The 57259-nt window shown below is 34.9% G+C and carries 61 protein-coding genes, 1 tRNA gene, 3 other RNA genes and 4 pseudogenes (2 of these 69 cut by a window edge); 46 read left to right on the plus strand and 23 right to left on the minus strand.

Annotated features, from left to right (window positions below):
* The 3 genes from ACE38O_RS04810 to ACE38O_RS04820 all read left to right on the plus strand — a co-directional run.
* Nucleotides 1-502, plus strand: the 3' portion of a protein-coding gene (locus ACE38O_RS04810; RefSeq protein WP_374698438.1) for a penicillin-binding transpeptidase domain-containing protein. 1046 nt of this gene lie to the left of the window's left edge; the window shows 502 of its 1548 coding nt (coding positions 1047-1548); its start codon lies beyond the left edge, outside the window; the stop codon is at nucleotides 500-502.
* Between the two features lie 1273 nt (nucleotides 503-1775).
* Entirely contained in the window at nucleotides 1776-3149 is a 1374-nt protein-coding gene (locus ACE38O_RS04815) for an ankyrin repeat domain-containing protein (protein WP_374698439.1), read from the plus strand.
* Between the two features lie 143 nt (nucleotides 3150-3292).
* Nucleotides 3293-4798, plus strand: coding sequence for a secretion system protein (locus tag ACE38O_RS04820; RefSeq protein ID WP_374698440.1), 1506 nt, complete (start codon nucleotides 3293-3295; stop codon nucleotides 4796-4798).
* Nucleotides 4799-4805: 7 nt separating this feature from the next.
* Here the strand turns inward: ACE38O_RS04820 and ACE38O_RS04825 are convergent, their stop codons facing one another.
* From ACE38O_RS04825 to ACE38O_RS04845, 5 genes are all read right to left on the minus strand, one after another.
* Entirely contained in the window at nucleotides 4806-5744 is a 939-nt protein-coding gene (locus ACE38O_RS04825) for an outer membrane protein (protein WP_374698441.1), read from the minus strand.
* A 66-nt stretch (nucleotides 5745-5810) separates the two neighbouring features.
* Complete coding sequence (gene mtaB / locus ACE38O_RS04830) at nucleotides 5811-7046, minus strand: tRNA (N(6)-L-threonylcarbamoyladenosine(37)-C(2))-methylthiotransferase MtaB (RefSeq protein WP_374698442.1); 1236 nt, start codon at nucleotides 7044-7046, stop codon at nucleotides 5811-5813.
* A gap of 165 nt (nucleotides 7047-7211) precedes the next feature.
* Nucleotides 7212-7682 carry a transposase gene (locus tag ACE38O_RS04835; protein ID WP_374698443.1) on the minus strand — a complete coding sequence of 157 codons (471 nt, stop codon included), beginning with the start codon at nucleotides 7680-7682 and terminating at the stop codon, nucleotides 7212-7214.
* 568 nt (nucleotides 7683-8250) lie between these two features.
* Nucleotides 8251-9039 (minus strand): diaminopimelate epimerase, encoded by a 789-nt coding sequence (gene dapF / locus ACE38O_RS04840; protein WP_374699089.1) that lies wholly within the window; start codon nucleotides 9037-9039, stop codon nucleotides 8251-8253.
* Nucleotides 9020-9607, minus strand: a complete 588-nt coding sequence (locus tag ACE38O_RS04845; RefSeq protein WP_374698444.1) for a nitroreductase family protein — start codon at nucleotides 9605-9607, stop codon at nucleotides 9020-9022. Before ACE38O_RS04845 ends, dapF begins: the two co-directional genes overlap by 20 nt.
* An 85-nt stretch (nucleotides 9608-9692) precedes the next feature.
* Between ACE38O_RS04845 and ACE38O_RS04850 the strand changes: the two genes are divergently transcribed.
* Entirely contained in the window at nucleotides 9693-10220 is a 528-nt protein-coding gene (locus ACE38O_RS04850) for a biotin transporter BioY (RefSeq protein WP_374698445.1), read from the plus strand.
* Complete coding sequence (locus tag ACE38O_RS04855) at nucleotides 10217-10627, plus strand: DUF1284 domain-containing protein (protein WP_374698446.1); 411 nt, start codon at nucleotides 10217-10219, stop codon at nucleotides 10625-10627. The genes ACE38O_RS04850 and ACE38O_RS04855 overlap by 4 nt, the downstream gene beginning before the upstream one ends.
* A 103-nt stretch (nucleotides 10628-10730) precedes the next feature.
* Here the strand turns inward: ACE38O_RS04855 and ACE38O_RS04860 are convergent, their stop codons facing one another.
* From ACE38O_RS04860 to ACE38O_RS04870, 3 genes are read right to left on the minus strand one after another with little or no spacing between them, the layout of a single operon-like run.
* Nucleotides 10731-10907 (minus strand): hypothetical protein, encoded by a 177-nt coding sequence (locus ACE38O_RS04860; RefSeq protein WP_374698227.1) that lies wholly within the window; start codon nucleotides 10905-10907, stop codon nucleotides 10731-10733.
* Nucleotides 10904-11131, minus strand: coding sequence for a hypothetical protein (locus ACE38O_RS04865; RefSeq protein WP_374698226.1), 228 nt, complete (start codon nucleotides 11129-11131; stop codon nucleotides 10904-10906). The genes ACE38O_RS04860 and ACE38O_RS04865 overlap by 4 nt, the downstream gene beginning before the upstream one ends.
* A 13-nt stretch (nucleotides 11132-11144) precedes the next feature.
* Nucleotides 11145-11300 (minus strand): hypothetical protein, encoded by a 156-nt coding sequence (locus tag ACE38O_RS04870; protein WP_374698447.1) that lies wholly within the window; start codon nucleotides 11298-11300, stop codon nucleotides 11145-11147.
* Nucleotides 11301-11566: 266 nt separating this feature from the next.
* Here ACE38O_RS04870 and ACE38O_RS04875 point away from each other — a divergent pair, with 266 nt between their 5' ends.
* From ACE38O_RS04875 to fumC, 12 genes are all read left to right on the plus strand, one after another.
* Nucleotides 11567-12211, plus strand: a complete 645-nt coding sequence (locus ACE38O_RS04875) for a hypothetical protein (RefSeq protein WP_374698448.1) — start codon at nucleotides 11567-11569, stop codon at nucleotides 12209-12211.
* 622 nt (nucleotides 12212-12833) lie between these two features.
* Nucleotides 12834-13169, plus strand: a transfer-messenger RNA (tmRNA) gene (gene ssrA / locus ACE38O_RS04880).
* A 22-nt stretch (nucleotides 13170-13191) separates the two neighbouring features.
* Nucleotides 13192-13629, plus strand: coding sequence for a ClpXP protease specificity-enhancing factor SspB (locus tag ACE38O_RS04885; RefSeq protein ID WP_374698449.1), 438 nt, complete (start codon nucleotides 13192-13194; stop codon nucleotides 13627-13629).
* Nucleotides 13630-13843: 214 nt separating this feature from the next.
* The gene (locus tag ACE38O_RS04890; RefSeq protein ID WP_374698450.1) at nucleotides 13844-14065 is read left to right on the plus strand and encodes a hypothetical protein; all 222 of its coding nucleotides are present in this window, start codon (nucleotides 13844-13846) and stop codon (nucleotides 14063-14065) included.
* Nucleotides 14056-14331, plus strand: a complete 276-nt coding sequence (locus ACE38O_RS04895) for a type II toxin-antitoxin system RelE family toxin (protein WP_374698451.1) — start codon at nucleotides 14056-14058, stop codon at nucleotides 14329-14331. Before ACE38O_RS04890 ends, ACE38O_RS04895 begins: the two co-directional genes overlap by 10 nt.
* Before the next feature lie 148 nt (nucleotides 14332-14479).
* Nucleotides 14480-14758 carry a YggT family protein gene (locus tag ACE38O_RS04900; protein ID WP_353282795.1) on the plus strand — a complete coding sequence of 93 codons (279 nt, stop codon included), beginning with the start codon at nucleotides 14480-14482 and terminating at the stop codon, nucleotides 14756-14758.
* Complete coding sequence (locus ACE38O_RS04905) at nucleotides 14759-16873, plus strand: FtsK/SpoIIIE family DNA translocase (RefSeq protein WP_374698452.1); 2115 nt, start codon at nucleotides 14759-14761, stop codon at nucleotides 16871-16873.
* Nucleotides 16874-17025: 152 nt separating this feature from the next.
* On the plus strand, nucleotides 17026-17547 hold the full coding sequence (locus tag ACE38O_RS04910; protein WP_374698453.1) for a hypothetical protein: 522 nt from the start codon (nucleotides 17026-17028) through the stop codon (nucleotides 17545-17547).
* 205 nt (nucleotides 17548-17752) lie between these two features.
* On the plus strand, nucleotides 17753-18364 hold the full coding sequence (locus ACE38O_RS04915) for a TRP75-related protein (RefSeq protein ID WP_374698454.1): 612 nt from the start codon (nucleotides 17753-17755) through the stop codon (nucleotides 18362-18364).
* Between the two features lie 17 nt (nucleotides 18365-18381).
* Nucleotides 18382-19662, plus strand: coding sequence for a flavodoxin-dependent (E)-4-hydroxy-3-methylbut-2-enyl-diphosphate synthase (gene ispG, locus ACE38O_RS04920; RefSeq protein WP_374698455.1), 1281 nt, complete (start codon nucleotides 18382-18384; stop codon nucleotides 19660-19662).
* A gap of 111 nt (nucleotides 19663-19773) precedes the next feature.
* Nucleotides 19774-20130 (plus strand): hypothetical protein, encoded by a 357-nt coding sequence (locus ACE38O_RS04925; protein WP_264731293.1) that lies wholly within the window; start codon nucleotides 19774-19776, stop codon nucleotides 20128-20130.
* A 347-nt stretch (nucleotides 20131-20477) separates the two neighbouring features.
* A complete protein-coding gene (fumC, locus tag ACE38O_RS04930; protein ID WP_374698456.1) occupies nucleotides 20478-21872 on the plus strand; it encodes a class II fumarate hydratase in 1395 nt (464 codons plus the stop codon).
* An 81-nt stretch (nucleotides 21873-21953) separates the two neighbouring features.
* On the opposite strand, the pseudogene ACE38O_RS04935 reads toward fumC, so the two are convergent.
* Nucleotides 21954-22250, minus strand: a pseudogene (locus ACE38O_RS04935) (IS4 family transposase); the annotation flags it as partial.
* A 107-nt stretch (nucleotides 22251-22357) separates the two neighbouring features.
* On the minus strand, nucleotides 22358-22495 hold the full coding sequence (locus tag ACE38O_RS04940) for a hypothetical protein (protein ID WP_374698457.1): 138 nt from the start codon (nucleotides 22493-22495) through the stop codon (nucleotides 22358-22360).
* Between the two features lie 83 nt (nucleotides 22496-22578).
* Between ACE38O_RS04940 and ACE38O_RS04945 the strand changes: the two genes are divergently transcribed.
* The 11 genes from ACE38O_RS04945 to ACE38O_RS04995 all read left to right on the plus strand — a co-directional run bounded on the left by ACE38O_RS04945 (nucleotide 22579) and on the right by ACE38O_RS04995 (nucleotide 30243).
* Nucleotides 22579-23037 carry a hypothetical protein gene (locus ACE38O_RS04945; protein ID WP_374698458.1) on the plus strand — a complete coding sequence of 153 codons (459 nt, stop codon included), beginning with the start codon at nucleotides 22579-22581 and terminating at the stop codon, nucleotides 23035-23037.
* Between the two features lie 105 nt (nucleotides 23038-23142).
* Nucleotides 23143-25164: a tRNA uridine-5-carboxymethylaminomethyl(34) synthesis enzyme MnmG gene (gene mnmG / locus ACE38O_RS04950; RefSeq protein ID WP_374698459.1), complete on the plus strand. Its 2022-nt coding sequence runs from the start codon at nucleotides 23143-23145 to the stop codon at nucleotides 25162-25164.
* 5 nt (nucleotides 25165-25169) lie between these two features.
* On the plus strand, nucleotides 25170-26837 hold the full coding sequence (locus ACE38O_RS04955; RefSeq protein ID WP_374698460.1) for a M24 family metallopeptidase: 1668 nt from the start codon (nucleotides 25170-25172) through the stop codon (nucleotides 26835-26837).
* A 121-nt stretch (nucleotides 26838-26958) separates the two neighbouring features.
* On the plus strand, nucleotides 26959-27324 hold the full coding sequence (locus ACE38O_RS04960; RefSeq protein ID WP_374698461.1) for a hypothetical protein: 366 nt from the start codon (nucleotides 26959-26961) through the stop codon (nucleotides 27322-27324).
* Between the two features lie 814 nt (nucleotides 27325-28138).
* Nucleotides 28139-28372 carry a DDE-type integrase/transposase/recombinase gene (locus ACE38O_RS04965; protein WP_374698462.1) on the plus strand — a complete coding sequence of 78 codons (234 nt, stop codon included), beginning with the start codon at nucleotides 28139-28141 and terminating at the stop codon, nucleotides 28370-28372.
* 47 nt (nucleotides 28373-28419) lie between these two features.
* On the plus strand, nucleotides 28420-28503 hold the full coding sequence (locus ACE38O_RS04970) for a hypothetical protein (protein ID WP_374699090.1): 84 nt from the start codon (nucleotides 28420-28422) through the stop codon (nucleotides 28501-28503).
* Between the two features lie 91 nt (nucleotides 28504-28594).
* A complete protein-coding gene (locus ACE38O_RS04975) occupies nucleotides 28595-28738 on the plus strand; it encodes a hypothetical protein (RefSeq protein ID WP_374698303.1) in 144 nt (47 codons plus the stop codon).
* A 37-nt stretch (nucleotides 28739-28775) separates the two neighbouring features.
* Nucleotides 28776-29051 (plus strand): reverse transcriptase N-terminal domain-containing protein, encoded by a 276-nt coding sequence (locus tag ACE38O_RS04980; protein WP_374698302.1) that lies wholly within the window; start codon nucleotides 28776-28778, stop codon nucleotides 29049-29051.
* A gap of 63 nt (nucleotides 29052-29114) precedes the next feature.
* On the plus strand, nucleotides 29115-29462 hold the full coding sequence (locus ACE38O_RS04985) for a DUF5372 family protein (protein WP_374698301.1): 348 nt from the start codon (nucleotides 29115-29117) through the stop codon (nucleotides 29460-29462).
* Nucleotides 29463-29493: 31 nt separating this feature from the next.
* Entirely contained in the window at nucleotides 29494-29775 is a 282-nt protein-coding gene (locus tag ACE38O_RS04990; RefSeq protein ID WP_374698463.1) for a reverse transcriptase domain-containing protein, read from the plus strand.
* 345 nt (nucleotides 29776-30120) lie between these two features.
* Nucleotides 30121-30243 (plus strand): hypothetical protein, encoded by a 123-nt coding sequence (locus ACE38O_RS04995; RefSeq protein ID WP_374698464.1) that lies wholly within the window; start codon nucleotides 30121-30123, stop codon nucleotides 30241-30243.
* Between the two features lie 58 nt (nucleotides 30244-30301).
* Here the strand turns inward: ACE38O_RS04995 and ACE38O_RS05000 are convergent.
* Nucleotides 30302-30493 (minus strand): annotated as a pseudogene (locus ACE38O_RS05000) (IS481 family transposase); the annotation flags it as partial.
* Between the two features lie 73 nt (nucleotides 30494-30566).
* On the opposite strand from ACE38O_RS05000, the gene ACE38O_RS05005 reads away from it, so the two are divergent.
* On the plus strand, nucleotides 30567-31805 hold the full coding sequence (locus ACE38O_RS05005; RefSeq protein ID WP_374698228.1) for an IS256-like element ISWpi15 family transposase: 1239 nt from the start codon (nucleotides 30567-30569) through the stop codon (nucleotides 31803-31805).
* Nucleotides 31806-31834: 29 nt separating this feature from the next.
* Here the strand turns inward: ACE38O_RS05005 and ACE38O_RS05010 are convergent.
* Nucleotides 31835-32743: pseudogene (locus ACE38O_RS05010) on the minus strand (IS481 family transposase); the annotation flags it as partial.
* Nucleotides 32744-32797: 54 nt separating this feature from the next.
* Nucleotides 32798-33364, minus strand: a complete 567-nt coding sequence (locus ACE38O_RS05015) for a hypothetical protein (protein WP_374698465.1) — start codon at nucleotides 33362-33364, stop codon at nucleotides 32798-32800.
* A gap of 513 nt (nucleotides 33365-33877) precedes the next feature.
* Between ACE38O_RS05015 and polA the strand changes: the two genes are divergently transcribed.
* On the plus strand, nucleotides 33878-36442 hold the full coding sequence (polA, locus tag ACE38O_RS05020) for a DNA polymerase I (protein ID WP_374698466.1): 2565 nt from the start codon (nucleotides 33878-33880) through the stop codon (nucleotides 36440-36442).
* 35 nt (nucleotides 36443-36477) lie between these two features.
* A complete protein-coding gene (locus ACE38O_RS05025; RefSeq protein WP_374698467.1) occupies nucleotides 36478-37536 on the plus strand; it encodes a hypothetical protein in 1059 nt (352 codons plus the stop codon).
* Here the strand turns inward: ACE38O_RS05025 and ACE38O_RS05030 are convergent.
* From ACE38O_RS05030 to ACE38O_RS05050, 5 genes are all read right to left on the minus strand, one after another.
* On the minus strand, nucleotides 37513-38301 hold the full coding sequence (locus ACE38O_RS05030; protein ID WP_374698468.1) for an exodeoxyribonuclease III: 789 nt from the start codon (nucleotides 38299-38301) through the stop codon (nucleotides 37513-37515). The two genes, ACE38O_RS05025 and ACE38O_RS05030, sit on opposite strands and share 24 nt — an antisense overlap.
* Nucleotides 38301-39008 carry a uroporphyrinogen-III synthase gene (locus tag ACE38O_RS05035; protein ID WP_374698469.1) on the minus strand — a complete coding sequence of 236 codons (708 nt, stop codon included), beginning with the start codon at nucleotides 39006-39008 and terminating at the stop codon, nucleotides 38301-38303. Before ACE38O_RS05035 ends, ACE38O_RS05030 begins: the two co-directional genes overlap by 1 nt.
* A gap of 152 nt (nucleotides 39009-39160) precedes the next feature.
* Nucleotides 39161-39544: a hypothetical protein gene (locus ACE38O_RS05040; RefSeq protein ID WP_341812116.1), complete on the minus strand. Its 384-nt coding sequence runs from the start codon at nucleotides 39542-39544 to the stop codon at nucleotides 39161-39163.
* A gap of 66 nt (nucleotides 39545-39610) precedes the next feature.
* A complete protein-coding gene (locus ACE38O_RS05045; protein WP_374698470.1) occupies nucleotides 39611-40117 on the minus strand; it encodes a hypothetical protein in 507 nt (168 codons plus the stop codon).
* A 70-nt stretch (nucleotides 40118-40187) separates the two neighbouring features.
* Nucleotides 40188-40272 (minus strand) — tRNA-Leu (locus ACE38O_RS05050).
* A gap of 62 nt (nucleotides 40273-40334) precedes the next feature.
* Between ACE38O_RS05050 and tldD the strand changes: the two genes are divergently transcribed.
* Nucleotides 40335-41753, plus strand: coding sequence for a metalloprotease TldD (gene tldD, locus ACE38O_RS05055; RefSeq protein WP_374698471.1), 1419 nt, complete (start codon nucleotides 40335-40337; stop codon nucleotides 41751-41753).
* 842 nt (nucleotides 41754-42595) lie between these two features.
* A pseudogene (locus ACE38O_RS05060) lies at nucleotides 42596-43508 on the plus strand (IS110 family transposase).
* A 261-nt stretch (nucleotides 43509-43769) separates the two neighbouring features.
* Here ACE38O_RS05060 and ACE38O_RS05065 read toward each other — a convergent pair.
* Complete coding sequence (locus ACE38O_RS05065; protein ID WP_374698472.1) at nucleotides 43770-45059, minus strand: bifunctional folylpolyglutamate synthase/dihydrofolate synthase; 1290 nt, start codon at nucleotides 45057-45059, stop codon at nucleotides 43770-43772.
* Nucleotides 45056-45643 carry a phospholipid-binding protein MlaC gene (locus ACE38O_RS05070; RefSeq protein WP_374698473.1) on the minus strand — a complete coding sequence of 196 codons (588 nt, stop codon included), beginning with the start codon at nucleotides 45641-45643 and terminating at the stop codon, nucleotides 45056-45058. Before ACE38O_RS05070 ends, ACE38O_RS05065 begins: the two co-directional genes overlap by 4 nt.
* Before the next feature lie 118 nt (nucleotides 45644-45761).
* On the opposite strand from ACE38O_RS05070, the gene ssrS reads away from it, so the two are divergent.
* The 3 genes from ssrS to ACE38O_RS05085 all read left to right on the plus strand — a co-directional run bounded on the left by ssrS (nucleotide 45762) and on the right by ACE38O_RS05085 (nucleotide 47152).
* Nucleotides 45762-45923, plus strand: a non-coding RNA gene (gene ssrS, locus ACE38O_RS05075) — 6S RNA.
* A gap of 18 nt (nucleotides 45924-45941) precedes the next feature.
* Nucleotides 45942-46403 (plus strand): type II toxin-antitoxin system RatA family toxin, encoded by a 462-nt coding sequence (locus tag ACE38O_RS05080; RefSeq protein WP_374698474.1) that lies wholly within the window; start codon nucleotides 45942-45944, stop codon nucleotides 46401-46403.
* Nucleotides 46404-46456: 53 nt separating this feature from the next.
* Nucleotides 46457-47152 (plus strand): DsbA family protein, encoded by a 696-nt coding sequence (locus tag ACE38O_RS05085; RefSeq protein ID WP_374698475.1) that lies wholly within the window; start codon nucleotides 46457-46459, stop codon nucleotides 47150-47152.
* Between the two features lie 29 nt (nucleotides 47153-47181).
* On the opposite strand, the gene ACE38O_RS05090 is transcribed toward ACE38O_RS05085, so the two are convergent.
* Entirely contained in the window at nucleotides 47182-47460 is a 279-nt protein-coding gene (locus ACE38O_RS05090) for a DUF2671 domain-containing protein (RefSeq protein ID WP_253309235.1), read from the minus strand.
* Nucleotides 47461-47718: 258 nt separating this feature from the next.
* Between ACE38O_RS05090 and ACE38O_RS05095 the strand changes: the two genes are divergently transcribed.
* Nucleotides 47719-48366, plus strand: a complete 648-nt coding sequence (locus tag ACE38O_RS05095) for an O-methyltransferase (protein ID WP_253309236.1) — start codon at nucleotides 47719-47721, stop codon at nucleotides 48364-48366.
* A gap of 1 nt (nucleotide 48367) precedes the next feature.
* Here ACE38O_RS05095 and ACE38O_RS05100 read toward each other — a convergent pair whose 3' ends face one another.
* Nucleotides 48368-49021, minus strand: coding sequence for a glutathione S-transferase family protein (locus ACE38O_RS05100; protein WP_374698476.1), 654 nt, complete (start codon nucleotides 49019-49021; stop codon nucleotides 48368-48370).
* A gap of 223 nt (nucleotides 49022-49244) precedes the next feature.
* Between ACE38O_RS05100 and ffs the strand changes: the two genes are divergently transcribed.
* From ffs to dnaN, 8 genes are all read left to right on the plus strand, one after another.
* Nucleotides 49245-49334: signal recognition particle sRNA small type (gene ffs / locus ACE38O_RS05105), an RNA gene on the plus strand.
* A gap of 21 nt (nucleotides 49335-49355) precedes the next feature.
* Nucleotides 49356-50840: a DNA polymerase III subunit gamma/tau gene (gene dnaX / locus ACE38O_RS05110; RefSeq protein WP_374698477.1), complete on the plus strand. Its 1485-nt coding sequence runs from the start codon at nucleotides 49356-49358 to the stop codon at nucleotides 50838-50840.
* 21 nt (nucleotides 50841-50861) lie between these two features.
* On the plus strand, nucleotides 50862-51176 hold the full coding sequence (locus ACE38O_RS05115) for a YbaB/EbfC family nucleoid-associated protein (protein WP_374699091.1): 315 nt from the start codon (nucleotides 50862-50864) through the stop codon (nucleotides 51174-51176).
* 799 nt (nucleotides 51177-51975) lie between these two features.
* Entirely contained in the window at nucleotides 51976-52677 is a 702-nt protein-coding gene (locus ACE38O_RS05120; RefSeq protein ID WP_374698478.1) for a P44/Msp2 family outer membrane protein, read from the plus strand.
* Nucleotides 52678-52728: 51 nt separating this feature from the next.
* Nucleotides 52729-52872 (plus strand): hypothetical protein, encoded by a 144-nt coding sequence (locus tag ACE38O_RS05125; protein WP_374698479.1) that lies wholly within the window; start codon nucleotides 52729-52731, stop codon nucleotides 52870-52872.
* A 102-nt stretch (nucleotides 52873-52974) separates the two neighbouring features.
* Entirely contained in the window at nucleotides 52975-53868 is an 894-nt protein-coding gene (locus ACE38O_RS05130; RefSeq protein ID WP_374698480.1) for an RNA polymerase factor sigma-32, read from the plus strand.
* Nucleotides 53861-54358 (plus strand): invasion associated locus B family protein, encoded by a 498-nt coding sequence (locus tag ACE38O_RS05135; protein ID WP_374698481.1) that lies wholly within the window; start codon nucleotides 53861-53863, stop codon nucleotides 54356-54358. Before ACE38O_RS05130 ends, ACE38O_RS05135 begins: the two co-directional genes overlap by 8 nt.
* A 123-nt stretch (nucleotides 54359-54481) precedes the next feature.
* On the plus strand, nucleotides 54482-55639 hold the full coding sequence (gene dnaN / locus ACE38O_RS05140) for a DNA polymerase III subunit beta (protein WP_374698482.1): 1158 nt from the start codon (nucleotides 54482-54484) through the stop codon (nucleotides 55637-55639).
* A gap of 88 nt (nucleotides 55640-55727) precedes the next feature.
* On the opposite strand, the gene truA is transcribed toward dnaN, so the two are convergent.
* The gene (gene truA, locus ACE38O_RS05145) at nucleotides 55728-56465 is read right to left on the minus strand and encodes a tRNA pseudouridine(38-40) synthase TruA (RefSeq protein ID WP_374698483.1); all 738 of its coding nucleotides are present in this window, start codon (nucleotides 56463-56465) and stop codon (nucleotides 55728-55730) included.
* 141 nt (nucleotides 56466-56606) lie between these two features.
* On the opposite strand from truA, the gene recA reads away from it, so the two are divergent.
* On the plus strand, nucleotides 56607-57259 hold the 5' portion of the coding sequence (gene recA, locus ACE38O_RS05150; protein ID WP_374698484.1) for a recombinase RecA. 415 nt of this gene lie beyond the right edge of the window; only the first 653 of its 1068 coding nucleotides appear in the window; the start codon lies at nucleotides 56607-56609; the stop codon falls past the right edge of the window.

The following is a 57259-nucleotide window of genomic DNA, read 5'->3' on the forward strand; positions in this document are numbered from 1 at the left end:
TGGAACGTTTAAGGAAGAAGCTCCGGGATTGTTGCCCGATAGAGATTGGCGCGCACGAAAACTATATTCGCAGTGGTATTTAGGTGACACTATCAACTTAGTTATAGGACAAGGGTATTTGCTTACAACACCACTGCAGCTTGCAGTTCTTGCAGCGAGGATTGCAACAGGAAAAGAGGTAATTCCCCACATTGAAATGAGTAATACAGTGCAAAATTTCCCTGACATTGATGTAGATTATAAGCATTTTAGCATAATTCGAAAAGCTATGTTTGACGTGGTGAATTCTAACTATAGAAAAGGGCTAAGCGGCATACAAATTGCCGGCAAAACCGGTACACCAGAGATAAACTCTAAGGGTGAAAGTCATAAGTTATTTATTGCTTATGGTCCTTACCATAACCCGCGCTACGCAATCTCTGTGTTTATAGAACACGGCAAAGCCCCGCGCCAAGATGTTGCTATAGCTAATGAAATATTTCAATATATGCTTGAAAGATGATCCCTATGAGTATTAGACTTCTTGCATAACCATATAACGAACTTTTCTTGGGAATAGAAACGAAAAAACCTACTTGACAAACTCCGCCAGCCCCCTTATCATAAAACTGAAGGTATTCAGTTATCTTCATCTGTGCAGATTAAACAGCAAGAAAACAACGTAGTTGGCGTCTTATTTTTAATTTTTTGCACTATGTGCACCTTATGTCTTCACAACATTTCTGGGTTTTTACCTATATAAGCTGAAACGCGCTTATAAGTCGTTTAAGACAGTATAGTACGCCAATTTGCAGGATTAGAGAGTGATAACTAGCTAACACGGGATTTCTTTTGCCTTTTTTTCTGCTTAGTAAATTTCTTAAACATTTAAACTAAGGTGAGTTGCACTTAAAAGCAGCTAAATTGCAGTGTTTAAGACTTAAAAAAACGCCAATACTGAAAATAGACAATGACTGGGGCTTCTTTTGCCTTTTTTTTCGTTTGGTAAATTTCTTAATGTTTATAACTAAACGACAACCGTCATACCGCTACTTGTTAGCGGGATCTATGCTAAGAGATACCGCGAATGAATCGCGGTATGACGGTGTAGATGATGGTTAAGTATTCCGCTACTTGTTAGCGGCTGAGATACCGCGGCGGTATGACGATTCGCGGTGGTATAGTAATTCGTCATCCCGCTGCTTGTTAGCGGGATCTATGCTAAGAGATACCGCGAATGAATCGCGGTATGACGGTTCGTGGCGGTATGACGTAGGACTGCTGTCATTCTAGTGTCAGCTACTTTCATGACACCGTCATAAAGGAACCAGTGCTAGCTACTTTCATGACACCATTCTTTTTTCTGGATCCAAGTAGTCAGGGCACTGGGATGACAAGAAAGAGGCTTGTATCTTGTAAAAAGCATCTAATACTTTAAATTGGCGCTGTAATAATGTGCTGACGCTTAGTTTAAGCGCGGTTTGGCTGAATGTAGAAAAAATTTAAAAGACATGCAGCCGCTATAATTTTATGTAATCCGCCAAAAAATACCCTAAGTTTTTTACTGAATTTTGTCATTGAGCCTGCAGGTCAAAAACAAGTTTTGAGTCATAAATACCCTTATTGTCATAATAAGGGGGCTGGCGAAGTGGTTTTTTTGTTTCATCCAACACGCTGCCAAAAGTTTGTTATGCAAGAATGCATAGTATCCTAGCCATTTCTCACAGATTCATTTAAACTTAATCAAGTAGGAGTATTATTAACGCGAAAAGGGTTCAATTAGAGACTTAAGTGATATGGCGCGTGAGGAAGATATAAACCAATTAGTAGAAAATGGATTTGATATTAACTCAAAAGATGCAAGTGGAATCACTCTCTTGCATAAGTTCACAAAAGAAGGCGATTTAGTTGGAGTAAAGTCATTACTAGAGCACGAAGCTGATTTTAATGTCGTAGACAACGAAAATAGAAACCCTCTGCATTACGCCATTATGCATGGACACAAGAAAGTTGCTAAACTTTTTGTTAACCAGCTGACAATTAATTCCAAGGATAAAAATGGATTCACTCCACTGCACCTTGCTGCACTACAAGATGACACGGAATTAATAGATTTTTTGATAACAAAAGGCGCAAAAATTAATGAAAAAGACGCTAAAGAGGGCTATACTCCTCTTCATATAGCTTCACTATACGGTTCTAAAAAAAGCGTCCAAATTTTAATTGATAGCGGAGCAAATCTTGAATGTGAAGATAACAATTTTCGTACTTCTTTGTTTTTAACCATTTATCAATGCACCGCACATTATGACAGCAGAGCAGAAATTATAGAATATCTGATAAAGAAAGGTGCAAATATAGAAGCCAAAGATGCAGAAAATAACACTACGCTTTTCCTAGCAGCGTATAACAACAAAATGCAAATAGTAAAGCTTATTGTAAAAAAACAGCAAGCAAGTAACGATAAAATTAAACTTAAAGAGTTTTTTTGCACAAAAAACAACCATGGTTTTGATGCATTAGATTGCGCTATTGAGCATAATAATAGAAAAATGGTAACATTTCTTGTATCAAAAGGAATAGATGCAAATGATCAAGATTTTAATGGCAACGCCAGGCTGCATAAAGCTAGCCATAATGGTAACACTAAAGCAGTTAAGCTCTTATTGAAGCTTAAGGTAAACGTTAATGCTGTTACTAAATGTAACAGAACTCCCTTGCTACTTGCAGTTAAGAAAGGCCATATAAAAATTGTAAAAATATTATTGGAAGTTAGAGCCAATATGAACATTTGTGAGCAACAAGGTTATGCACCTCTACATCTTGCTGTTCAAAAGGATTATTTTGATATAGCTCAGCTGTTAACAGAAAAAGGCGCAGACCTGAGCATTGAGTGTAATAACGGTCATACTGCAATAGATATGTTCATTAGCAAGGCTCATAGCAAAAAAAACATAGAAGAAAATTACAAAAAATTTTGTAGATTTTTGATGCTTTACCTAAAAGAGCTACATAGTAAACACAAAGCCTGTTGTATACTTTCAACCCTAGCTCTAAGCTTAACAATTATAGGCTTACCATTTATTTTTAAGCCTATTATTAAATATAGAGAGAGAAGTAAAATATATAAAAAAACTAAGGCTATGCTGGAAAACTTACTCTACATTTAAGTACAAGAGGGGCGTACAAAAAACATATAGCCAGTGCAGGTCAAGCTAATATATGACAATTATCTGCTCGATGAAAACGAAATTAAATACATTTTTAATATTTTTATAGAAATCTATTAGTATAGATTTTGTATGCTGTTCTAATGGCTATCTTTAAGTGTTTAATGCTCCTTTTTATTATTTCCTGCACACACCTACCTACTAAGCAACATCCAACTAACATAGACAACGAAGATCATCATGATATAGGTGAGCACGATTATTCGTTGCAGCAATACAACACTTCTTTGGAGAGTAATGAACCGGCAATACCAGAAATTATGCCTTTACCAATAGAGTTTCCCGATTTCACAATCAGTAATCAGCTTGTTTCTATTAATGTTAGTGAAGAAGTATCAGTAAAAGATTTGCTGATTGAGATAGGAAAACTTTCTGACGTTAACTTGGACATAGACCCAAAAATATCAGGTAATATTATTTTAAAGCTAAAAGATAAGGATATAAACGAAGTAATTCAGAGTATAGCAAATAGTGCCAAATTGCATTACTCAACAAGTAATGGTGTAATTAGAATTGAGCAAGACTTACCATACGCGCAAAATTATTACGTAGACTTCATTAATATTCAACATTCTGCTCAAAGCAGTTTTGTCATTAGTAACAATATTACTAACAGTGATGGAAGTAACGCTGATAGGGACTATAACAACGTTATGAAGTCTCAATATAGTAGTGACTTATGGAATTCATTAGAAAAAGGCTTGAATGCAATAATGGATGTTAACGGGGTGGATGATGGCGAATTCCTTTCATCCAACAGAGAAGCTGGTGTTATTATTTTGAATGCTAGAAAAGATATCCATAAAGCTGTTGAAGAATATATTAATAAGGTTAAGAAGTTAGCGTCTTCTCAAGTAATGATAGAGGCAAAAATAGTTGAAGTTGTATTAGATGACAAATACCTTTCTGGTATAAACTTAAATGATTTACGTGATGGAACTAAGTCTATAATCAATCAAGATAACTCCATTATTAACCTAGCAATGAACTTTGGTGCAAGTGATCTAGGGGGTTTAGTAAAAAATTTAGACAAATTTGGCACTTCAACCGTAATTTCAAGCCCCAGAGTACATGCTATAAATAATCAGCAAGCGATGATTTCATTTACTAAAAATCATATTTATTTTACTTCCGATATACAAAAAGATACAAGAAATTCTAATCAGACCTTAATTACCAAGATGAATAGTGTCCCAATAGGTGTTGTGCTAATAATCCACCCAAGCATTAACATTGATACTAGTGAAATATTCATGGATATACACCCAACTTTATCAAGAATTAGCAGCTACACTAAAGATCCAGATATAGAGTACGTTGCGCAGCAGAGTAAAATGAAATTAAATAGCGATATTCCAATTGTTGAAATCAGAGAAATGAACTCTATGTTAAAAATTAAGAGCGGTGAAATTATGGTAATCGGCGGGCTTATAGAACATAGAGAAGATAAGCAAAGCTTATTACACCAGAAGTCAAAAAGGCTAGCGAATAACATTAGAACAGTAGAAACTGTCATTTTTTTAAAAGCAACAATCGTACCAACATTTAGTTTGTTAGATAGAAAAGATAAGAATTTATATATATATTAAATCACTACTAAAAATTAAATATCAAACCAACTTCAATATTATGAGTGGATATGTCATCTGCAACAGGTATCGGAACGCTAAAGTAACGATAGCCGAGAAAGGTTTTGACTTCTGGGATTATTGAATAGTTAATACCAAGCTTTATTTGATAAGCAAACCAAGGAACATTAAGTGGCATTGAACTTTGGGGTGACCCATTAATCCTTTTTAATCTAAAAACTGTTGGCCCTATGCCAAGACCGATGTACGGAGCAAATTGTGTATCCTGAACGCTGGGATTATAATATAAGTTTAACAAAAACGCAAATATACTTGCTGATTTATCAAATACCAGAGGAGAATTACTACTTTCAATATTGGCTCTAGAATACATGGTTTCAAAATCAACTCGGCCATTTTCTCCAGCATAGTAACCTAAAGATATGCTGCTGAGCCACTGGAAATCAATTTTACCATCAAATTGCTGTATACTTTTAATTTCATTTGCCACTATATTTTTTATCATAAAACCATAATAACTTTCAACTAAAGTTAGGACTCTTTCCCCTATTGCTTTTATGCCATTCACAAATATTTCTGAATTATCATGGTATACCTTACCACTGTTAGCACTAACATAAAAATCAAGTTTTTTTGATTTTTCTTTTGTAGGCTGCTCATTATCAGCTTGATCTGCAATACGTGACCACATATTTTTCTGATCAGCTACTTGGAGAATAGAAGGTTGTTCAGTAGGACTACTTTCAAGTTCTTGATATTTTAAATCATTTATTAGTATTTTTTTCTCAGTAACCTCTTCAGAATGCATTACATCTTCATTATTGTCCGTTTCTAGTTTTAAGAGTTGTACTTGCTCAATGTGTGTATCATTACTAATATAAGTAATAAAAAAATAGACACATGAAATGAAAATCAAAAATAAAGTAATAGATATTCTAGTTATCATAAATGAATTCACAATTATCGTTTACAGTATAATTACTATATCGTATATTTCCTCAATGTACAAAAATTAAGAAAAAATATTTCCAATTAGATAATTATTTTCCACTCCTTTAACATTAACTTTCATAATACTCTTGGCTTGAGCTTTTGATTCAAGCTTTACTAATGCAAAATTTTCTGTTCTACCGACATTATTTTGCTCAACCAGAACACTTTGTTCAGTGCCTATCAAAGATTGATAAAAGCTACTCATCATTTCTCTATTCATTTCTCTTAAATTTTTTACTCGTTCTTTACGCACATTCTCTGGTACTTGTGGCATTCGTGCAGCAGGTGTATTCTTCCGCTCTGAATATGGAAAAGCATGTAGGTAAACTATATTTGTTTTTTTCAGTAAATCAACTGTATCCTGAAACATTTCATCAGTTTCTGTTGGAAATCCAGCAATAGTATCAGCGCCAAATGCTATATTAGGCCTCAAGCTCTTCATTTTATGACAAAATTCTATTACTTGTTCTCTGTTGTGACGACGCTTCATTCTCTTTAGTATTAAATTATTACCAGATTGTAGACTCAAATGTAAATGAGGCATAAGTCTTGACTCATTAGCTATTAAATCCATTAATTCGTCGTCAACTTCAGCAACATCGATAGAGGAAAGTCTTAGCCTCTTCAACTCTGGTATATCTTTTAAAACTCTCCTAATCATTGAACCAAGTGATGGCTTAGCAAACAAATCTGTACCAAAGTCAGTAATATCAACACCTGTAAACACTACTTCTTGATATCCATTTTCTACAAAGATCCTAATTTGCTCTATAATACTGTTTATTGGCACAGATTGATTATTCCCTCTTGCCTCAGTAATTGAGCAAAATGTGCAGCTATGATTACAACCATTTTGAATTTCAATAAATGCCCTTGATTTATCTTCAAATCCATTAATTAGAACAGGTTCTGATTTGTTTACTTGGTTATCACTGACTAAGATTTTATCGTCATTTAGTAAGTAATTTTCAGCTTTTAGCTTATCTTGATTACCGAGCACTTTACTTACACCAGGAATGCTACTGTAAACTTCTGGATCCAACTGAACAGCACAACCAACTACGATAATTTCTTTACTTGGGTCGTTTTTATAGATCTTACGTATTTTTTGCTTTACCTGACGTTCTGCTTCGTTTGTCACTGCACAGCTATGTACCACAACAACATTTTTTCTTTCTGCTTTTTTTAATGCTTCTTTGATTAACTCACTCTCGTAAAAATTTAGACGACAACCAAATGTTATCACTTCATTCATGCTAGTATTTTTTAGACCTTACAATTTAAATTATATCATACATCCAAGCAAAGTCATTAAGCCTCTTGCATGACCATTGTTTTGGTAGATAAATGCTATGCAAGCAGCAGACACTGGAATGGCTTTGTTGCATAGCAACGTAAGTTTTTTCCAGAGTAAATAATTTTATGCGACTATTTCAAATTTAGGCACACCAATTGCAGTAAATTTGTTCATTAAGTAGCATTTAATAAGTAGTTCCTTCTCTCTATTTGTCTCAGATTTATTCTTAAAACTAAACCCAAATATTTCCTTCAACCTTGAGAAAAATCCTTCAATATACGATCTTTTTCCGTAATTTACTTCTTCTTTCCATCTTTTTATACCATTCTCACCATGTAATTCCATTAACTGAATAGCAGCATTTCTATCAAGCATATAATCCAATTTTGGATGCTCTGCTGAGTTGTTTTTCGGAGGAATTTTCGTTTTTATGCCATATTGATTACACAGCTTATAGAGCTTTTTTCTATCATATGCCCTATCTGCATATAGTGCTTTTATAGCATATTTAACATCAAATTTCCCCAATGCTCCATAGTGATCAGAGTAAACGCCATTACTGTATTTTGTAGCTATGACTTGTTTGCTCAACATTATGTGCAATTTTCTTACTTGTTTATAGCCGCGGTACTCTCTATCTTTGCTATTTTCTTTGCTGTGTGTTGTTGTATATACTAATTCCTATACTGTCTATAGCAATTTCGATATCTTCCATGTTATTTTTATCAACTCTGCAATCATTGATCTTAATATCAAGTTTCTTTTGATGCTTGTGAATAGCTGCAAATTTTTTCCTATTTGTTCAATGTATCCCTCTAAAAATCCCACTGTTTGTCTCAAACCTATTCTGAATAGATGGGTTATTATATGTATCAAAATTACCACTTTGTTGCTGTAAATATTGTTGCCATTCTACATTTTTGGCCCAATTTCATACCAATTTTCTATGGCTTCGTTGATATAATGAAAAATATTTCCTCTTTTTTCTAGAAATTTGTTACATTCTCTATGGTTACTGACTCTCATTCTTTGTGGCATATTTATCCTTAAATCGTCATTTTATAATGAATTTAGTCAGTAATCACCAGTTTTTCTGCTGCTATGCAATAAAGCCGGGGGCTGGCAGAGTTTGTCAAGTAGTTTTGCATTGTGAAAACAATTATCACAAAAATCCTATATCACCGGTCATGAATACGTTATTTGCCCATTCGATTAATAACTTACCTCCTGGTAAATCTACTGAAGTCTGTTGGGCAGTCAGATATCCACGTAGTGTGGATGCAACAAGTGCTGCACAGGCTGCACTACCGCATGATGCAGTAATGCCTGTACCTCTTTCCCAAACTCTTAAAGCTATTTCTCCAGACTTTTCAATTTGTGCAATACTAATATTAATTTTCTGAGGAAATAGTACGTGATTTTCTAGCTTTGGTCCTAAATTTCGCAATGGTATTTCACTTATGTTATCAACAAAAAAAACTATATGAGGGTTACCAATATTTACTGCAACAGGATCTTTTAGCATTTCAAGCTCTATAGGTAAGTGAAGAGTGTCACACTCAGTAGACAAGGGAATTTCATGCCATTTTAGCAAAGGTTTACCCATGTTAACCTTTATGGATGTATCACCAACTTTAAAACACTCTAAAATGCGTTTGTTTACCAGCTCAATAGTGATATACTCAGTACCTTTTTCTGACATTATCAAATATCCAACACAGCGTGCTGCGTTTCCGCACATTTCAGCTCGACTACCATCAGCATTATAGATATGTATAAAGCAGTCTGCAGCATTAGACATTGTTATAATTATCACTTGATCACAACTGCTTTGATCAGCAATTTGTCTATAGTTCCAGTCTAAATTGTTTGTTGAACGTGAGTCTATGATAACAAAATTATTGCCAGTACCGTGCATCTTGATAAAATTTTTAGGACCTTGGCCACTCATCATAAAAAAATATTTCTTCTATTGGTCTTCTTTTTTTCTTACTTGTTTCAGTGCCCTCTTCTTCGTAACCAACCGCTATCACTGACATTACATTAAAATCATCGGATATGTTGAATCTTTCTACTATTTTATCTCTATCAAATCCACCCATTTGATGAGCCATTAAGTTCATAGCTGCAGCCTGTAGCATAAGTGCATAATTTGCTGCACCAGTATCGTGACTAGCCCAAAGATTTTCTCCTTTACCTTGTTTACGGAAGTTTTTAGCACTTAAAGATATGATTAACACTTGTGCATCTTTTGCCCATTTTTGATTAGATTCATCAAGACAATTTAACAGCTTTTCCCATGCGCTTTGATTGTTCTGTTTGTTGCATATCACATATCTCCAGGGTTCATCACCAAAACATGATGGGGTGAGCCTTACAGCTTCCATTAAAATATCCATGTCTTCCTGAGATATTGCTCTTGTAATATTGTATGAACGTCCGCTGTGTCTTGCTTCCATCAACGATAATAGATCTTGTTTACTCATCATTTTTAATTTAATAGTGCATAAATAATTCATTGTAGCACAATATGAGCAAAATTTAAATTGCAAAACCTCTTATATACATATATTACATTTAATAAGTTATTTTTATTGGGAAGGTATGTTTATAACACAATCTAGCAGCAGATCAACACTGGCTGAAATATTGTCTTGCGTTTTACTTTTATTCTTGATGGCTCAAATAAGCATACCATTGCAGCCTGTGCCTATCACATTGCAAACTTTAGGAGTAATGCTTATTGGGCTTAAATTTAACCGCAGAACAGCATTCTATTCTGTGCTTACATATCTATCACTTGGTGCAGCAGGATTTCCTGTTTTTGCGAATTTTTCTGGTGGTTATCACATTTTTCTCGGACCAACAGGTGGATATTTAATTGGCTGTTTAGCTGCTGTTATGGTAATGAGCAAAGTAAATGAATTACTGAACTCTAAATATAAATCATTTGTGTGTAATTCTTTAAGTTGTCTGGCTGGTACAGTTGTAATCTTTATTTGTGGTGTTAGTTGGCTTGCTGTTTACTTGGGTCTGGGACAAGCAATAATGGTGGGTGTTTTACCATTTATCCTTCCTGGTTTGGTAAAAATTTTTCTACTTGTAGCAGCTTTGCAATATTTGAAAAAATGATAAAATTTCGCCCTCATCATTTTATGTGCACCCTTGCATTTCAAGGGTATGGGTATTCTCAGGGTTTTGTAGAAAATTATAAAAAGATAGCAAGTGAAGTGGTTAGCGATCCCAACACTCAAATCGAAGTAGTTGGTAATCTTGATAGTATTTGTAGTGCTTGCCCAAACCAGACTAAACAAGGTGAATACACCACACAAGCTAAAGTTTTAGAGCTAGATAGAAGGCATATGGGAATTTTAGGAATTAAAATTGGAGAGACTTTGACCTGGAGTGAAGCGGTAGAAAAGGTTAGAGAGAAAATGTCTTCAAAGAAATTTGATTACGCATGTGAGGGGTGCAACTGGCAGCCATATGGAATATGTAAAAATGCCCTTTTAAATTGTCATTCCTATAAAGGTAGTTGACAAAATGTTAAGATAAATTGAAGCATTTTTGTGGAAATAGACTTCTTGCACTACCTCCGGCTTTGTTGCATAGCTACTTACGTTAACATTCTATATAAAAAATTCACACAGCCATTTCGAACTTAGGCATGCCAATTGCAGTAAATTTATTCATTAAGTAACACTTAATTAGCAACTCTTTTTCACGATTTATTTCAGATTTATTTTTGAAACTAAATCCAAATATCCGCTTAAACCTAAAGAAGAAAGTTTCAACATGTGACCTTAAACCATATTTCATCTTCTTTTTCCACTTTTTATGCCATTCTCATAATTTTTACAAGATTGTATACCCTTAACATTGTTGTTTCTTTCCGATAAACAATCTACTTTTTCATAGACTCTTGCATTCTTTATAGGTCGTATTATAGGTTTGATATTCAGCTTTTTACATATCTTGTACACACTAGTTGCATCATAAAATGCATCCGCACGAAGAGACAAAATATTGCACTTGTTACCCATTCCCTCAAGCATACTACATACTATCACGTGAGGTAGCATTTATATATCTCATCGCCATTACTTCTTTGTTCATCATATTTAAGGTAATATGTAACTTTCTCACTTGAGCGAGATAATTTCCTCTTTTTTTGAGAAGTTCGTTATATTCTCTTTGGTTACTGACTCTCATTTTTTGTGGCATAAGTTATACTTGTTTGAAAAATGCCTATTTTACAACAAAACGCGTTAGTGACCATACATTTAAAGGCTTTTCTCCTTTATAACTACTCTGAACTACAATAGCTATGCAACAAAGCCGCCATTCTGCTGAACGGATACATCCGAGTAGCACATCCTTTACTTTGTGGGTATACTTTTTTTGACATGTGGTTATATCTTTTTTAATATAAAGGATATATACTTATGCATTATATATTTTTTTGTATGAGGAGTTATATGAAAATGAAGAGATTATGCGTTTTGGCTGTGTTGCTTACTTCATCTCTAGCAGGTGCAGCTAATAATAGTGCAAGTAAGTCAGAAGATCAGTACTATGCAGGTTTAAACTTTGGTGCTGGATGGGGTGGTGGCTTTGTAATGAAACCTAGCGTTGTTTTTGGTTATCATCATGACAAAAACTCTAAGTTTGAACTTGAGGTTCTTGCTAACATGAGTGATATTGCTAATAGGGATACAAGGAAAATAGGAGTTAGCTTATTGGCAAATTATCGTTATTACCCTGACCTTGATATTGATCCCGTTAAACTATATATCAGTGGAGGTTTAGGAGGATACTTACAAGTAATACCTTTTGGCTTTGGTGAAGGTGGTGAAAGCAAAGATTCAAAACCTAAAGATCCAGAAGCTACCACTACTCTGAGTGCAGGTGAGGTTACTGGAGCTGCTGCAGAGGAGGCATCTGTAGTAGATAAAATACTGGGTTCTATTTCCTATAAACTGAAGGTCGGTGTTGATTATGAAATTGCTCCACAGATAGTTGGTACAGTTGGTGTTACCGCAGGCGGGCAACTGAGTGGTTTTAAACCACCATTACAAATACCAGATGCGATCCTAGAAGTGGGAATACGTTATAATTTTTAATGCTGCTAAATTGTAACTTAGTTCATAAAGGTAGAGACAATGTTGAGGATGAAATAAACAGCATTGAAAAAATCTGGAAATATATGAGATACTTTTCGAATATGGTTTTGAATGCTAACTATAGATTAAAAAAATAACAAGAAAAGGGTAAACTCCAGTATTTGTAACCGTTCACGGATTGTGAGAATGAATAAAGAACTAGATCCAAAGCGTGATGGTATGGATTTAGTATAAATAATACAGGATGCTTGTGTCCACTGGTTACATATAAATTCATAAGGTTTTGAGTCTTTTTGTGTAATATAACAAAGTTGTAAAGGTGTAACCATAATTCCTCCTTCGATGGCAATTTCTTATATATCATACCATCACACTTTGGAACTGTACACCTAAGCACTCCGTTCAACAAGCTAGAACTGCTATATTTGAATACATAGAAATTTTTACAAAAAACAGCGTAGGCATTCTGCTATTAATTATTGCATTCCTGAACATTGTGATTCATCATTCTTTTTGTAAAAAATTTTCTTAACTTTCTCTCCACTTTTTCTGGATAAGGTCACAGAATTTTTTACTGGAAATCTTAATTTTGTCTTAGCAATAAATCAACTTAAGGTCATAATATCTTGACATTTATTTAATGTTGCTATATAATAGCTATGTACATTTTGTGTACTATAGCAATAAAATCACCCTGTAATAGGTGTATTGGACCCGAGGGCAGTACTCGGCGCCTCCACCATATTTTTAATTTATATGGGGGCGAATAAGGATCGACATGCATAGTAAAGATGGTAGTTTTGCTCGGTTAGACACCACCGCTAAGAGTTCATGATTTAAATGCAAACGATAATTTTGCTGCTAAAGACAATGTTGCAATAGCTGCTTAATTTAAGCACTATAACTTCATTGCTATAAGCACGGTTCAGGGAACGCCGGGTAACAGAAGTTCCCCAAAAATTTATGTATGTGAAAGTTATATGGAGCAAACAGATTACAAAAAATTGCTTAATTCTGCCAAGTTTCAAGTTATCAAAAAGACTTTAGATGTTATATCAGGTAATGGTTTTACCCCTTACTTAGAAATATTATTTTTCACATATTTTAATGGTGTGACCATGCCAGATCGTTTAAAAAAGTCATACCCTACTCAAATGCTTATTATATTACAGCATCAATTCTATGATTTAAAAGTTTCTGAGGATAAATTTAGCGTAAGTTTGAGTTTTCAAGGAAAGCAAGAGCGAATTACTATACCGTTTTTTGCTATTAGTGAGTTTCGTGATAAAATTTCAGGAGATGTTTTAATATTTGACAAAATCAGTATCGATTCCGATAAAGAATACAAGAGTGAAAAATGTGCTGAAAAATTATCAAACGGCAGTATTATATCCATAGATCAACTGCGTGATGAGTAATTGCTCATCTTTGTAAACAAAAAATATTAATAGAAAGAAGTGGTCTAACTTAAGTAATAGAATAGAGGAATACTATCGTAGACAAATATGCTAAGTCTTTAATTATTTACTAACGCAGGTGGCAAAATTTTTCTTACATATCATCAACTTTCTTTATTGCAAAATTCAGAAAAATGTTGTATAATTGTTACAGTAATAGACTTCGGTAAATTTTATGGCAGATTCAGGCATTAACATAGCTCTTGATCCAGAAACTTCAAAATATCTTGCTGAACTATCCGAACTTACTAAGCAACCTGCTCAAGAACTAGCAGAGAAACTACTCAAAGAAGCAATCGAGCTTGAAATTGAGGATTTTTTAGTGTCTAAAATTTCTGATGAGCGTGATGTTGAAGGTGCAGAAATAGTTGATTTTGAAGATATTAAGTGGGATTAAAGCGTTACAAGGTTAAGTTTCTAAAGAGTGTTGTTGAAAAAGATTTACCAAACCTTCCAAAGACAATAAGGCTAAGAGTTCAAAAGGCTATAAAAGAACGTCTTACAGTTGACCCAATAAATCTTGGTGAACCACTACATCATAACTTAAAAGGACGTAGAAGGCTAAGAGTTGGTGACTATCGTGTAATTTACAGAGTAAATCAATTAGATCATATAGTAACTATCACAGAGATAGGACATAGAGATGATATTTATAAGAAATAAATATAAACATTAAATATATTTTATACAGCCCTCCTTCCTGATCCATTTTCTTACTCAAGACAAAAACAACATTTTGAGTTTAAAAAGGGGATTGATTTAAAATTCCTAAATACTTATCTTTTATATAGTTTTCATATAATAGACGTACATGCATCCAATCATATATCTACTCAACATGTTACTTGATCTTTATAGCTTCATTCTAATATGTTGGGTTGTCCTAAACTGGCTGGTTAAACTTAATATGGTGAACATATATAATGAAACTGTCAGTAGCATAATGCACATCTTGAACCAATTGACATATCCACCACTAAAGATTATTAGAAGATATATACCACCGTTCAATGGATTAGATTTATCTATAATGATATTGCTAATAACAATTCACTTTGTAAAATATACAGTAGCTTACTACTTTAGGTAGATGTTAAAAAAATATCTAAAATCAGCAATATATCTATCCCTTTTAATATATGTATATATATCAGTTTTTAGCTACAACTATAAAGATCCTTCCTTAAACACGGCTACAAATAAGGAAGTGACAAATTTAGGTGGAATAGTAGGTTCATATTTAGCTGATATATTGGTTCAATTTCTTGGATTAACTAGTGTTACAATAGCTACAACCATAGTTTACTTGTTGATCTTCAGGCCAGCAAAAATACTGCTGAAAATTCTCTATTTAATATTAATCAATTTAGGGATATGTGCTATATTACCACAACTTTCGCTAGGCATCACTGCAAGGTATAGACACAGTGGAATAATAGGGAATGCACTCGTTAATAACTGCCCATTTTATGTATTTGTGATAGTAACATCAATAGGTCTTGTAGGATCGGTTGGTTGGAAGAGAGCAATTTACTCTCTATTCTTCTTATGTAAAAAAATAGCTTGCTTATTTGTAAATGTTCCATTCTTCAGATCACATAAAACTGCTGAATATTCAGTTGCACCATTAGTAGTAGAAGAAAAACATAGAACTAAAATCACTACTAAACAACACCCAAAAGAAAGACAGAAAAAAGCTACCGAGGAGATTTTAAGTGAGTTTAAGTTTCCAAGTATCCATTTACTTTCTAAAGCAGAAGAGTCTTTGCAGAGAAAACAGCTAAATGAAATGGAGAGCAATAAAAATTTATCTCTGCTGGAACAAGTCCTGAGTGATTTTGGCGTGCAAGGAAAAATTATCAGTGTATGCTATGGGCCGGTTGTGACTTTATACAAACTTGAACCACAAGCTGGTACGAAATCTGCAAGAGTAATTGGCCTTGCAGATGACATTGCACGTTCGATGAGTGCACTCTCTGCACGTATTTCAATAATTCGTGGGCAAAATGCCATGGGAATAGAATTGCCGAACAAGGAACGAGAAATTGTAATGCTGCGTGATTTGCTTGAATCACCAGAATACCAGAATGCAAACTTAAATCTTCCAATTGCGCTTGGCAAAGAAATAAGTGGAAAACCAGTTATTGCAGATTTGACTAAAATGCCCCACTTGCTCGTTGCTGGAACCACAGGGTCGGGTAAATCAGTTGCGATTAACACTATGATTCTTTCGCTCGTTTATCGACTCAGTCCTGATGAATGTAAGATGATAATGATCGACCCAAAAATGCTTGAGCTTTCAATATATGATGCAATACCGCACCTAATGGCGCCAGTAGTAACAGAGCCAAAAAAGGCTGTTATCGCTCTTAAGTGGATAGTGAAAGAAATGGAAAATCGCTATCGCATGATGTCGTATTTAAATGTACGCAATGTAATAAACTATAACCAAAAAATCACAGAAGCGATGAATAGTGGAATAGAATTGGAGCGCGTTGTACAGATTGGCTTTAACTCAACAACAGGCAAACCTTTGTTTGAAAAAATACCAATCAAGATGGAGACATTTCCGTATATTGTAGTGATCGTGGATGAAATGGCAGACTTGATGCTTGTTGCCGGTAAAGAAATAGAGTGCTCTATTCAGCGTTTGGCGCAAATGGCCAGAGCTGCAGGAATACATATTATAATGGCAACACAACGTCCATCTGTGGATGTGATCACAGGTGTGATAAAGGCGAACTTTCCAACAAGGATTAGTTTTGCTGTTACTTCCAAAATAGATAGTAGAACAATACTTGGCGAACAAGGGGCTGAGCAATTGCTCGGCATGGGTGATATGCTCTATATGGCCTCTGGTGGTAAGATTATTCGAATTCACGGTCCGTTTGTGAGCGATGATGAGGTGCAAGATATAGTTGATCATTTGAAAATGCAAGGTGAGCCAAATTACATGGAGGAAATTACCAAGGAAGATGAAAATTCTTCTGTGGAATCAGAAGGTGAAACAGAGGATGAAGAAAACAACCTCTACAATCAAGCAGTAGCCATTATTCAAAGAGATCAAAAAGTTTCAACCAGTTACATTCAACGACAACTTAGAATAGGCTATAACAGAGCTGCAAATATTGTTGAAAGAATGGAAAAAGAAGGAATTGTCAGCTCTCCAAATTACTCAGGAAAGAGAGAGATATTGGTTGAATAACAGGGCTTCTTTCTTAACTTAAGTTTCTACACCCTCAAAAAGCAAGTCAAACAAAATTATTAAAAGATCAATACATAATAACAGTTGATTTAATACTAATTTAAGTACTAAGAACGTACAATAGTAATATATTAATTAGCTAGGGGGTAAAAATGTCAACAAATTGGTTTCATGATTTGTTATTCGGTTCTAATGAATCGACAATAAAAGCACTAGAAAAACTTCAACAGATGGATGCTGAGCAGTTTCAAAAGGCATTCAGTGCACTAGAAAAATTGCAAAAAGGTCAACAGATCAATGCTGATCAACTTCAAATTGCATTTAGCAGGTTAGAGGAATTGCAGGCAACTCAAAAGATCGATGCTGAACGGTTCGAAAGTATACAAAAGTATTTAGACGGTTTGCAAGAAAGACTCGCAGACGTGGAAGAAAAAGTGGAAACACTTACAGAAACAGTAGGAGAACAAGAAAAAACACTACTAATTTGTACCATAGCCACTGCTGTTGCTGTAACAGCGATAACTTGTTTTGTTGCATTCTGCATCTATCAGGGACTTAAGCTTGAGAGGGAGAAAGAAAAGAACTCGCTTGATCAAGATACACCAAAAGCAAAACTTGATTATGTAGATACCACCGATGGCACTGAAAAGGGGCGTATACAAATGCCAGACTAAGTTGCATAACACTCTTCTTAAGAAGGTGTTACGCAACTTGTAACACCTTACTCTTCTCTCAGCCTATGTAGGTTTTTTGATAGCAAACATATCACTTTTTAGAAAAATATTTGTAACATATTATTGTAAAGTTAGTAAAGATTCTGGTTTACTTAAAGTTTGTTAATTGCTATCTTTTAAAACACGATATTTACTATAGCACCATATGCTTAGGATTTTTTCTAAAGTTTTGTTTATATTAATGTTTTTGGTTTCTAGCTTTTTTACTGTGCATAGTGCTGAAGCTAAATCTAAGCTCAGTAAGAGATACATACCTCCTGGTAACCCTGGTGGTGCAAACTTTCATACAGATGAGGATTTTGCTGAGTCATATAAACTGTATGAGAAGCGTAGGGAATTGCTCAAGAAAAAAAAGTCACAAGATCGAGCTATAAATAAAGAAGATCTAATCAAAAAATTAAAAGAGAAAAAAATTGCTAGTCTTGATAATGAGCCAAATGACATGGAAGCGTGCATAGTCGACGATGAAGAGAGCGCTATGATAAATCAGCATGGTATTAATATCGCACGTTTAAAGGGTGCTGTATTTATAGATCAAGAGCCAGTTTCCCAGTATGAAAGCGAGCAGCATGAACAAGAAGAGAAGAAAGTTACTTCAACACGAGAAAAGAAAGTTTCTCCTATAAATATCACTATAAAAGAAACTCCTTCAAGAAGAACGTGCTCACATGATTCTATTGCTAATTTGGATAACGTAGATGCTTATAGTTTGAATGGTTCGAATTCATTTGGCAGCGTAGCTGACACAGTAAAATAGTATCACAATTAATAAGTATGCTAGATAAAGATCTGATATTGAATGACGATGCATATGAATTATCGCCAATTTCCAGGCACAAAACTCATGTTGTAGAAGTTGGAAAAGTAAAGATAGGCGGAAATAATCCTGTGGTTGTACAATCTATGGCGCTTGGTGTGCATATAGATTCTGATAATATAAAAAGTAGCGCAAAACATTATGCAAAAGAAATAACAGAACTAGCGCGCGCAGGTTCAGAGTTAGTACGGATTGCTTTGAATTCAGAGGAAGTAGCAAGGGCAATACCTTATATAGTAGAAGAGATAAATAAAGAAGGTTTTGACGGTAAAATATTGGTAGGCTGCGGTCAATATGAGTTAGATAAATTAGTTCAAGATTATCCAGACAACATCAAAATGCTGGGTAAAATTAGAATCAATCCAGGCAATATAGGCTTTGGCGACAAACGTGATGAGAAGTTTGAAAGGGTTATAGAGTATGCAATAATGCACGATCTTCCTGTTAGAATTGGGGTAAATTGGGGTAGCCTTGATAAATACCTTTTACAAAAACTGATGGATGAAAACTCTTCGCTTAGTAATGCAAGGCCTTCTGATGTTATACTGCGCAAAGCACTTGTAATGTCTGCTCTTGATAGTGCAAAAAAAGCTGAAGAAATTGGTCTAAATTCAAACAAAATAATCATTTCATGTAAAGTTAGCAAAGTACAAGATTTAATTTTAGTTTATATGGCACTTGCAAAATCTTCCAATTATGCGCTGCATTTGGGTTTAACTGAGGCTGGTATGGGCAATAAAGGTGTGGTAAATACCGTAGCAGGGCTTACTTATTTATTGCAAAATGGCATTGGAGATACAATACGGGCTTCTTTGACTCAACGTCCTGGTGAATTGCGTACTAATGAAGTGGTGGTGTGTCAGGAAATATTGCAATCTATAGGCTTGCGACACTTTAACCCTCAGGTTAATTCATGTCCTGGTTGTGGGCGCACGAGTAGCGATCGTTTTCGTATATTAACTGAAGAAGTGAATGGCTATATAAAAACTCATATGCCGATATGGAAGAAAAAAAATCCAGGTGTAGAGCATATGAACATTGCTGTTATGGGATGCATAGTAAATGGTCCTGGAGAAAGCAAACACGCAAATTTGGGAATCAGCTTGCCTGGATATGGAGAAAAACCTGTTTCAGCAGTCTACAAAGACGGCAAGTATTTCAAAACTTTACAAGGTGATAATGTCTCTGAAGAATTTAAGGCAATTATTGATAATTATGTGAAGGAGCATTACACGTAACCTTTCACGGTTAATTAATAGATAAATCGCAAATAAAAAAGAAAATTAAACCTTGTTTTTCTTTTTTCGCTATTAATATATTTATAACACAATTGAGTTTAAATAGTTGGTATGAAAAGCTTTTTACGAAATTTCTTACACTATCTTCTGTCATCCCAGTGCTTGACACTGGGATCCATATCTTTTTTTCTCTGGTCACGCGCTGGAATGACACCCAGGACGTGGTGTAATAGTTGTACAAGAATCCTACTAACTTTACTATTAATTCTATTTCCACTTTTAGCATCATCTATAAGCATTGAGGACATCGAAGAAAATTGCGATTACGAATATTACCCTAAATTAGATTCTTCTTCTGCTGATGAGTTACACGTTATAAAGCGAAATTATTATAGATACGGTGAGGAATTAAAAATACTAGCAGATGAGAGGATAAAGGAGATCACTTTAGGCACTAGTGATAAATAATTCTAACCAGACTGCATTCTGTGATTTTTAGCAAAACACGATCTTTCATTTGAGCTTTCTTCAATTTAAAGTAAATACAGAAAATTGCTACCTATAGCTAAACTGACCTTACCTTACCCAGAAAAAGTGGAGAGAAAGTTTGGAATGTTTTTTACAAAGAGAATAAACTATTTGCCATATTTTGAAAAAACGTTTTATTTTACTCCAAAAACGTCTTAACTTTCTCTCTACTTTTTCTGGGTAAGGTCACACTTGACTACTTGGATCTAGTATGATTTAATTAACCAAGAAGTAGACATGAAAAAATTATGTAGTAAGCCAGTTTGCATGACGCTAAGAAGGAAAATATGGATAGAAAAACGAGAATAGAATCAGACAGCTTAGGGGAAGTAAAAGTACCAAGTGAACGTTACTGGGGAGCGCAGACTCAACGTTCTTTAGAAAATTTTAAGATTGGCACAGAAAAAATGCCAGAGCCTCTGATTAAAGCATTAGCAATAGTAAAACTTGCAGCAGCACGTGTTAACATGAAGCAGGGTAGCATAGATAATAAGGTAGGGGACGCAATCTGCGCAGCCGCAAGGGAAGTAATAGATGGCAAATTTAATAATGAATTTCCGCTTGTTGTTTGGCAAACCGGATCCGGAACGCAGACTAATATGAATATGAATGAAGTGATCAGCAATCGCGCAATAGAGATTTTAGGTGGTAATTTGGGTAGTAAATCTCCGATACATCCAAACGACCATGTGAATTATGGTCAGTCATCAAATGACACCTTTCCAACAGCAATGCATATAGCAGCAGCAGAGCAAATAAACTGCTTGCTTATTCCAAATCTTGAAAAGTTGCATAAGGTGCTGGATAATAAGGTTCAGGAATTTAAAAATATAATAAAAGTAGGACGTACTCACTTACAAGATGCAACGCCCCTAACACTGGGACAGGAGTTTTCTGGCTATGCAGACCAGATTAAAAAGGGGATAGAGAGAGTAAAATCAACTTTAAGTGGTATATACGAGCTTGCACAAGGTGGCACTGCGGTTGGCACAGGACTCAATACTAAAAAGGGTTTTGCTGAAGATTTTTCAAGCAAAGTTGCAGAAATTACTAATCTTCCATTTACTTCAGCAGGCAATAAATTTGAAGCGCTAGCAGCAAACGATGCTTTAGTTGAGCTCAGTGGAACACTCAATACAGTAGCAGTCAGTTTAATGAAAATTGCAAATGATATAAGGTTGCTTGGTTCTGGTCCAAGATGCGGAATTGGGGAAATAATGTTACCGGAAAATGAGCCTGGTTCTTCAATTATGCCAGGTAAAGTGAATCCAACTCAGTGTGAAGCAGTAACTATGGTGTGCACTCAAGTTATGGGAAATCATGTTGCTGTGACCATTAGTGGTTCAAACGGTCATTTTGAATTGAATGTGTTTAAGCCAGTGATAATTTACAATGTTTTGCAGTCTATAAGACTTTTAGCTGATGCAAGTTTAAATTTTACAGAAAAATGTGTAGTTGGTATTAAGGCAAATGAAGAGAGGATAAAAGATTTACTGAATCAGTCGTTAATGTTGGTCACTATATTAAATACGCATATAGGGTATGACAATGCAGCAAAAATAGCGAAGCTTGCTTATAAAGAAAATATCACTCTAAAAGAAGCAGCAGCAAAACTTCAACTGCTCACTGAGGAGGAGTTTGAAAGGATAGTGAAACCAGAAGAAATGGTGAATTATTTGTAACCGTTGGGAGTGTTAAATAAACCATACGCGTCAAGTTAAGAGGTATCCGTTCAGCCAATGGCGTCAACTTAAGAGCCTCCATTAGCAAACTCTCCTAAAAACATGATGGCGTTTGGGCTTATCTACCTTATTGTGGCTGCCCTGGTCGAATTTTAACTTTAGCACGCATGCTTGCTCTATCAAAAAGGGCTTGAAAGTTTTTTGGCGCAATAAGTACTTGATAGAGTTTCTGCCTCATTACACCAAATAAAACTGAAAAATTTAAACGATACTCAGTAATTTGATCTGGGGAGGCCCTTGTGCATCACACATATGAAGCGATAATATATTACACATAACTAAGTTCGCCCAAAATTCTTGTAATACAGCCTCTAGGTGTATGGTCCCATAATTCCTCCTTTGATGGTGTTGTTTTCTCATATTTTATCATACCATCACACTCTGGGACCATACACCTAGGAATTATCCTATTGAATTCTATGATATTATTTTTTGTAACATTGTCTAAAGTGCCCAGTGTCAAGCACTGGAATGACAAGAAGAGGGCTTGTATCTACTTGGATGACAAGAGGGGGTACTGGAATGGTTGTAAGTTGAGGCCCTTCTCCCGCTCTTTTTTCCAAAATCACTTTCCTGTTTCAATTAATCTAATTATAATAATAGAGAAGTTTTAAAAGCTTACAAAAAAATTAATTAAGGGGGTTGTATGAACAAAGAGACTTTAATATTTGCGATTGGAGCATCATTAATAGGCACTGCAATAGGGGCACTTACAGGGTTTGGGTTAAGTGTCACAGCTTTTTCACCTTTAGCCATAGGTGGAATTGTTGGTTCTATAATTCCAGCAGCGGCTACAATTTTTCTTGCAGGATGTTTGCTGTGCAAATTTAATGAAGGACAGTCTAAAGAAGGTTGTACAGTTTCCAGTATTACAGCACCCATAAGCGCTGCAATTGGAGTTGGTCTTGCTGCAGCTGCAACTGCTATTTCTCCTGGTATAATGCTTGGAGCGGGATCTGCAGTTTTAGCAGGTGCAACAATAGGAGCAATAGCAATAATAGCACCAATCGCAGGGTTCCTTATAGCTGAAAAAGTGAACGATTATATTATCTCTCCTATAGTTGAGCACTTTTCTTCAAAAGGGAAGGAAGAAAGTTTTAGCTAATCAAGTAAGGTTTCTGTTATTCCAGTGTGTAACATTGGAATAACAAGATTTGACATTAACCGTTGATAATCGCAATATTAGTAGAGTAGAATTACTCAAAAAAGCATGCATAAATATGACGTAGTAGTAGTAGGTGGTGGTCATGCAGGGTGCGAAGCTGCTGCTGCGGCAGCTCGCCTTGGTGCAAACACGCTGCTTATAACTCATAAAATTTCAACTATAGGAGAAATGTCCTGCAATCCAGCAATTGGAGGAGTTGCAAAGGGTGTTGTAGTCAGGGAAGTTGACGCTCTTGATGGAATAATGGGAAGAGCAATCGATCAAGCAAGCATACACTCAGTCATTTTAAATAGCAGCAGAGGTGCAGCAGTATGGGGACCACGTGCACAGGCAGACCGAAAATTATATAAGCAGGCAATACAGGAAATTATTCTAAATTATAACAATTTGACGGTAAAAGAAGAGTCAGTTGACAATTTTCTTATAGAAAGTAATGGCAATGGAGAACCGTGCATTAAAGCTGTAATGATAAGCTCAGGTGAACGTATATCAACAAGTAAAGTCGTTCTAACTACAGGGACTTTTCTGCGGGGTGTGATTCATATAGGAGAGCAAACAACTCCTTCAGGAAGAATGGGAGATAAGTCTGCAGTAGAACTTGCAAATACGTTGAAGAAGTATGATTTTAGATTAGGTAGACTGCGTACCGGAACTCCACCAAGGCTTGATCGTAATACTATAAACTGGTCAATATTGCAAGAACAAGTGGGTGATAACCCACCTGTGCCGTTTTCTTACCTCACAGAAAAAATTAACCAACCTCAGGTATCATGCTTTATTACCCATACTAATGAAAATACGCATAAAATAATTAGAGAAAATCTTCATAGGTCAGCTTCTTCGTATTTGGATGACATTGTTGCACCAAGATACTGCCCATCCATTGAAGTTAAAGTTAATAAATTTGCAGAAAAAAGTAGTCACCAAATATTTTTAGAACCAGAAGGGCTGGATAATGGTACTGTATACCCAAACGGAATTTCAAATTCATTGCCTGTTGAAGTGCAAAATGAAATGATAAAGAGCATCAAAGGACTTGAAAATGCAGAAATATTGAGGTCTGGATATGCAGTTGAGTATGACTATATTGATCCACGAGAACTAAGCCATACTCTTGAAACTAAGAAAATTAAAGGTCTATATTTTGCTGGCCAAATTAATGGCACCACTGGATATGAAGAAGCAGCAGGGCAAGGAATTATCGCCGGAATTAATGCAGCACTCTCTGCATCTGAAAAAAAAGAAAGCTTTGTTCTTCACCGCACAGATTCATATATCGGTGTAATGATAGATGATTTGGTCACCAAAGGGGTGATCGAGCCTTATAGATTATTTACCTCACGTGCAGAATATAGGCTAGCTATCAGGTCAGACAATGCGGATAGAAGATTAACACAAAAAGGTTATGATATTTCCCTTGTTTCGCATGAGAGATACTCTGTTTTACAGAATAAACTTAAATCCATTAAGCAGCTTGAAGAGAAGTTAGAGAGTCTGACGATTACTCCTGAGCAGCTTAGGTCTTATGGTATTAAAATATCTTATGATGGGATAAGAAAAACGGCACTAGATCTACTTGGCTACCCTAACATCGACTGGAATAAATTACAAGAAATATGGCCGGAGTTAAGCAGCATCACGCGCTGCACAACGGATACTGGATCCTCTTCCGTCATCTCAGGACACTCTCATATCATCCGAGTAGCTGACACTAGGATCCAGGAAAAAAGCAGCGTTACGCGCTGGAATGACGCCGCAATGGGTAGCATAACTAAGAATGAAATATGCGAAGCAGTTGAAATTGAAGCAAAATACAAACCTTATCTAATAAGACAAGAAGCAGATATGAAGTTTTTACGAGAGGAAATTAACACTCAAATTCCAATTGATTTTAACTATTCACAAGTTAAAGGCCTGTCAAGTGAAGTAGTAGAAAAGTTGCAGGCAATAAAGCCGGCAACAATCGGAATTGCGAAGCAAATACAAGGTATCACTCCAGCAGCGATAGTTAGCATATTAGTGTACCTTAGGAATAAGAAAACGAAAATAGCTGCTAGTTTTGCGTGAGGTATATGTCAAAAATCGAAGAATTTCGTTCTTTTATGTGTGAAACAAATGTTGACGCATTTATGTTGCATACTAAAGATGAATATTTAAATGAGTATTCAGAGGAGCTAACAAAGCTGTGTGGCTTTACAGGAACAAATGGGCTACTTATCGTTACAAAAGACAACAAGTGCCCATTTTTTACGGATGGACGCTATATCACACAAGCTCGCAATCAGCTCGATCGGGGCAATTTTCAAGTATATAATATACAAGAAGAGGATCCACGCGAATGGGTAAAAGCAAACTTAACATTGACCACCTCACTAGGTTACTATTTGCAATATTTTACCATAGAAGATATAAGAAAGTATGAGAATATCTGTAAATTAATACCCTGTTTAGCTAGAAAAAAAAGTGACTATCGAAAACAAGCAGTGGTTTTACATTCTATTAAATATGCTGGTGAAAGTAGCAAGAATAAATGTGAAAAAGTCGCTAAAAGCATAGATAAAGAAGCTGAAGCAGTGCTTTTAACTGATCCAAATTCAATTTCATGGCTATTAAATTTAAGAAATGAAAATGCCAAATATACTCCATGTATATTGGGCCGTGCTATATTGTATAAAAGCGGTAATGTTGATTTGTTTATTCAAGATAAAGAACATTCAACTATAGAAGCAAATTTAGGCAATCATATAAATATTTTTGATATTAGTGAGCTAGAAAATTCGCTGCACAAGCTAAATTCAATAGTTATAGATCCAAACACAACTCCAATGAGTATCATGGCTGTAATAAAAGATAAACAGGTAGCTGAAAGAGAAGATCCTTGTCTAATTTATAAAGCAGTAAAAAACCAAACTGAAATAGCTGGGGCTATAAATGCGCATATCAGAGATGGAGTGGCAGTTACAAACTTTCTACATTGGCTTGAAAGTAATGTTGGTACAGAACTTGAAGCTGAAGAAAAGATTTTAGAATACAGAAAAGAGCAGGATTTATTTAAGCAATTGAGCTTTCCAACAATTTCCGCATTTAATGAAAATAGTGCAATAGTTCATTACCGTGCAAGCAGTAAGACGAATAAGGTAATTCAGAAAAGAGGACTATATTTGATTGACTCTGGTGGCCAATACCTTAATGGCACAACTGATGTGACAAGAACTGTAGTGGTTGGTAATCCGACTAGTGAGCAAATAACCCACTATACAATAGTATTGAAAGCTCACATTGCTGTAGCAAGTGTCATCTTTCCTTCTGGCACTACTGGTGGAGAATTGGATATATTGGCACGTACGCATTTATGGAAATTTGGAATGGACTATATGCATGGTACAGGGCATGGAGTAGGAAGTTACCTATCAGTACACGAAGGACCACAAGCAATATCAAAGGGCAATAAAGTGAAACTCACGCCAGGAATGATACTTTCCAACGAACCTGGTTATTACATTCCGGGAGAGTATGGAATAAGAATTGAAAATCTGATGTATGTCGACAGACAAGAAAATAGCTTTTTACATTTCAAACAACTGACCTTCATTCCATATGATAGAAGGCTAATAGATGTGCAAATGCTTACTAAAGATGAAATTGAATGGATAAATAGCTATCATCAATTTGTCTATGAAAACTTAGAAAATAGCGTAAAAGATAAGGAATGGTTAAAGAAGGTATGTGACCATTTATAAGCAAAGGAGCATTTTTTATTATTTAAAATGCAATTATAAAAGTATTATAGATATTTTGTATTGTTTTTAATTTAAAAACGATATATAATAAAAGACACGTATTTTTAGGTAGGTTATAATTATGACAGACAAAGGGCAAGAAGATGAATTTATGAAGCAGTATATGGATACTTGCAAAGAGCAAATAGAAAAATTAGCCAAGGATCCTGAATTGCTTAATCAGACTTTAAAACCATTTATGCAAATATCCCAGCAGCTTATGGCTGACGGTATGTTAGAAGGGGCTATGCCTGGCATGGTACCTGATTTGGGTAGTATGGATGTTAACAAGATGATTGCTCAGATGAAGGAAATGATTGACTACATAAGAGGTAACTATAAGGAACTAATGAAAGAGCATAGCTCGCAGATTCAAGAGCTTGATGAATCCAGTAAAAAGCTAAGAGGCTTAGTTAAAAAATTGATAGAAAAGATCGAAAGTAAATAAACAATATCTAACGCAAGTCTCTTCTGTCATTCTATGCACAGCTGCATAAGTGTCTAGTGATCTTACCCAGAAAAAGTAGAGAGAAAGTTAAGACGTTTTTGGAGTAAAATAAAACGTTTTTTCAAAATATGGCAAATAGAAGCAGCAGGATTCAAATTAGAAGCTGTTAAGCTGGTTAAAGAAACAGAAGTACAAAAATAGCAAAAGATCTAGGTATAGATGGCAGTATGTTAAGTAAATGGGTAAGAAAATATGATGGAAAAATGTCAGAAGCATACGCATTTCCAGGCAAAGGCTCCTTATGACAAAGAAAGATTTGATCTAAAAAAAGAACTAGCAAGAGTAACAAGAGAAAGAGACATTTAAAAAAAAGCCCTGGCCAAACAAAAAGAGTAAAGTATTCTTTTATATAGAAATTGCTATAAAATACAGGAACTATGTAGGGTTTTAGACATATCTGCTGGTGGTATGGGTTGCTAAGGGAAAAAGCAGTAAGGAATTAGCAAGAGATGGGCTTCTAGCAGATATTCAAAAAAAGCATCCAAATGCAGATCCCTAAAATTCACGCTGAATTAAAAGCTTTAGGCAAAAATTAAAACAGTATAAAGTGTTATGCAAGAAAATGGCATTAAAGCCAAACTTAGACGAAGGTTCAAAAATAAAAAACAGCAAATAAGCAACCGAGTTGTGGCTCCGAACACATTGGATCAAAAATTCACCACTGATCAGCCAAATAAAGTTTGGGATTACTTATATAAAAACTAAGGAAGGTTGTTGGCAGCAATAATTGACCTATATTCACGTATGGTAGTTAATGAGTAGCTCAACAAATAAACAATTGGTTATTGACTCTTTATTGATGGCCGTTAATAAGCGCAAACCCGATAAAAATCTGCTGTTACATAGCGATCAAGGGCCACAGTATACCTCTCAAAATTACCAATTTCTATTGAATACAAAAAACATCATTTCCAGCATGAGCCATAAGGGATGTTGTTACGATAACTCTGTTGCAGAAAAGTTCACTCAAAAGGGAGCTGCTTATTGATACTTCTCGCTCAATAAACCAGAACTGCCATATTTGAATACATAGAAATCTTTTATAACAAACAACGTAGGCATTCTACTATTAATTATTGCATTCCTGCACAATTTATTCTCATGACAAAAACGTCTTAACTTTCTCTCTACTTTTTCTGGGTAGGGTCAAAGTCACCTAACCCACTATTGTATGACAGAAGGAACAGGGTAAGCCTGTATTTTCGCCTATATGGCAGGCAAACCGCAAGGAATGCTGATGGATGTGCAGGTAAAGGATAATGGAGAAAGCGAATGCCATTTTGTAACGAAATGGATAGAATTTGTAACATTAATTCGCGTGAAAACGAGCAGACTTCCATTTGGTCCTTCGTGACAAGAAACTTTGTTAACCACTTAAGGTAGGAAAGCAGATGATTACAAGTAAAACTGTAAGTGCACCTACCAACAACTCCGAAGTATGGAACCAGTTATCCTGGAAGAAATGCCAAAAAGTTGTTATGAGGCTACAAAGACGTATTGTTAAGGCTGTCCAACAAGGAAGATGGGGTAAGGTGAAAACTTTACAACATCTTCTCACACGCTCTTTTAGCGGCAAAGCCTTGGCTGTTAAGAGAGTAACTGAAAACCAAGGAAAAACCACAGCAGGTGTGGATGGTCAACTTGCAATGCTAAATTTCAAGGAATAAAGCTGTTAAAACAAAGAGGATATAAACCTTCTCCGCTCAAACGAATTTATATCAGTAAATCTAATGGCAAAAGAAGGCCTCTTGGTATACCCATGGTTAGAATTAACTGCACCTAAGTCCAGTCAGTATTCGGGATATGTTACTATTACTCATCCATTCCATCCATGGAAGGGACAAAGTTTTCAAATATTATCAACAAAAAACTTTAATAATCGTGATATATTTAGTTTGAGAACGTTGGCACGTGGTACAGTAGGTATTTCACGTGATTGGACAGACAAAGCAGATCCTAATCCTTATCAAATCCTTACTGATTTATCGCCTATTTTATCGTTTTCCCATCTTCAGCAGTTAGTTAAATTGGTTACCGACCTTGATCAAGCTAAAAATAGCAAGGAGGTTGATCAATGACTAACGCAAGAATGATTATAGGAAAGAAATTATGCCATCGGAAGGAAAAACCTCCGTAATGAAGCATATTCCTATGGAGAAGAAAATTCTGCATAGTTGGTTAAAGGCTGGTTTCCTAGAGTCAAAAACCTTGTATCCCACAACTGCTGGCACTTCGCAAGGAGGTATAATTTCTCCAATACTAGCTAACTTTACCTTAGATGGTCTTGAACAGTTATTAGAAAGTAGCTTTGGTAAATTAGGTAGCAAAAGAAGAGGAAAAATCAGAAGTGGAGTGAATGTAATCAGGTACGCAGACGACTGTGCGCCGTAGAAACACGTGAAGTGTTGAAGCTGTGCAATAGATGAGGGAGGGCCCCTCGGAGCCGGTTTGCAAGAGCAGGCTTCAAACAGCCATAAGCTGCTTTGGTAAAGAGCTGAGGTAGTGAGCGTTATGGAAAAGGTACAATTATGTGTCATGTGTGAAATAGAGAGACGAACGCAAGTGAACCACTGATGAAGTGTCGAAAGCGTAGAGACGACGTCAAAACCAGGGGGTAGTCGTTAATCTGGGATAAATCTACCGGGAGCTTGTTTACTGGGTAGGTGGCGTCCGGCATAAAAGTGGCGTGAATCTATTTTAGGCTATTGCATGGAACTACGGGAACCTGTCGTTTCGATGATAAGGAAGAAGTTCAAAGAGCAGATCTCTGAGGATGAGAGTACCGATGCGGAAAACAGGGGCGGATCAGTTTGTAGTAGTGAAGAAGTTTCTGTAATGGAAATGGAGCGAAGGGGCTGAGTTATTTAGTTTTAATTATTTTTGTGTAAAAGACAAGATTTAATGTGACAGACAAGAATTAACTGACAGAAGAATTGAGGTAGTCAAAACTAATATCAGGCTCTTGTTTAATGCTACTAATGTTTTTCTGAAAAGCAATATATTTACTATCAAAAAACGTTTGCATAGGTGTTTTGCCATAGCAATACTTACCCGAGTGAGGCCTTGTCTCATTATAAGAACGCAACCAATAATCAACATCAATCTGTAGAGGGAGTGTTAAATAAACTGTGTCAAACCGAAAAAAAAGTAATAAATTGATATAAAAAAATGGAGGTTTGACAATGAGTCAGAAAGTAGTAAACAGAACTACCGGTTTGGTAGATTATAAAGAATTAGAAACAAATATCCTGTCGTCTATACGAGAAGGAAGACCGTTGACAGGAAGAGATGGAGCATTAACACCGTTTATAAAAAAGTTGCTGGAGGTAAGCCTGGAAGGTGAAATAGAAAACCACTTGTCGGCTGAAAGCGAAGAGAATAATCGAAGAAATGGGAGGAATGCAAAGACTTTACGTACAAGCGCAGGGTCATTTGAGCTTTTGACGCCAAGAGATAGGGAAGGAAGTTTCGAACCACAAATAGTCAAAAAAAGGCAAACAAACTTACATCCAGAGCTTGAAACGAAGATTTTGAGCACATTTGCCAGTGGTATGGGCTATAGAGATATAGTGTCACATGTTGAGGAAATTTATGATCACAAAATATCGGCGGCAGAGATATCAAGTATTACTGACAAATTGCTACCAGTAATCAACGAATGGCGTAGTCGCCCGCTGCAGTCTGTATATCCGATAGTTTTCATGGATGGCATGTTTTTTAAAGTCAAAGAGGACGGGCATTGCGTAAGTAAATGCATGTATAACATATTAGGCATAGATCAAAATGGCAAAAAAGAAGTATTAGGTTTTTATTTGGCTGAAAGTGAAGGAGCTAACTTCTGGTTGGGAGTGCTAAATGACCTCAAAGAAAGAGGAGTAGAAGATATCCTTATTGCCTGCGTTGATGGGCTGAAAAGCTTTCCTGCAGCTATAAACAGTGTCTTTCCTAATGCGGAAGTGCAGATGTGTATAGTGCATCAGATACGCAACTCACTGAAGTATGTGGCCAGTAAAGATGCGAAGAGTTTTTTGAGCGATTTAAAGAAGGTATATCAAGCTTCAAGCAAGGAAATTACCGAGAATTATCTGTTGGAATTGGATGAAAAATGGGGCACAAAGTACCCTATGGTTATAAAATCTTGGCAGAATAATTGGGAAAACTTGTCTGGTTATTTTAAGTATTCTGGTCCAGTTAGGAGGATAATCTACACCACCAATCCCATAGAGGGGCTACATAGGCAAATTAGGAAATTCACTAAGACCAAAGGCTCATTTACCAGCATAAATGCCTTGTATAAGCAGGTATATTGTGCTATAAAGAAGGCAGAGGAAAAGTGGACGATGCCTGTACATGATTGGGCATTAACTATCTCTCAACTTGATGTTTTCTTTCCTGGCAGATTGAAAATTGAGTTGAACTAAAAATGCGGTTTGACACAGTTTATTTAACACTCCCTCTGTAGATCTTCCAAAGAATTGTAGATTTTCTTTCTAAAGATAATATTGTAACACTCATCTTGCATGGTTCTATGAAATCTTTCACATATGCCATTGGTTTGTGGAGAGTTGGCTTTGGTTCTAGAATGATCGATATTTTCGATTCCCAAATATAACTGATAAGCGTGATTTTCTGGCTTGCCACAATACTCTGTACCCCTATCAGTTAGAATGCGTAATAATGGAATTTTCTGCTCATCAAAAAATGGAATAACTCTATCGTTGAGGAGGTCTGCAGCTGTAATAGCTGTTCTGTCCGTGTAAAGTTTAACCATTGCAACTCTCGAATAAGTATCAACAAAAGTCTGCTGATAAATTAGCCCTATACCTTTGATATTGCCCACATAATAGGTATCTTGAGAACCCAAATAACCTGGATGTTGTGTCTCAATTTCACCATGAGCTTCCCTTTGTTCTTTAACTTTTTCTAAAGCTGTAAGTTGTTCTTCAGTTAAAATGATTCCTTCTTAAGCTACTTTTGTCTCTAGCGCTTTAAGTCTCTTTTTGAGAGTTTCAAGGTCATTTCTTAGCCATACAGACCTTACTCCTCCCTGAGAAATTATTATACCTCTTTTTCTCAGTTCATTTGCAGCTCTTTCTTGCCCATATGCTGGAAATTCTGTTGCTATACCAATCACTGCTCTTTCTATATCGTCGGAAACTCTGTTCGCTAATAGCGGTTTTTTCTTACTTATTTCATGTAATGCTTCCTCTCCTCCATTTTCATATAACTCCTTAAACCGATAAAATGTATCTCTTGAGTATCCCATCACTTTGCATGCTTGAGATACATTTCCTAGTTGTTTTGCTAGCTCTAATAACCCTAGCTTTGGTTTTAGTATTTTTGTTTGTATTGTACTCATTTCTAACACTCCTTTCTTTTATTATTTTATAACTTACTTATTTTAAGTGTCAGATCAAGTCCTATTTAATACACATGATCTTTGTAGCTGCTTGTTCACTGTTAGATCCTTTAGTAAGTCATTTTCTTGCCATTTGAATGTTTTATCGTTATTCTTTTTTTTGACAATCTCTTTCAAGATACCATTTTCCTCAGAGATTCTTAACACTACTCTCATAATTTCATTGTCTCTACGTGATATAGCATCTGTAAGTATTGTATGAGTTTCTTCCCGACCATCTGAATGTTTTGTGGTCATTTCTTCATTCAGAACTTCCTTTAATAGTTTTTGTTTTTTGGCTTCTTCCAAAAGATCTTTTATAGCTTGATTATTCTTATGACTTATAGCATAATGTAGTAGTGACAACGTCTCCTCTCTACCCTGATATTTGTAAGCTATTTTCGCTAAAAGAATCGTGCTTGCGTTATAGCTGGATTTTTTAAATATTCCATTTCTGAACCTTCCAGCAATACCTTTCCCTTCCTCTATTTCTCTTGCTAACTTTTGAATATTCTTTCTATCTTTATTTGTTAATTCATATATATCACATACTAATTCACCAGTCAGTTTTGACGTTTCCATAGTGCTTGTTCCTCCTATTATAGATTTATTGATTAGTGGTAGTAGTTGCAGTTACTCACCCCATAAATTTGGTGCTCTCTTTCGATCAAAGGTGTCTTGCTGCTTGAAACGTTTTCTTTGTAAAAATTTATCTTATCTTTTACATCTAAACAGCATTAACACGATTTGCCTTTTTTTGGATGTAGAAATTTTCTAGGGATTGTCTTCCTGAGCTCTATGGTATTTTGTTTAACATTGAAACAAGAGTCTGTTGTCGTTTAATCTGCACAGATTGAAGATAAATGAATACCTTCAGTGCTATGATAGGGGGGCTGGCGGAGTTTGTCAAGGAAGTTTTTCGTTTCTATTCCCAATAAAAGTTCGTCATATGGTTATGCAAGAAGTCTAATTGGTATAACCATGCATGAATGCTATTTTCGGCAAAATCTCTTACAATGCTTAAAAGCAGAAAAACAAAAACTTGATTTCCGCAGCTAAATAGTGGAACATCAAAAGCACGCATAAATATCTACAATGAAAGAAAAAACTTTCACGATCATCGATGGCTATGGTTTTCTTTTCAGAGCTTATTATGTCTTACCTCACTTAATTACCACAACAGGAATGCCAATAGGTGGTGTATATGGCTTTCTGAATATGGTTCTTAAGTACATTGCCCATTCGGACTACTTAACTATAGCACTTGATGCAGGGAAAAAGAATTTTAGGCACAATTTATATCCTGAATACAAAGCAAACAGAGTAACACCTCCTGAGGATCTAATTCCACAGTTCACCATACTGAGGGAAGCTGTAGAAGCTTTTAACCTCAGCTATGAAGAAATTGAAGGTTATGAAGCAGATGACATAATCGCAACACTAGCTGCAAAATACGCCAACCACCGAGACTTTAAGGTGGTAGTCGTTTCATCAGATAAAGATTTGTTTCAACTCTTGAATCACAATATTTTAATATTCGACCCCATGAAAAATGTGTATATAGATGAAAAACAAGTAGTAGAAAAATTTGGTGTAAATTCAAACAAGCTTCTTGATTTATTTTCTCTAACTGGTGATGCATCTGACAACATTCCAGGCGTTCCGGGAATAGGTCCGAAGACTGCAGCTAAATTACTAGATGAATTTGATTCATTGAATAATATTATAGAGAACATTGATAACATCAAGCAAACGAGAATTCGTAATATTCTTACCGAACATAAGGAAAAAGCACTAATTTCAAGAGAACTTTTATCACTATGCGAAAAAGTAGACCTTCAACATGATATTGCAAAATATGAAGTCCATTCTCCAAATATGGAGAAATTATTATCCTTTTTAAAGAAGTATGAATTCAATTCCTTAATAGGAAAAGTGGAAAAGCTTTTTTCCTATAATGGGTCTAGCACAAAAGAGAAAATAGAATATAGTAGTGAAGAGTTAGAGAAATTTTTAGAGCATTGTAGATATGAAGGCAAAATTGCAATTCATTACCACCTTGAAAACAATGTATTAAGTTTATCTTATAGCGAAAGTAATATTTTTTATATAGAGCAAGACAGCATACAAAATGCACTCATTACAATCAACTCAACTTTACTCTCAAATGGGGTGCTTAAAATAATACATAACATTAAAGAGATGAGGAAAATCTTCCCTGCAGTGGAGAAGATGCTAGATTCAGTTGATGATTTGATGATAATGTCGTATAGCTTGGATACAGGAAAGCATGATCACAGTATTCCAAACATAATTGCACATAATTTGAGTGAAAATGCAGAAATTTTCTCGGCAAAAACTTTAATAGCAATTCATGAAAAGCTAAAGCAGAGGTTATTTCAGGAAAAATTGTTCACAGTTTACGAGCGCTTCGATAAGCCACTTATGAAAGTAATATTTGATATGGAGAAAAATGGGATATTACTGGACATACAAAAATTACAGGAGCTGTCCGATAAATTTCAGCAGGTAATTGCCGTGCTTGAAGATGAGATATATAACTTAGCAGAGGAAAGATTTAATATTGCGTCACCAAAACAATTAAGTGATATTTTATTTAATAAAATGGGGCTAAGTAAAAAGAAAAAGTCAAAATCTGGATCGTATAGCACCAATTCTGAAGTTCTAGAGGCGCTCGAAGAAGAAGGAGTAGAAATCGCAAGTAAAATTCTAAATTGGCGACATTTAAGTAAATTAAAGGGTACCTACACTGATGCATTAATAAAGCAGGTTGATCCACTTAATGGTAGGATACACACAAGCTTTTCGACGACTGCAACTGCAACTGGAAGGTTGAGCTCCAGCAATCCTAATTTACAGAATATTCCTATTAGAAGCGAAGAGGGAAATCTCATCAGACAAGCGTTTATTGCGCCAAAGGGGCATAAGATAATTTCTGCTGACTATTCACAAATAGAATTGAGACTCCTGGCACATGTTGCAAACGTTGCAGCATTTAAAGAAGCTTTTGCAAATGGACAAGATATTCACGACATCACTGCAAGGCAAGTTTTTGGAGTGCAAGAAATAGATGAGCAATTAAGGCGCAAAGCAAAATCTATTAACTTTGGGATTATATATGGCATTAGCCCATTTGGTCTTGCAAAGCGGCTTGGAATTACCTTTCAAGAGGCTGCTGAATACATTAATTACTATTTTTCCTGTTACCCAGAAATAAAGGCCTATATGGAAAGAGCAGTTTCTATCGCAAGACTACACAGTTATGTAGAAACTTTGTTTGGCAGGAGATGCTTTGTAAGAGACATACATAATACAATTTCTTATGTAAGACAATTTGCGGAAAGGGCAGCAATAAATGCACCACTGCAAGGAACTGCTGCTGATATAATAAAACGTGCGACGATTCAGCTTTTTGATCAGTTAAAAGTAGGTAAAATAATCCTCCAAGTTCACGATGAACTACTGGTTGAAGTAGAAGACGAAAAGGTACAAGAAACAGCAAAACTTATGAAAGACGTAATGGAAAATGCAATAGAAATTTCTATACCACTTGAAGTGGAAGTAAAAATTGGCGACAACTGGGCTCTTAATTATGACTTAAACATGGCGGATTCTAAGAGTATAGATTATTTGAATTAATATGAAAAATATGCTACAATTAAAGTATAGTAAATGTGAGTAACTCAGTTATGACAAAAATATTAACTCCACAAACAAAGAATTTGGAACCTTCAAATCAGGTAACTAACAAAGATGAGAAAATTTTTGAAAAAGAGGAATATCAGGCAATCTATCGTGCTTTCCTAGATACTTTAAAAAATCCAGAAAATCTAGAAAAGCAAACGAAACAGGAAATAGAAAAGAAGAAACAGAGATTGAAAGAAGAACTTTCAGATAAAGAAAAACAAAAATTACATCGTGATCTGGAGTCATTAAACAAACAATTAAAGCGATTACAGAATGGAAATGAAAAGAAAATTTTTACTTTTATATCAAAGAACCATGAAAGTATATTCAATAATATTAATGAAGATATAAAACCACTAAGTGAAGAAAATTTTCTTCAGCTTTTACTTTCCGTATTTGAAAAAATTAGAGAAGAAAATTTAGCTAATGAAGAGAATTTAAAGAATGGTAAAATAGAAAAAGCAGTAGCTAAGTGTGTAGCTGATATACGGGGTACAGAAGCTAAAGATTCATTCATAAAGCTTCCCGGGTGGCTGTTTGGAATAAAGGTAGATCCTAAAAACTTTTTTAGCTCTTTTAAAGATGGGTTATTAGAGAAGGTGCCATTTTTCGGTAAAGATAAGAAAGAAGAGGATGAACCACCACTTACTGATGAAGAGATGGTAAAAACGTTCTTATGTAAGGTTTTTCTTCCTGTCCTTTTTTCCATTGCTTCAATATCAATTTTTGGTCCTACTACACTTGCGGTAGTTGCTGCTGCTATTGGTGCAATATTTGCTATAAAAGGGGGAGTAGGAGTTCTTTTTTCAAATGATAAAAAAGGTACTTTGTATAATCCTCATTCACAAGATGAAAAGGAAAGAAAAGAATGGGGTAAGGAAATTAGTGATGGTATTAGTAAAATTTTAGAAACTCAAGTTAAGGAAGTTGGAGAGAATAATCAACCTGCTGTAACAGCTGAGGAGCGACTTACTCAAAAGCGTGAGCAGTCTACTGTGCTTGAACAAGTTGCTGTTGATCAGCTAAACACAGGGCAGCAAAGATAAGACAACAGGAGTATGATCAGACGGATTTTCTAGCTTACGCAATCTATCATCTATGTAGCATATTTCCAATTTATCTACAGCTTGTGGTGATAACAGCATATAATCTATTCGCATTCCTTGATTATTTCTGAGTGAATTGCCTTGATAATGCCACCAAGTGAATTGTTGCAAATTTGGGTGAGATATTCTAAACGCATCTTTAAACCCAAGATTCAAGATCGCTCTTAACTTCTCACGTTCTTTTATATGAAAGCACACTTGGCCATGCAATAAATTTGAATCAAAAACATCAATTTCATCTGGTGCAACATTATAATCGCCAGCTATAATAGTTAACTCTTCATTCTTCAACAAATTGCTCATCCTTTCATATAGGTTATCAAAAAACTTGAGTTTATATTCAAATGCGTGAGAGTCCGGGCTTTGACCATTTGGGACATATACGCTTCCTACTCTTACCTTCTGATTATTGTGCTTTATTACGCACTCTATATAACGTGCTTCTTGATAACCCTCTACAATATCAATTTTTAATTCTTCCAGTATCGGATATTTAGATAAAACACAAACGCCATTTCTTGCAACTTGTCCATAAACAGCACATTTATACCCTAGCTTTTCTATCTCTGCATAAGGAAATTGTTCTTCCGTGCATTTTATCTCTTGCAGCAAAATTATATCTATCTGACTGTCAACTATAAAACTACAAAGTTGGTTAACTCTTTTACGTATGGAGTTTACATTCCAAGTTGCAATCTTTAGCATCAACAATCCTTATTAATTATATCAATTAAACTCTCCCCAGTAGGCAACCTCGATGTTATAATTTTTTTCCATTTGATTAACCTTAAACTATCAGCAATGTTTTTACTCATGGTATATGCAACTGTATTATTCATCACATGAGATAGCCCACTTTTTAGAACTAATGAACAAAATACCCTTGCTGTCTGTGAGGAAAAAAAAGCAACACTATCAATTTTACCATCCAACAGTAAATTTTCACACCTATTAGTTAGACTCCTTTTTATAATTGTTTTATAGAGTACAACTTCTCTTACATTAAAATCTTCTTCAGATAATCTCTTTTTTAGGTCACATGATACTTCTTGTCCCCTTATATACAAGAACTTTATTGTGTTTGAATAATGAGCTTTTATGAATGATATCAGACCATCAACGTTGCTATCTGCTGAGATTATATCAGAAAATCCCAAATTTTTTGCAGCCTGCATGGTTGAATTACCAACCGTAATAATCGGAAAGTCATCTACTTTGCATATTTGACTAAAAGCCTTTACACTGTTTTTACTTGTAGATATCACAACGTCAAATTCGTACGCAGATATATCAGGATTTAAGTACTTTATTGTGAATACTGGTTCTATACAAACTTTGTATCCATACTTTCTCAATATATTTCTTGTATTAAACGAATCCAATAAAGGCCTCGTTAATAAAATAGACTTCATTCTGATTTATTTCACTACTAGTAAAATAGTACCCTTTATACACAAATTACTGAATAAAAATTTTTATTTTGATGGCTTGAGCAACTATTCGAGTAATTGATGTTGAAATAAGGATACTCAGTCCCCTATTTACCACTAAGCTTTAAATTCACTTATACTTTTTTAATGCTAATTACATTGAACTCTGTTGAATCATTCCATTCACCTGGAGTTATATTGAATACTAATTCTCTCTCATCTAAAGATAAAGTTCCATTATCTATCTTATAGTTATTTGTATAACACTTTTTGATTCTGCTATCTTCTATCCTCTCTTCTATTTGTAAAGATTTTGGATTAAGCATTATATCTTTATGTACGTTTCCATCGGAACATATATATGTATATAAGTTTTTGAATACCAAATTCTCATATTCATCACGTTCTACTACATATGCACTACGATCTATAAGATCTGGATTATCCTTATTATATTCAGATATTACATAATGAGCGTTATCCTCAAAAAAATCTGGGTGACTGTTTAAAAAATCCATACACTAACCTCTTTTATTATTAAACTATTAATATTATAGCTAATATTCCTATACAAGTCAAATAAGTTAACTTGTTGACACTTGAACTGCTTTTACAGTTCGAGAGAGGGTATCAGTAGGTTTTTCTGCCTGTGGTTTGCTGATTAAAGTCCGAGTGATATTAGTTGCCATAATAGCACAACCTAAAACAAAAAAAGGTGTAGAAACAAAATAGATAACAGAAGACTCAAAAAGCGACATAGATGCAATACCTCCTATTAGAAATGAAACGCTGGATACTATATCAAGATAGATCTTCGTTAATTTTTCTTGTCCAGGAGAGTTTTCTACACCAAGCTGCTTATTAAGCTCGCATTTTCGAAAGTGATCAGTAAGTGACCATAAATTTAAGCCAAGTGAAATTGCACTTAGTGTGATACTAAGAGCGGCAGAATGTACACTTAGCCCAGAAATATTAAAGACTAATGTTGCTATATATCCAATAAGAAGGGCAGTAGATAGCGCAGTAAATAAGAGTTTCGAGTAAGTTCGTACCTTCTTTCTGTAGGCTAACTTATCTTTTTCACCATACATAGTATAAATATTACCTAATACGTTATATTATAGCATTAATTAATTCAACAAGCAATATGGAAGCTAAGAGTGCCCGAGAGAAGACTTGAACTTCCACAACTTAAAAAGTTACTAGCACCTGAAGCTAGCGCGTCTACCAATTCCGCCACCCGGGCTTTTTATAGTTTACTATGTTAAAGTTAAATAATATACTTAAACAATTTTTAGTTCAAAGGTAATGCCAAATCTAGATCAAATATTTTTCGCTCAAAACAATGTTAATATTAATAACGTATATAAAATAGTCAATAACGCTTTGAGCAATAGCAATGGTGGTGAGCTGTTTCTAGAATTTTGCCAGTCGGAGTCCCTGATTTTCGATGATAACATATTGGAACACATGGACTTGAATACCAGAAGGGGGTTTGGTTTAAGATCCTTTTGTGAGGATAGTACGTCTTTTGTTTGCTCTTCTGAAATTAGCGAAAAAGAAATTAGTAATGCTGCTTCCATAGTAAGAAGTTCTGTATCTTTAAACAAAACGAATTCAATAAGCTTAAACAAAGAGACAAAAAACTTATACTCGAAAATTAACCCCATAAATGAAATGGATCTGAATTCAAAGATTAAATTGCTCAATGAGGTTAATGAGTATGTAAGGTCCAAAAATAACTGCGTGAAGCAAGTAAAAATAACTCTAAGTGGAGAATGGCAAGTCGTACAAATAATAAAGGGTGATCACAGATTAAGCGATATCAGGCCTCTGGTACGTTTTAATGTGCTAGTCATTGTAGAAAAGGATGGCCGTACCGAGAGAGGCTCCGCAGGACACGGTGGAAGAGATTCTTATAGTAAGTTTATTTCTGAGAAAAAGTGGAAAGAAGTTGCAAACCAGGCTTTGGAACAAGCACTGGTAAATCTTGAAGCAATTCCAACTCCAGCCGGAGAAATGACAGTCGTTTTAGGTCCAGGTTGGCCAGGAATATTGTTACACGAAGCGGTGGGTCATGGGCTTGAGGGCGACTTCAATCGCAAAAAAGTCTCAGCATTTTCAAATTCTATTGGTAAACAAGTAGCAGCTAGTGGCATCACAGTAGTTGATTATGGAACTCTGCCTAATTTGCGTGGTTCTATTAGCATAGATGATGAAGGTACTCCACCCAGTTATAATGTGTTGATAGAGGATGGAATTCTCAAAGGCTACATGCAGGATCATATGAATGCTAAACTCATGGGTGTGAATCCAACTGGTAATGGTAGAAGAGAAAGTTATAAAGAAGTTACTATGCCGCGCATGACAAACACCTATATGCTGCCTGGAAAACATACACCGGAGGAAATAATATCTAGCGTAAAGAAAGGTCTATATGCAGTGAATTTCAGTGGTGGGCAAGTTGATATAACGTCAGGAAAATTTGTTTTTTCATCTTCAGAAGCTTACTTAATAGAAAATGGTAAAATTACACAGCCAGTCAAAGGAGCAACACTAATTGGTGATGGGCCAACAGTGCTAAAAAAAGTATCCATGGTTGGCAACGACTTAAAGTTGGACCCCGGTGTTGGCACATGCTCAAAAGATGGACAAAATGTGCCCGTTGGAGTTGGTCAACCAACACTCAAAGTCGACGCAATAACTGTTGGTGGAACTGAGATATAGATAAGGGCTAAAACGGGTTCCAGCGCATGACGAACAATTGTACAAACATTGTAGCCGTTATTCAAGTAGCCCGCAGAAGTGAAAAAACTTACTTGACACATTTTGCCAGCCCCCTTATCATGAAACTGAAGGTATTCAGTTATCTTCATCTGTGCAGATTAAACAGCAAGAAAACAACGTAGTTGGCGTCTTATTTTTAATTTTTTGCACTATGTGCACCTTATGTCTCCACAATATTTCTAGGTTTTTACCTATATAAGCTGAAACACGCTTATAAGTCGTTTAAGACAGTATAGTACGCCAATTTGCAGGATTAGGGAGTGAATACTAATTACCACGGGGTTTCTTTTGCCTTTTTTTTTGTTTAGTAAATTTCTTAAACATTTATAGCTTAAGTTAGTTGCACTTAAAAGCAGCTAAATTGCAGTGTTTAAGACTTAAAGAACGCCGATACTGAAAATAGACAATGACCAGGGCTTCTTTTGCCTTTTTTTTCATTTGGTAAATTTCTTAAATATTTATGGCTAACATGAACTGGAATGATACTATTATAGAGTGAAATGAGATCCCAGTGTCACGCACTGGGATGACAAAAAAAGGAGCACTGGGGTGACAGGAGAAGGGGCTACTCGGATGACAAGAAAGAGGCTTGTATCTTGTAAAAAGCATCTAATGTTTTAAGCTTAAGCATTAGATGGAGAAGGGAAGCACTCTGTCATAGGGCTTAAGCTGTCAAGTAGATAAGAGCTCCCTTCTCAAAGGTATAGGCTGGACGGTATCGTAGAAAGACCTAAATGGTTCTAATTCTGTATCCGCAAGAATAGCCTTACTTTTCATTTTTAATGGTAACGTATAACAACTTTCTGGGAATAGATGTATCAAAAGATCGCTTTGATGTTTTTCTCTCATTTATAAGTAAAAAAGGAAAACGTGAAACTAGGAAAAGAAGCTTTAAGAACGATGGTTTCAAGGTCTGCAGAGCTTTCTACAAAAACATAACGTAGAGCAAGTGAAAGCTTGTATGTGGTTGTTATAGTGAAGCTCTGGCTGAATTTCTACACAATGCTGGACATTTTGTAAGTGTTGTAAATCCTTATTGCATAAAATCTTATGCAAGAAGTAAGCTTGTACGACAAAAGAATGATCAGACCGATGCGGAAATTATTGCTGCCAAAGACAGTCGTTGCTTCTCCTGAGTTAAAAAAATTAAAACATCTTTATCGTTGCTCGGCTGCGTTAAAAGATGAATTGACATTACACTTAGAAAAAAAAGAGAGACTGCCTAAAGAAGTTACAAATGCTTGTTGCAATGAATATAGCTCAAAAAATAGAAACAATAAAAAACGTGAACTATTAAAGCAACACAAAGAGTTATTGGAAAATTTTCAACTTCTATTAACTATTTCAGGCATAGGAGAGAATAGCTATCTTAGCTCTGACATAAAAGCTTTTCAGGCAATTGGCAGCATATGCTACCACGAAATATAACGCTCTGTATATGCCAAGCCCAGATTAAGTAACACGAACACTACGTAAGGCAATGTATTTTCCTGCTATAGTAGCTAAAAATCACAATCCTATTATTATGACTTTTTGTGAAAGGTTAAAAGAGAAAGGCAAGCATAATATGGCCATTGTGGGAGCTGCGATGCGTAAGTTACTCCATATTGTTTTTGGTGTTCTAAGTTCAAAGAAGGCTTTTATCATATCAAAAACTACAGGGCAAAGCTGTTGGAGGAAGGTTTACTTAGCTGATTGTTAAAAAAAATACTTTCAATCTTATATGAAATATTGCCTTATTTTGTAATTTTCTTGTTGACTAACGAGACGGTATACTTTCAATCTTGCATGATAGGAGAATTGGATTTAAGCTACTCAGATGACCCATGCAAACTGCAACCCTAAATGTTGAAGCACTGTCGTACACTAAGCGCTGTAATGACAATTTTGGTTGCTTCATACAATACTATAAAGTTATTTCCCCATCGGTCAGTTAATGCTCACATATCATCAAAGTTAGCTATTCTCCATAGCGAAGTCTCTGGCTAGAAATAACGAGCCACAGATTAGTATGGTTTTGACGTTTTGGATAGAGGCTTTTAATATGTGATTTGATATTGCATCGCCAATTGATTCACATTCAACTGCTTTTATCCCTATGTTATTGGCTTTTTCCCTAATCAAATTTGTACTTGTTGCTTGAGGCTCAGATTTAACACAAACCGCACATAATAATTTGATATATGGTTTTAAGTATTCCAAGAATTCTTCCACATTTCTGTTATGAGTAACACCAAAAATTATATAGATACCTTCAGCAAAATTACCTTTTACCCACTCAACTAATACTCTGGCACCGTCATTATTGTGCGCACCATCTAAAAATAATTGCCAATCTTTTGGCAGTAGGGAAATTAAATTACCCTCTTTTATAGACTCTAGCCGAGCAGGCCAATAAGTGCACTTTAAACCTGAAGTGATATCCTCTTCTCCAATGTCAAATTCATACTTTCCACTTAAAATACTACATGCTGCAATAGCATTGCCTGCATTAATCACCTGATGATCACCCTTTAAAGATGGTAAAGGAAATTCTATTGATTGAATAGCCGATTGAAAGACCATCTTGTTATCTTGTTTTTTGCAATTCCATTCAAGGCCTCCTCTATACAGAGGAGATTTCTTATTTATTGCATGGAATTCTAGCATACTCATCACAGACTTTTCTTGTGGTGCTACTACACAAGGAACATTAGGTTTCATTATTCCAGCCTTTTCACCTGCTATGATCTCCACAGTAGGGCCAAGATATTCTGTATGATCAAGTGCAATGGAAGTAATGATTGTTAAAATCGGATTATCTATAACATTTGTTGCATCAAGCCTTCCACCTATACCCACTTCAACTAAAGTTATATCGGCTTTATGACGAGAAAAAGCTAAAAAAGCTGCAATAGTTGCAGCTTCAAACAGAGTGATAGGTTGTTCTGCAATTACGGCACGGCATTCTTCTAATAAGCTATATAATTCATTATCGTCGATATAACTGCCTGCAATAACTATTCTTTCATTAAAATTCACCAAATGTGGAGAAGTGTATGCATGGACCTTATACCCTGCTGCTTGCATTATATATCTTATAAATGCTAGTGTTGAGCCTTTCCCATTAGTTCCAGCTATATGAATTATTGGTGGCATTTTTTTCTCAGGATTGCCCAATTTATTTAGAAAGCTTTTTATGCGATCAAGAGAAAAATCCTTTGGTCTACTACCAAGCGGTTTAGGCCAATGAGGCATATATATCATAGATTGTTATTGCATTTTAATTCATCTATAACGCTCGCTATACCATGCGTATCAATCTTCTCACTAAATTGAGAACGTTGATTAATAGCAATACTTATCCCATTCATTACAACATCACTGATCAGGAAAGAACTGTTATTTTCAGTAACCTTAAAATCAATATTTGTAAATTCTTCATCACCGTAAGAAAATCTCGTACTAATTAAGCAAGTTTCATCTTCAACTGCTCTTGAGCTCATTATAATCATTTCACTATCATTCATGTATTTAGATAAAATTTTAACGCACAAACGCGTAAGATATACTTCATACTCTCTTAAGAAGTCCTCTTTTTCCTTCTGGGTAGTCAAAGTCCAATACTTTCCCATGACAAATCGAGATATTTCTTTGAGGTTAATATTATTTTGAATAACCTCACGAAGCTTTTTATATAAATACTCCTGATTTTTTTTTTCCTTTATACATATGTAATCCACTTTTTGCTTCATAGCATGCATAAAAATTTTGTGATCTGTACAATTAGTGTAAGCACTTGAAGAAATTACAATAAAAACAATAATGATTAAAACTTTAGTAATATTCATAAGATATATTTATTAACTATGATACTTAGAATGCAAAGTTTAATAAAGATTAAATAATAATCGCTGACTTTTAATATACCTATAGACATGCCTTGTGTAAATCATCTATAATTCAAGTAAGGGTCTGTGCTATGCGTTATGAGTTAAGTTAAATTTCCCGAGCGATAATTTCTAGTCAAGGGAATTGCCTCTGTTGATTTCATTGAAATTGATACGCGATGCCCACCTTAACTTTAAGTCTCAGGAATCTACTAAGGCTAACGGTAGATACGGACCCCGTTTCAGTTAGTTTAAATTTATGCTCCATCAATACAAAGAACAGGATACTTTCCTCTGTTCGCCTAATGAAATATTTCAGGTTGTAATTGATGTTGAAAGATATCCTGATTTTGTTCCTTGGTGCAAAGCCGTTTATATAAAAGAAAAAATTGACAACCAAATGGTTGTGGATCTTCTCGCAGCTTTTCATGGAATTAAAGGAAAGTACACATCAGAAGTAACCTTTCTTTCTCCAAGTGGAACAAATGAAGGTTGGATAAAAGCTGTATCATCAAATGGAATATTTAAACATCTATACAATGAATGGCAATTCATTCCCATAGATGAAAATAAAACTATGGTAAAGTTTTATATAGAGTTTAAGTTTAAGTCCAACTCATTTTCCACTTTATTAAACTCAGTATATAAATATACACAGAGTAAAATAATTGCTGCATTTAAAGATAGGGCTGAAAGCCTTGCTAAACAAAAGTTATCTTGACATTATTAATATAAATATGTAATTTTTTTAGTAAGTTAAGTGTTTGTATTGTAATGATTTTCAGACTATTGTTTTTACTAATTCTTATGAGTGTTAATTCTTATGCAGCTGTTAAATCCAGTAACCAACATATTCAAAAAGAAACTAATGAAATAACATCAAAGGAGTTACTATCACTATTACCTGATGATAAATTATTAGGAAATCCAAAAGCACCAATTCTAATGATAGAATATGCTTCATTAACTTGCTATCACTGCTCTCTTTTTCATAAGAATGTTTTTCCTAAAATTAAAGAGAAATATATAGACACAGGTAAGATGTTATATATATTTCGTCATTTTCCTTTGGATTACAGAGGGCTAAAGGCTGCAATGCTAAGTCATTGCTACGAAAAACAAGAAGACTACTTTAATTTTAACAAAGCTGTTTTTAACTCAATAGATTCGTGGAATTACTGCAATTTAAGAGATTTGACTTTACTACAAAGAATTGCTGCACTAAGCAACTTAAAGCAAGATGCATTTAACCAATGCATTAATGATAAGAAAATTATGGATAAAATTGTAAATGATAAATCACTGGCAATCAATAAACTTGATGTCAAAGCCACTCCAATATTTTTCATCAAGCTTAACGATGGTAAGTCATATATAGAGCATAATAAAGTTAAACATGAAGGGTATAAAGAGCTGAAATATTTCACTGATGTGATAGATGAATTATATGGAAAAGCTATAGTGAAGTAATACCACTGTAGCTTACCATATAAAAGACTCTATGCTGAGTCATTGTTTTTCACTACTGTTTGTTGTTTTTTACGCTCAAACTCTCTTTTTTTACTGTGCCAAGTGTAGTAATACATAGCGATTTTATTCTCTATTAATACTATTGTCCCATCATAAAACTGAACCATATCCATAACTTTTCTCTGAGCTTCATTAAAACGTTCTTTATACTTTTCACGATAAGCTGGATTATGTAGTAACATAACCCCTTCATTCTTGTTAGATTTTTTGTTTAACGTTTCAACTTCACTAGCAATAGTATAAGACATATAACCCCCTCTAATTGATTATAAAAATTATATTTTAAAAAGAGAAATGCGCATAAACAATCCCTTTAATTCTAGTATAATAATCGATTGTTTATTATACTAGTTAACCATAGTACGATATATAATAATTTTTGTCACTTAAAATTTTATACTATGAAATAATAACTTAAAATAAATGTTTTTATTATTTTAAACTATATTATTATATTTATAAACTGTGTATGAATTAAGCCTCCCTAATTTATAATATAAAACGTAATGCGTAATAATTTTAGTATAAAATTATCATATATAAGAAATCTATTTGCAAAAGAATATAAAAAAATAGAAGAATATTGTATTCTTGAAAAAAAGCAACATATTCAGATTGGCCCTGAAGAAGGAAAGCTATTAAGTTTATTTATAAAAATCCATAAAATCAAAAGTATTGTTGAGATTGGCACGTTATACGGTTATTCGTCGATTTGTATGGCAAAAGCTCTACTGAAAGACGGTCATATATATACAATAGAAAATAATCCTCAACACTCAAGAATAGCAAAAAAAAATTTTAGTGCTTTTAATCTAAGTGATAAAATTACTCTAATAGAAGGTGATGCACTGGAAAAAATTAATGAATTATCAGCAAAGGCACCATTTGACATGATATTCATCGATGCTGACAAAAGTAGTTATCCTAAGTATTTAGATTGGGCAGAGTCATACATTAAACAAGATGGGTTAATCGTTGCAGATAACACTCTATTATTTAATACAGTATTTTTAGAATCGCCTCCAAAAGAAGTATCAGAAAAATCATGGCATGCTATGAGGGAGTTTAATAATAGATTATCAGATGAAAAGAAATATTTCTCTATATTGATTCCAACTGATGAAGGAATGACTGTAGCTTTAAAGCTAACATAAGTTAAAAATCAAGGTCAGCATAATGTTTAGGAGGGGTTAAACCGGAAACTCTCTCTAATAATATCTCACGAAAACAAGGCTTTGATTTAACAATGGAGTACCATTCTTTTAAAATTTTACTTTTTTCCCATGGAAAACTACTTACATAATCCATTACGGAAATATGCGATGCTAAAGCAATATCAGCCAAAGTGAACTTATCAGTTGCAAGCCAAACGTTCTTGTTAATTAAGTGTTCGATGTATTCCATATGGCAAGGCAGGTTATGCTGAGCTGCATGAAGAAATCTAGAGTCAGGGCTGTGGTTAGTAATTACTTTTTCATTCATAATATACTTAGTAACTTCATTGTAAAATTTGTTGTCGAACCAATTGATTAGAGCGCGTATTTTAGACTTAATAATAGTGGATGAACCAAGTAATTTGACGTCGCTATTGTAAGTCTCTTCTATATATTCACAAATGGCATTACTATCCGCTATTACAAAGTTATTATCTATTAATACTGGTACTTGCCCAGTTGGATTGATCTCCATAAATTCATTCCGTTTTTCCCACGGATTTTCATACACTAGATCGCAGCCTAATTTTTTTTCTTTTAGAAAAGTTCTAACTTTTCGTGAAAATGGACAAAGAGGAAAATGATATAAAATCATAATATTCCTCTTTTGTTATCCCAGTACCTATAGGTTGTTATTCCAGTGTGTGATACTGAAATCCACATCTTTTTTCTCTGGATCCAAGTTGGGATGACAAGAGAAGAGTATTTTAGGTAACAGTTGTTTACTCCAAAGTAATGTTGCAAGAGATCTAACATATAAATTATTAAGGTTAATATAGGATATACCTTGCTAAATAAAAAAAAAAGTATAATATTTTATAAGGTATGCAGGCAAAAACTCTGTAATTTGGTCAGATCAGAAATGAAGCAGCCATATCAGAACCTTTTTGGGTTGCATACCTATTTCATTATTTGTTTTATCTGAGGCTATGAATATAGCATTAAAACATCGTCCTAGTAGCTTTAAAGATCTAGTAGGTCAAGATATATTAGTGCGTGTATTAGAAAATGCTTTTATTTTAAACAAAATCCCACAGTCTATACTACTCTCTGGTAGTAGTGGAGTTGGTAAAACCACCACTGCAAGGATAATAGCTTTATGTTTGAATTGTTCCCTGGGACCAATTTTTGAACCTTGCGGATCATGTGAAAATTGTCTAGCAATAAAAAATTCAAGCCATCCAGATGTTATTGAAATCGATGCAGCAAGTCACACTAGCATTGACGATATTAAAGTAATCCTGGGAGATATTTGCTATTCACCTATAAGCTCTAAATTCAAAGTCTACATTATAGATGAAGTACACATGCTATCTAGCAGTGCATTTAACGCATTACTTAAAACCCTAGAAGAGCCACCATCTAGTGTAAAATTCATTTTAGCAACTACAGAAATAAAAAAGATACCAATAACTATTATTGCACGTTGTCAAAGATTTGATTTACACAACATTCCTGTAGCTAAAATAGTAGAACGTTTAAATGATGTTGCACAAAAAGAGAGTTATTCCATTGAAAAGGGAGCATTAGAGTTAATTGCACGACATTCTGGAAATTCAATGCGTAACGCCTTATTTTTGATGAATCAAGCAGTGCTATATAGCAAAGATGGTGCAATATCCACTAAAAATGTAACAGACATACTTGGCCTAGTGGATAAAGATATTATATTCGATCTATTAGGGGCAATATTAGAAGGTGATTTACAGAAAGCTCTATCAGTGTTTGACAAGGCGATAAAAACAGCAACCCCACTTAGTATTTTTGAAGGTCTATTGCAAACAATTCAGTTAGTATGCCGTTTTTTGATTACAAAAGAAATTGATAATGCAGTTACAGAGTATGAAAAGAATAGGATAGAAGATTTAAGTATAAAGAGATCTTTAATATTTTTTTCAAGATTGTGGAAGGTGTTGCTTAAAGGTATTCAAGATATAAAAGCTTCAACATGCAACGATGTTGCTGCTGAAATGATGTTAATTAGCCTCTGTTATCTTTCTGATCTGCCTTCTCCGGAACAAGTGGTCAAAAAAATTCTTTCGCAGAATGCACAGCAAAGGAATACGCATAATGTAGGAAATGAACAGCAACAAAATTATGATTTTGACAAGGTTTTGCAACTATTAAGGCGGAGTAACCAAATTTATCTTTACAAACAACTGTGTAATAATCTACAATTAATAGATTGTAAACCTGGATATTTAAAATTAAAAGCTGTATCTAAGTTGGATAGTAATTTTTGCAATGATTTAAAAAATTACTTAAACCAGGTGACTCAGCAGGAGTGGGTTATTACAGTTGATACGGGTTATATAAACAGGGAAGTGAGTAATTTAAATTATGCACCTGCAGTTAAGGATGTACTTGATACATTTAAAGGTGCAAAAGTAGTTAATATAGAAAATAAGGAGTAAGTTGTGGATTTCAGTCAAATAATGAAGCAAGCGCAAGAGATGCAAAAAAAGCTTGCAGAAGCTCAAGGGAAATATATTGGAAAAGAGTTTCAAGGTATTTCTGGTGGTGGCAAAGTTTCTGTATTAGTGGAAGTCATAAAAATAGGTAGCTATAAAGCTAAAAAGGTGAACATAGACTTAGAGCTTATGAGAAATGAAGAAAAAGATATAGTAGAGGATTTAGTGACAGCAGCGTTTAATGATGCCATTAAAAAAGTAGAAGAAGATATGGCAAATGCAACTCCTGATCTTGCAGGTATGATGGGTTTACCGCCTGGGTTTAAACTTCCTTTTTGAATTTACTACTGAAGTTTCTTTGAGTGTAAGTATTTCTTTTTTAATATTTCTCGCTAGTACTTCTTCATATAATGCACCTATAGCTAGCACAGCCCTACGTCATACCGCCGCGGTATCTCAGCCGCTAACAAGAGATCCCGCTAACACGTAGCGGGATGACGGTTGTCGTTTAGCTATAAACATTAAGAAATTCACCAAATGAAAAAAAGGCAAAAGAAGCCCTAGTCACTGTTTATTGTCAGTATTGGCGTTTTTTAAGTCTTAAACACTGCAATTTAGCTGCTTTTAAACGGCAACTAACCTTAGCTTTAATATTTAAGAAATTTACTAGGCAGAAGAAAAAGGCATAGAAAACCCTTGGTAGCTAGTTATTACACTCTCTATTTTAAAATTTGACGTTGGGTGATGTCTTGAACGCTTTATAAGCGCGTTTCAGCTTATGTAGGTAAAAACCTAGAAATTTTATAAAGACATAAGGTGCACATAGTACAAAAAATTAAACAATAGTACGCCAAATACAAGTTTTCTTGTCATTTTAATCTGCTGCAGAGATTGCGAAGTTAAATAAAATAGCTTCAGTTTCATGATAAGGGGGCTGGCGAAACTTGTCAAGGAAGTTTTTCGTTTCTATTCCCAATGTTATATGGTTATGCAAGAAGTCTATTAATAAAATCTTTGTATTCTCCTAAAAGTTAGTTAAAGTATAGAATATTTTGTGTTATTAAGTTAGCACTTGACTTAACTTTAGTTGTTACTTAGACTGCTAAAGTGGAATTTTAATTTTTTTACGAGGACAATTATGCATTATAAAAAGTTTTTTTCAGCAGCCGCTTTAGCAACGTTGCTAAGTTTATCAAACTCTGCTTTTTCAGATCCTGTTGGTCCAATAAGTGATGAAGAAACTAGCTACTACGTTCGTTTGCAATACAACGGTGAAATTTTACCTCTTTTCACAAAAGTTGATGGTGTTACAGGTCTTAAAAAGAAGGCTGCAGATACAACTGACACTACTGATCTGTACACAGCTTCTTTTATGGCTGGTGGTGGTGCATTTGGTTACAAAATGGATGATATCAGAGTTGATGTTGAAGGGATTTATTCAAAGCTAAATAAAGATACTACGTTAACTGGAGCTTCTAATCCAGAAGGAGGAATTGCAAACAACTTAACAGCAATTTCAGGGCTAGTTAACGTTTATTATGATATAGCAATTGAAGGTATGCCTATCACTCCATATATTGGTGTTGGTGTTGGTGCAGCATATGTAAGCAATCCTTTAGCAACAAAAGTTACTGATGATAAAGCCTCTGGATTTGGTGTTGCTTATCAAGCAAAAGCTGGTGTTAGCTATGATGTAACTCCAGAAATCAAGCTTTATGCTGGTGCTCGTTATTTCGGCTCTTATGGTGCTAACTTTGGTAAGGCAGCTAAAGACGATGCCGGAATCAAAGTTCTTTACAGCACTGTTGGTGCAGAAGCTGGAGTAGCGTTTAATTTCTAGTCTATCTCAGTCTTGTTATCCCAGTGGGTTTTTTCTTGTCATCCAAGTAGCATGACACTGGGATCTAGAAAAAAGAAATGTGGATTCCAGTGTCAAGGCACTGGAATAACATCGTTTTATTTGAACTATAACGTTTATCGTTACACGCTGGCAGGATGGCAATGTTATGCTGATGTTGGGTCTTATCGTCTTTAAGATCCCAATTAGATGGAAAATTTGTACTTTTTCCAAATTAAAGCTTGAATTTTTCCCCGAAAATCAATATATTATATATATGAAGTTTTAATTTAAGTTGTTATGTTGACCCCAATGGCAAGCTTATGTGTTGATAACAGAACCAATCTCATGCAATATATTGCTAGAGTGCAAAAATTTCCTATGCTGTCTCAAGAGGAAGAGGTACGATTAGCAAAAAATTGGAACCAATATAAGGATATTTCTTCTGCTCATAAATTGATTACCAGCCATTTGAATTTGGTAGTAAAAATTGCAATGAAATTCAAAAATTATGGACTATTGTTGATGGACCTGGTCATGGAAGGGAATCTGGGTTTAATGCATGCAGTGAAAAAGTTTAATCCTGATTTAGGGTTTCGTTTTTCAACTTATGCAGTGTGGTGGATTGAAGCTTCAATGAAAGACTTTATATTGAAATCTTGGTCGTTTGTGAAAATAGGCACAACGCAAGCACAAAGAAGACTATTTTTTAGTTTACGTAAAATAAAAAAAAGAATTTTACAGTATACACACAGGGAAACTTTAAGCAATGAAGAAATAAAAGCAATATCTAATGAGCTTTCTGTATCCGAAGGAGACGTTCTGCAGATGAATTACCGTTTGGCTTGTAAGGATCAGTCGCTAAACGATTGCATAAAAATAGGTGATGACTCTAAAAGGGAGTTGCAAGATATGATCCCATGTAACTTGGTCAGTCAAGAAGTAACCTATCAGAATCATGAAGAAAAAGAATTAAAAGAAACAATTTTAAACAATGCACTAGCAAGCCTTAACGAAAGGGCAAGAGACATTTTTATTAGTAGATACTTGTGTGAAAACACTCAAACTCTGGATGAACTTAGTAAAAAATATTGTGTTTCAAGAGAAAGAATAAGACAGTTAGCTGAGCAGGCGATGGCCAAGGTAAAACGATATATACAATCTGAAAGTTTGAAATTTGGTTTGCATGCGTAGTTTTTTTATATTTCTAATATTTTTTTCAATAGGCGCTTTTGCATCGGTTAGTGATGTGCAATTGAAGGAAAAATACAAAGACTGGCTTGTATATACTGCATCAGAAAATGGAGAGAAAGTGTGTTACATTGTATCTTACCCTAAGACAAAAAGCGAGCATTATACAACCAATCGCAAGCCGTATGTAATGGTCAGTTATGTTGATAAAAAAGCAGATGAGGTAAGCGTTACCTCTGGTTTTCAGTATGATAAGGAGCCTGTAGCTCTCAATATCGACAAAAAAATTAAATATACACTGCCTATAATACAGGGAAGTTTTGCGTGGGCAGAGCATACAAAAATAGATCAAGATCTCATTCTAAAAATGAAGCAGGGATTATCAATGGTAGTGAATGGAAAAGCAAAAACAGTAACCATTGATGATACTTATTCCCTACTTGGTTTTCAAAAAGCGTATCAAAAAATGCATGATTTATGCCATACAAAGTAAATCATTGTAACAGAATACCCAGCTATAGTATAAACTAGACTACTCTTTCAATGGAAATATAAATAGCACTTTACTTTATATGGGATGTGGATATCATTTAAAATATATTTTTGAGAGTTAGCAATGTCAGAGGTTGCAGGTGTAGATACAGAAATCAAAAAGCAAAATTCTGTGTGCGAGCAGATACGTTTTAGCGTGAGCCGCACAAGTCTTTTAAATACATTATCCAGAGTAAGTGGAGTGGTTGAAAGGCGTAATGCAATAGATATTTTGGCATGTATAAATATCAAAGCACAACACGGCAGCATAAAATTAATGGCAACTGATCTTGATATTTCAATGTTTGCCTCACTTGCTGCAACCGTATTAACAGAAGGAGAAGTAAAAATTTCAGCGCATACTTTACATGACATAGTGAAGAAGTTACCCGCTGATTTGGATGTCAATTTTGAAGTAAACAACCAAGGAAAATTATTGATGTCTTGCGGAAATGCAAACTTTTCTTTACCGAATGTAGTTTCAAGCAGCTTTCCTGCTCTTGAAGAAGACAATTATAAACATGATTTTATTCTACTAAATACGGACCTGATAGACTTATTAACTAAAACAAAATTTGCTGTATCACTAGATGATACAAGGTATAATTTAAATGGAATATATCTACATACAGACGAGCAGTTTCTGTACTGCGTTGCAACTGATGGTCACCGTTTATCATGTATAAAGAGACCAAAGCCTGGGAACATCAATGGCGAATTTGGTGTGATCATTCCACGTAAAACTGTTATGGAGCTGTTAAAAATATTGGACGATTGTAATGAAATTAATGTAAAACTCTCAGACAGAAAAATCAAGTTTACATGCGGTGAATATATTCTAATATCAAAATTAATAGATGGGACTTTTCCAAATTATAAAGCAGTTATTCCATCATCTCAAGACAAGCATATGATTATTGAAAGTAAAAAGCTTTCAGATGTTATAGATCGAGTTTCCGTTGTTGTATCTGATAAAGTAAAATCCATTAAATTCTCACTACAAGAAAAGCTGCTGACTCTGCATTCAAACTCTCAAGAGTGCAATGATGCAACTGAATCCATAGAAGTGGACTACAATGAAGCCCCTATAGAAATAGGGTTTAACTCGCGTTATTTACTTGATGTTCTATCCTGCATAAAAAATAAATGTAAGTTTAGCTTAGCCGATGGTAATAGTGCTACAATTATCACTGATGAAGACGATTCAAGTGTATTATATGTAGTGATGCCAATGAGAACTTAAACTTGTCATCCCGCTTCTTGTTAGCAGGATCTGGAGATACCGTGGCGGTATGACACTTATTTCACTAAGAACGTTACTTTTTATTAAATTAGTAATCTATCTTTACCAAATATAAGCCAAAATGTGGTGCAGTAACTCCAGCTGCATTTCTTTTGCATTGGTTTAATATATTTAGCATTTCTTGTGGATTAGTTCTATTTTTTCCAAATTCAACTAAAGTACCCACAATGATCCTCACTTGGTTATGTAAAAAGGAAATAGCAGATATTTTGATGTGTATATGATTCCCATTTTGTATTATATCGATATCATCAATTGTTCTCATCGGATTTGCGGCTTGACAATCTTTTGAACGAAAACTTGAAAAGTCATGTTTTCCAAGTAGATGTTTAGCAGCTTCACGCATAATATTTACATCAAGTGGATTAAATACTTGCCATACATAACCTGTCTCCAGAGCGGCAGGAGCATAGCGATTAACTATTCTGTATTCGTAATATCTTTTTTTTGCTGAAAACCGTGCGTGAAACGCATCATCTACAACTTCTGCATTCAGTACAACTATGGGAATTGATTTTAAATGATAATTTATTGCGTTTCTTATTCTATAAAGCTCAAATTCCTTTTCCATATCAAAATGAGCAATTTGTCCTAAAGCATGAACCCCTGCATCAGTCCTGCCACCGCAGTACAAAGTAACTTTCTCACCACTAAAATTAAATATAGCATTTTCTATGGCTTCCTGGATTGAATTAGCAGAATGTTGCTGCTTCTGCCAGCCAGAGAAACTACTACCATTGTATTCTATCGTTATTTTGTATCGCACTGCAGAGTCTATCTAACTTTCTCTCTTAATATAATTTAGGTAGCTAATTTTTCTACGATAACGTTCTTCGTTATTAAAAAACCCTTGGCAGGTTGTTCACGTTCGATTATCATGGAAGTTATACAAGTTAATAAATGATCCATGGCAAACAACTCAGAAGAAAGAAATAATGATAAGCAAAAAGCATTAGATAACGCAATAAGCCAGATTGAAAAAGCATTTGGTAAAGGTGCAATAATGAAGTTGAAGCAAAACCCTGTAGAGAAAATAGACACAATATCCACAGGATCAATTGCGCTTGATTCGGCTCTAGGTGTTGGAGGTCTGCCAAAAGGACGTATAATTGAAATATTTGGTCCCGAGAGTTCTGGTAAAACCACTCTTGCCTTGCACGTGATTGCTGAAGCACAAAAAAAAGGAGGATCATGCGCATTTATCGATGCAGAACATGCATTAGATGTCTTATATGCTCGTAAACTTGGGGTAAGCGCTGATGATCTAGTAATTTCGCAACCAGATACTGGGGAACAAGCATTGCACATTGTTGAGTATTTAGTGTGTTCTGGTGCAGTTGATGTAATAGTTATTGACTCCGTTGCAGCATTAACTCCAAGAGCTGAAATTGAGGGTGATATGGGTGATCAGCACATGGGACTGCAAGCAAGGCTTTTAAGCCATGGGCTACGAAAGCTAACCTCTGCCGTTTCAAAAGCGAACTGTATATTGATATTTATTAATCAAATTCGTATGAAAATAGGAGTAGTGTATGGAAATCCTGAAACTACCACGGGTGG

Source organism: Wolbachia endosymbiont (group B) of Limnophora tigrina (assembly GCF_964263235.1).
GTDB lineage: Bacteria > Pseudomonadota > Alphaproteobacteria > Rickettsiales > Anaplasmataceae > Wolbachia.

Bases quoted from the DNA above. Each gene is read 5' to 3' on its own strand.
- ACE38O_RS04815 (WP_374698439.1), top strand. From the start codon at position 1,776: ATGGCGCGTGAGGAAGATATAAACCAATTAGTAGAAAATGGATTTGAT.
- ACE38O_RS04820 (WP_374698440.1), top strand. From the start codon at position 3,293: ATGGCTATCTTTAAGTGTTTAATGCTCCTTTTTATTATTTCCTGCACA.
- ACE38O_RS04825 (WP_374698441.1), bottom strand. From the start codon at position 5,744: ATGATAACTAGAATATCTATTACTTTATTTTTGATTTTCATTTCATGT.
- mtaB (WP_374698442.1), bottom strand. From the start codon at position 7,046: ATGAATGAAGTGATAACATTTGGTTGTCGTCTAAATTTTTACGAGAGT.
- ACE38O_RS04835 (WP_374698443.1), bottom strand. From the start codon at position 7,682: ATGTTGAGCAAACAAGTCATAGCTACAAAATACAGTAATGGCGTTTAC.
- dapF (WP_374699089.1), bottom strand. From the start codon at position 9,039: ATGAGTGGCCAAGGTCCTAAAAATTTTATCAAGATGCACGGTACTGGC.
- ACE38O_RS04845 (WP_374698444.1), bottom strand. From the start codon at position 9,607: ATGAATTATTTATGCACTATTAAATTAAAAATGATGAGTAAACAAGAT.
- ACE38O_RS04850 (WP_374698445.1), top strand. From the start codon at position 9,693: ATGTTTATAACACAATCTAGCAGCAGATCAACACTGGCTGAAATATTG.
- ACE38O_RS04855 (WP_374698446.1), top strand. From the start codon at position 10,217: ATGATAAAATTTCGCCCTCATCATTTTATGTGCACCCTTGCATTTCAA.
- ACE38O_RS04860 (WP_374698227.1), bottom strand. From the start codon at position 10,907: ATGAAATATGGTTTAAGGTCACATGTTGAAACTTTCTTCTTTAGGTTT.
- ACE38O_RS04865 (WP_374698226.1), bottom strand. From the start codon at position 11,131: ATGGGTAACAAGTGCAATATTTTGTCTCTTCGTGCGGATGCATTTTAT.
- ACE38O_RS04870 (WP_374698447.1), bottom strand. From the start codon at position 11,300: ATGAGAGTCAGTAACCAAAGAGAATATAACGAACTTCTCAAAAAAAGA.
- ACE38O_RS04875 (WP_374698448.1), top strand. From the start codon at position 11,567: ATGAAAATGAAGAGATTATGCGTTTTGGCTGTGTTGCTTACTTCATCT.
- ACE38O_RS04885 (WP_374698449.1), top strand. From the start codon at position 13,192: ATGGAGCAAACAGATTACAAAAAATTGCTTAATTCTGCCAAGTTTCAA.
- ACE38O_RS04890 (WP_374698450.1), top strand. From the start codon at position 13,844: ATGGCAGATTCAGGCATTAACATAGCTCTTGATCCAGAAACTTCAAAA.
- ACE38O_RS04900 (WP_353282795.1), top strand. From the start codon at position 14,480: ATGCATCCAATCATATATCTACTCAACATGTTACTTGATCTTTATAGC.
- ACE38O_RS04905 (WP_374698452.1), top strand. From the start codon at position 14,759: ATGTTAAAAAAATATCTAAAATCAGCAATATATCTATCCCTTTTAATA.
- ACE38O_RS04910 (WP_374698453.1), top strand. From the start codon at position 17,026: ATGTCAACAAATTGGTTTCATGATTTGTTATTCGGTTCTAATGAATCG.
- ACE38O_RS04915 (WP_374698454.1), top strand. From the start codon at position 17,753: ATGCTTAGGATTTTTTCTAAAGTTTTGTTTATATTAATGTTTTTGGTT.
- ispG (WP_374698455.1), top strand. From the start codon at position 18,382: ATGCTAGATAAAGATCTGATATTGAATGACGATGCATATGAATTATCG.
- ACE38O_RS04925 (WP_264731293.1), top strand. From the start codon at position 19,774: ATGAAAAGCTTTTTACGAAATTTCTTACACTATCTTCTGTCATCCCAG.
- fumC (WP_374698456.1), top strand. From the start codon at position 20,478: ATGGATAGAAAAACGAGAATAGAATCAGACAGCTTAGGGGAAGTAAAA.
- ACE38O_RS04945 (WP_374698458.1), top strand. From the start codon at position 22,579: ATGAACAAAGAGACTTTAATATTTGCGATTGGAGCATCATTAATAGGC.
- mnmG (WP_374698459.1), top strand. From the start codon at position 23,143: ATGCATAAATATGACGTAGTAGTAGTAGGTGGTGGTCATGCAGGGTGC.
- ACE38O_RS04955 (WP_374698460.1), top strand. From the start codon at position 25,170: ATGTCAAAAATCGAAGAATTTCGTTCTTTTATGTGTGAAACAAATGTT.
- ACE38O_RS04960 (WP_374698461.1), top strand. From the start codon at position 26,959: ATGACAGACAAAGGGCAAGAAGATGAATTTATGAAGCAGTATATGGAT.
- ACE38O_RS04965 (WP_374698462.1), top strand. From the start codon at position 28,139: ATGAGTAGCTCAACAAATAAACAATTGGTTATTGACTCTTTATTGATG.
- ACE38O_RS04975 (WP_374698303.1), top strand. From the start codon at position 28,595: ATGGCAGGCAAACCGCAAGGAATGCTGATGGATGTGCAGGTAAAGGAT.
- ACE38O_RS04980 (WP_374698302.1), top strand. From the start codon at position 28,776: ATGATTACAAGTAAAACTGTAAGTGCACCTACCAACAACTCCGAAGTA.
- ACE38O_RS04985 (WP_374698301.1), top strand. From the start codon at position 29,115: ATGGCAAAAGAAGGCCTCTTGGTATACCCATGGTTAGAATTAACTGCA.
- ACE38O_RS04990 (WP_374698463.1), top strand. From the start codon at position 29,494: ATGCCATCGGAAGGAAAAACCTCCGTAATGAAGCATATTCCTATGGAG.
- ACE38O_RS04995 (WP_374698464.1), top strand. From the start codon at position 30,121: ATGATAAGGAAGAAGTTCAAAGAGCAGATCTCTGAGGATGAGAGTACC.
- ACE38O_RS05005 (WP_374698228.1), top strand. From the start codon at position 30,567: ATGAGTCAGAAAGTAGTAAACAGAACTACCGGTTTGGTAGATTATAAA.
- ACE38O_RS05015 (WP_374698465.1), bottom strand. From the start codon at position 33,364: ATGGAAACGTCAAAACTGACTGGTGAATTAGTATGTGATATATATGAA.
- polA (WP_374698466.1), top strand. From the start codon at position 33,878: ATGAAAGAAAAAACTTTCACGATCATCGATGGCTATGGTTTTCTTTTC.
- ACE38O_RS05030 (WP_374698468.1), bottom strand. From the start codon at position 38,301: ATGCTAAAGATTGCAACTTGGAATGTAAACTCCATACGTAAAAGAGTT.
- ACE38O_RS05035 (WP_374698469.1), bottom strand. From the start codon at position 39,008: ATGAAGTCTATTTTATTAACGAGGCCTTTATTGGATTCGTTTAATACA.
- ACE38O_RS05040 (WP_341812116.1), bottom strand. From the start codon at position 39,544: ATGGATTTTTTAAACAGTCACCCAGATTTTTTTGAGGATAACGCTCAT.
- ACE38O_RS05045 (WP_374698470.1), bottom strand. From the start codon at position 40,117: ATGTATGGTGAAAAAGATAAGTTAGCCTACAGAAAGAAGGTACGAACT.
- tldD (WP_374698471.1), top strand. From the start codon at position 40,335: ATGCCAAATCTAGATCAAATATTTTTCGCTCAAAACAATGTTAATATT.
- ACE38O_RS05065 (WP_374698472.1), bottom strand. From the start codon at position 45,059: ATGATATATATGCCTCATTGGCCTAAACCGCTTGGTAGTAGACCAAAG.
- ACE38O_RS05070 (WP_374698473.1), bottom strand. From the start codon at position 45,643: ATGAATATTACTAAAGTTTTAATCATTATTGTTTTTATTGTAATTTCT.
- ACE38O_RS05080 (WP_374698474.1), top strand. From the start codon at position 45,942: ATGCTCCATCAATACAAAGAACAGGATACTTTCCTCTGTTCGCCTAAT.
- ACE38O_RS05085 (WP_374698475.1), top strand. From the start codon at position 46,457: ATGATTTTCAGACTATTGTTTTTACTAATTCTTATGAGTGTTAATTCT.
- ACE38O_RS05090 (WP_253309235.1), bottom strand. From the start codon at position 47,460: ATGTCTTATACTATTGCTAGTGAAGTTGAAACGTTAAACAAAAAATCT.
- ACE38O_RS05095 (WP_253309236.1), top strand. From the start codon at position 47,719: ATGCGTAATAATTTTAGTATAAAATTATCATATATAAGAAATCTATTT.
- ACE38O_RS05100 (WP_374698476.1), bottom strand. From the start codon at position 49,021: ATGATTTTATATCATTTTCCTCTTTGTCCATTTTCACGAAAAGTTAGA.
- dnaX (WP_374698477.1), top strand. From the start codon at position 49,356: ATGAATATAGCATTAAAACATCGTCCTAGTAGCTTTAAAGATCTAGTA.
- ACE38O_RS05115 (WP_374699091.1), top strand. From the start codon at position 50,862: ATGAAGCAAGCGCAAGAGATGCAAAAAAAGCTTGCAGAAGCTCAAGGG.
- ACE38O_RS05120 (WP_374698478.1), top strand. From the start codon at position 51,976: ATGCATTATAAAAAGTTTTTTTCAGCAGCCGCTTTAGCAACGTTGCTA.
- ACE38O_RS05125 (WP_374698479.1), top strand. From the start codon at position 52,729: ATGACACTGGGATCTAGAAAAAAGAAATGTGGATTCCAGTGTCAAGGC.
- ACE38O_RS05130 (WP_374698480.1), top strand. From the start codon at position 52,975: ATGTTGACCCCAATGGCAAGCTTATGTGTTGATAACAGAACCAATCTC.
- ACE38O_RS05135 (WP_374698481.1), top strand. From the start codon at position 53,861: ATGCGTAGTTTTTTTATATTTCTAATATTTTTTTCAATAGGCGCTTTT.
- dnaN (WP_374698482.1), top strand. From the start codon at position 54,482: ATGTCAGAGGTTGCAGGTGTAGATACAGAAATCAAAAAGCAAAATTCT.